The following is a 57,671-nucleotide window of genomic DNA, read 5'->3' as shown; positions in this document are numbered from 1 at the left end:
GCCGACGCCCGGGTAGCCCTGGAGCAAATGCCCGAGGCAAGCACGGACCTGATCCTGGCGGATCTTTACAACGCAGACCGCATGAGCCCGGCCCAGGCCCAGCGAATGTTCATTGATCACTGCAGCCGGGTGCTCAGCCCCGGTGGCTGGTTGGCCCTGAACTATCACCGCTCGCCCGATCCGGAGGGGCCCTATTTCCGGCAGATCAAAAAGCATTTTTCGGTCGTCCTGATGTTCAGGAGCAAGAGCAACAATACGGTCATTTACGCCAGCAAAAGACCTTTCGAAGCCATGCACGCCAGAGATCCTCTGCTGAGCGAACTGGAAAAACAACTACCTATCGACTGGCGACGGTTGATGGCCAAAGTATCTCGTCTGTAAACCACCCCTTGATCAATGGACAGGATGATCCATAGTTACAGTAATGATGACCATAAACGAAAGGAGACTGACCATGGCCGAAGAAGACTACAAAAAACTCCACCCGATCCTCACCCAGGTCACCGAGACCTATGTCAATCTGTATACCAACAAACCCAACGAAAAGAACCGGGAACAGCTGATCAAGCTGGAAGCACTGCTGCACGAAAAGCTGGAAAAGCTGCAAAAGGCACGTGATGAAAACCAGTGAACCTGGCCGCAGGTTCACTTAAGCGGAAGCGGCGTTTTAGAGCGCCGCCTCCGCAGTCCGGCGAAGGAAATAATCACGGGAGAGCCGGACTACCAGTGGTGAAAGCAGCAGGATGGCGATCAGGTTCGGCACCGCCAGCTTACCAAGACCCGGAACGGCGGCATCGAATGCCATGGTCAGAGGCCCCCAAACGACAGCCCCAGCGCCCTCAACAAGTTCCTGCATTCCGAGCCGTCCTTATCGGCACTTCCGGTGCATCACTCAGGTCCATTTTTCGTGGGGTGGGGTGTAGTTTCTGAAACCCTCAACCAGTTGCTCGGGCGTTTCCGCGAGAACGAGCATGTCAATGTATTCCTGTTTCATGAACCCGGCTGCTTCCATGGTTCTTACCATGTCCAGCAACGGTTTGTAGAAGCCGTTCACGTTATAAAGAGCACAGGGCTTGTGATGAAATCCCAGCTGGCCCCAGGTCCAGGCCTCGAAGATTTCTTCAAGGGTACCTATGCCACCGGGCAGGGCAACAAAGCCGTCCGCGAGCTCCGCCATCCTGGCCTTGCGCTCGTGCATATCCTTCACTACGTACAGTTCGGTCAGACCGCTATGGGCCAGCTCACGATCCCGCAGGTGTTCCGGGATTACGCCGTAGACCTTGCCACCAGCGGCCAGAACGGCATCAGCAACGATGCCCATCAGGCCAACATGGCCACCACCAAATACCAGATCAACGCCATTATCACCGAAGAACCGCCCCAGTTCGCTGGCTTTATCCGCATAGAGGGAATCGTTTCCAGACCGGGAACCACAATAAACCGCTATTTTCATTTCCGTCTCTCTTGTTTTGTCCAACGTCGAATCCGGTCCGCAATTTCCTCATTTTCTCCTCACAAAGTAGCAGACAGCTGGCTCCGAGGTCGCATTGAGCGTGCGGCTGAAAACTCTAGCATGGAGGTGCAAACAAGAAAAAATGACAGGAGTCCCCCATGGCAGGGCGCATCATGCTCCTTTTGGCCTTTTTGATGTTGTTGCCCTCTGCCCATGCAGAGCTGACGGACAAAAAGCGGGCCCTGATTCAGGAGCTATTCCCGAAAGCCACAGTGATTGAAGACAAGCTGGCGGACTTTCCCGTGTACCCGGTGTATCAACTCCAGGAGTTGCTGGGCTATGCCTATGACTCGGTAGATCTGAGCCGCTTGCAGGGATTCGCTGGCAAGCCCATCAGCATGCTGGTCGGGCTGGACGCCCGCGGGCGCTTCACCGGCGTCAGAGTCCTGGATCATCACGAGCCGGTCTTCCTGCACGGGCTGGGCGAGGAGCCACTGTTCGAATTCGTTGATCAGTACACGGGGCGGTCTCTGCGCGAACAAATCATCGTCGACACCTCGAATTCCAGACGTGGCGCCCGGGATCCGAAGAGCAACGTGGTTCATTTTGACGGTGTCAGCAAGGCCACAGTGTCCGTGCTGATCATCAACGACACCGTATTGTCGTCAGCCCTGAAAGTCGCCCGAGCCAAACTGGAAGGTTTTACACAGTCTGCACCGACCCGCGCCCGCGCTGATTTTTTCGAGCCACTGTCCTGGCAGGAACTGGTGGATCGCGGCTATATCGGCCATTGGCAGGCAAGCGCCGCGGCCGTGGAAGAGATCCTTGGCCGACCACTGGCCGACTACCCGGGGGCTCCTGAGGCCGTGCCCGGAGAACCGTTCACCGAGTTATTCTTCGGTTACATCAACTCGCCCATGGTTGGTCGCAATCTGCTGGGAGACGACGGCTATAATCGTCTGTTGGAGAAGGCCGGCAAGGGTGCTCAAATCCTGGCGGTGATGTCCCGCGGACCCTTCACTCATCTGTCGGATGATTTTGTACCCGCCAGTGCGCCCGACAGGCTGGGGATGGTCCAGAACAATCTTGCGGTGGAAATGCGGGACCTCAACATGTTCGATGGCACCATTGAGCTCCAGGCCGAGGGCATGCCGGATTTTGCGCAACAAACCCTGTTCCGGGCGGGCGGCAACGCCGGCTTCAACCCGGGCGCGGACGCCAAACTCAGGCTGAACGTCGAACTCGCCCGCAATCACCTGATGACCGACCGGGCCACCCTGGATGTGCCGGTGGAATTCTCTGACGATCTGTTTGAAACCGTGGAGGTAGCACCGCTACCGGAGCATAGCCGCGAACCTGTCTGGGTCAGTCTGTGGAAGGAACGCTGGTGGCAGATTTCCCTTCTGGTAACAGGTCTTGCCGTGCTGACCGTCTTCTTTGCCAGACAGAAGTCACTGAGCCGGCATCCCAAACTGGTACACCGCTTTCGCTGGGGCTTTCTGTTCTTCACCCTGTTCTTCCTTGGGTTTTACGCCCAGGGCCAACTCTCCGTGGTCAATATCTATACCCTGTTTCTGGCCCTATGGGACGGTTTCTCACTGAACGTTTTCCTTCTCGATCCGGTCCTTTTCATTCTCTGGACTTACACCTTCATTACCTTGTTCATCTGGGGCCGAGGCCTGTTTTGCGGCTGGCTATGCCCGTTTGGTGCCCTGCAAGAGATGGCGGCCTGGCTCGGGGAGAAACTGAAATTCAGACAGGTCAGGGTGCCGGAGCGCTGGCATCGCAAGCTGATTCTGCTCAAGTATCCGATCTTGGTCGGACTGTTAGGCACCGCCTTTTATTCGCTGACTCTGGCAGAACGGTTGGCCGAGGTAGAACCGTTCAAGACCGGCATTACGTTATTTTTTGTCCGCTACTGGCCCTTTGTGGTTTATGCCGTCGGCCTGCTGGTGATCGGCATGTTCATCCACAAATTCTACTGCCGCTACCTGTGCCCGCTTGGCGCGGGACTGGCCGTACTGGGCCGCTTTCGTCTGTTCAACTGGCTGGACCGGGTAGAACTCTGCGGCAATCCGTGTCAACACTGCAAAAATGCGTGCGGCATCAATGCCATTCGCAAGGACGGTCGGGTGGACTACGACGAGTGCATCCAGTGCCTTGAGTGTGTCGTTATCCTTCGGGATGAGGATCAATGTGTGGACAAAAGGCTGAAAAATAAAAAGAAAAATTTGCCAGAGATACTCGCCACGGATGCCCGGACAATTATCGAAGTAACATGACCAAGGGCGTAGGCACTTCCGTCTAATTGTGCCCGCCGCCCCGGCCGAGTTAATATTAACCGTGCAGCATTAGCACCCTACCTTTCGAGAAGTCGCAGTGAGGACAGCCAAACGCTTTCCGGCCAGAGTGCTTGGCTCTCTTCATTTACAGAGTGCTTGGCTCTCTTCATTTAAAGGTCTGACTGTTATGGATAACCCTCACCATATCGTCGTTGTTGGCGGTGGCGCTGGCGGTCTTGAGCTTGCCACCAGCCTTGGCAACAAACTGGGCAAAAAACACAAAGCACGGGTAACCCTGGTCGATGCTGGCCTGACCCATGTCTGGAAACCCCTGCTTCACGAAGTCGCCTCCGGCTCCCTCGACGCCAATGCCAACGAGATCAATTACCGGGCCCACGCCCGGAAACATCACTACGAGTTCCAGCTCGGCCGCATGAGCGGCCTTGATCGCAAGACAAAAAAGCTGGTGATCGCGCCGTTCCATGACGAAGAAGGCATAGAGGTTGTTCCGGAACGACACATCAACTACGACACCCTTGTCATCGCCGTAGGCAGCACTGCAAACGATTTCGGCACACCCGGGGCCCAGGACAACTGCCTGTTCCTGGACAGCCTGAGGCAGGCACGCCGCTTCCATAACCTGATGCTGAATGCATTCCTGCGCAAGAACCACGAAGCGCTTCAGGGGCATGACCACACCCTGAACATCAGCATTATCGGGGCTGGAGCCACCGGTGTTGAGCTGGCTGCTGAGTTACGCCTGGCTTCCCGTGAACTGCCGGTCTACGGCATGAATCACCTTCAGTCCTCAGATGTATCCATCTCTGTGATTGAAGCCGCAGAGCGCATTTTGCCCGCCCTTCCCGGGCGTCTGTCGGCAGCCGCCACCCGGGAACTCGAACACCAGCATGTGAAGGTATTGAAGGGCCAACCGGTGAGTGAAGTCCGGGAAAGCAGCATTATTATGAAAGATGGCACAGAACTGCCCTCGGAGATGACCATCTGGGCTGCCGGTATCAAGGCGCCCGAGTTCCTCGCGGAACTCGACGGCCTGGAGGTCAACAAAAGCAATCAACTCGTGGTGGAGCAGACCCTGCAAACCACCCAGGATTCCGACGTATACGCTTTCGGAGACTGTGCTGCCTGTCCCCAGCCAGATTCCGACCGTCCGGTACCCCCCCGAGCCCAGGCAGCACATCAGCAGGCCGATGCCCTGTTCGAAACCCTGTGCAACCGGCTTGAGGGCGGCAAGTCCGTGCCCTTCGTCTACAACGACCACGGCTCACTGATCAATTTCAGCCGCTACACCACCGTTGGCAACCTGATGGGCAATCTGTCCGGTCGCAGCATGTACATCGAAGGCAAGGTGGCAAGATTGTTCTACGTTTCACTGTACCGCATGCATCAGGTTGCCCTGCACGGATTTCTGCGCACCGGTATTATCTGGCTGATGGATAAAATCAGCCGTGCGATGCACCCGCGTCTCAAACTACACTAGAAGGGAATCCTGCCAGGAAAGGCACTGGAGCGGGTGAAGGGAATCGAACCCTCGTCGTAGGCTTGGGAAGCCTCTGCTCTACCATTGAGCTACACCCGCTTTTCGATGGCCGCGAGAGCAATATAAGCGGTCTGCCCGCTTTTGGGCAAGCATTCTGTCTGGAGCACGAATGGATCCAATCCTCACCCTGATCGGCGCCCTGATGCTGGTAATCAGCATTGTGCTAAGCCCGCTATCCAGCCGGGTTGGCATGCCTGTGCTGCTGATCTTTCTGGGGGTCGGGATGATCATGGGCGAAGACGGTCCCGGTGGTATCCAGTTCGATAATTTTGAGCTGGCCTTCCTGATTGCCAACCTTGCACTGGGTGTCATCCTTCTGGACGGCGGTATGCGCACCCGGGCCGAAACCTTCCGGGTTGGTTTGCGTCCTGCGCTGGTGCTGGCCACCCTGGGCGTATTCATGACTGCTGCCGGCGCCGCCATCGTGGCCCGCTGGGTATTCGATCTTCAGTGGCTGACCGCCCTGCTGATCGGCGCCATCATTTCTTCCACGGACGCGGCCGCCGTATTTTCCTTGCTGCAAGGCCGTGGCCTGCACCTGAATGAGAGGGTCAGCGCAACTCTCGAGATCGAATCAGGCAGCAACGATCCTATGGCAATCTTCCTGACCCTGATGCTGGTTACTCTGATCAGCAACAGTGGTGAAGGCGCAACCTGGGCGGCGCTGATCATGCTGATAAAGCAATTCGGCATTGGTGGCCTGGCTGGTATTCTTGGCGGTTTTGCCGTTGTGGAGCTGGCCAACCGGATCCGCCTGACGCCATCTCTTTACCCGCTATTGGTCGCAGCCGCCGGAATTTCCGTGTTTTCTGCCACCAATGCTCTGGAAGGGAGTGGTTTTCTCGCGATCTATCTGACCGGTGTGGTTATTGGCAATCGTCCCGTCCGGATGATGCCTATGATTCTGCAGGTTCACGACGGCCTGGCCTGGCTTGCCCAGCTTTGCCTGTTCCTGATGCTGGGCCTTCTGGTCACCCCCTCGGACCTGTTGCCGCTTTTGGGCAGTGGCCTGATTCTCGCGTTGTCGCTCATTTTCATCATCCGTCCACTGACCGTCATGCTCACGCTCTGGCCTTTTGCCTTCAACCGTCGGGAGTTGGGCTTTATCAGCTGGGTCGGGTTGCGAGGCGCAGTGCCGATCGTACTGGCGCTGTTTCCCGTCATGGCAAACCTCCCGGAGGCCCAGCTTGTCTTCCATGCGGCCTTCTTTATCGTACTGGTCTCGCTGGTGGTGCAAGGCACCACAATGGCACCCCTCGCCCGGATACTGCGCCTGGAGGTGCCAGCCGGGGACGATCCCTACCGTCGCCTGCCCCTCGATGCGCCCGCCGCGGGAGATCACGAGCTGATGCTGTTCCCTCTACGTGGCGAGACCTGGGAAACACCCCGGCGCCTCAGCCAGCTGCGATTCCCTGAGAACACCGCCGTCGCTGGTGTGTTCCGCAATCGGGTGTGCCTGCAGCCCAAAGGCGACCTGGAAGTGTCCAGCGGTGACATGGTCGCCATGTTCGCAACGCCCGGTGTTCTTCCGGAGCTGGGCAAAGCCCTCAGTGGCCGTCATGCCCCGAAGTATCTTGCCGAGCGTGCATTCTTTGGTGACTTCGTCCTGAATGGCGACGCTCTGTTAGGCGATGTGGAGCAGGTTTACGGCATTGAATTCGATGATCTGCCCCCGGAGCTGTCCCTGGCGGAATGCTTTGCCAGACGCACCAAAGGTCATCCGGTGGTAGGTGACATCGTGACTCTGGGACCGGTCACGTTGGTTGCCAGAGCAACCAGCGCGGATCAGGTCACCAAGGTGGGCCTGAAGATGGACGGTTCACAAAATAGCCTATCAGGAAAAGAGATAGCCAAAAAAGTTAACAAAACCTCTTAACAGCCAACCGGCAGGCTGTGTTATAAAAAGCATATTACGAAGATTAACCATTGGTAAGTTAGGATCATGTTTACTCGTTATCTGACCATCGCCTGTCTTCTGGCAAGCTCCATTTTAGTTCCGGTATCGGCCTCTGCGGCGGATCTGCTGGCCAAAGCTGATTTGCGCATGCCGACAGCAAAGCCGTTTCAGGAAAACGCACTGGACATTAACAGGGTAATGGTTCGAAAAAGTGAACGACGCCTTGATCTGATGGACGGGAATCAGGTCATAAAAAGCTACCGTATATCCCTGGGCGACAATCCGGACGGACACAAACTCTACGAGGGAGACGAACGTACCCCGGAAGGCAACTACACGCTGGACTGGCGCAACGCCGGCAGTGACTTCTACAAATCGATCCATATTTCCTATCCTAGCGACAAAGACCGGGAACTCGCGCAGGCCTGGGGGCTCAACCCGGGCGGCAGCATCATGATTCACGGCCTGCCCAATGAAGCTGGCGATATGGCGTTTGCGTACCGTGGACTGGACTGGACAGACGGGTGCATCGCCGTGACCAATGAAGAAATGGACGAAATCTGGCAACTGGTTGCAGACGGTACACCCATCAGCATCCTGCCCTGAAACCATCATGACAACAGCATTAAGTTGTTGTCATATCCTAGAAAAATTTCCGTATCGTTAGTTAACATTTTGTCTCAGAGTGTTTTACACTGTTTAACGACTCCGGTAGTCAACGCCATTTGGCCCAGGCGGACAGGAAGTCGTCTATACTGTCTTCCGGACACAGGAAATAACACGACCAACAAGGGGATTTATAATGCGTAAATTGATGATCGCTGGGTTTGCACTTGCCACCGCTCTGACAGCAGGCTGTGCGACCAATCAAGCGGCTCTCGATGAGGCAAATGCAACTGCAAGCTCTGCAGAGCAAACCGCTGATAATGCACTGAACACCGCTAACAGCGCTGCCAGCTCTGCACGTACTGCTCAGCAGACTGCAGAAGAAGCACTGGCCGCTGCCAAGGCAGCTCAGAAAGCTGCTGACGAAGCAAACGAGCGCGCCAAGCGCATGCTTGAGCAATCAAGCATGAAGTAAGGCTTACGCCGATGCTGAAAAGGCCGGATCTTCCGGCCTTTTTTTATGCCTCAGGCTCCGGCTCTTGAGGTGATGCCGGTTTGTTCTGCTTCAGAAACGTCGTCATCAATTCCATAGGCAACGGGAAAACGATGGTGGCAGAATTGGTATTGCTCATGTCGGCCAATGTCTGCAAATACCGGAGTTGCATCGAGCCCGAGTTCGCTGACATCACATCCGCCGCTTCAACCAGTTTCTTCGACGCCTGCAATTCGCCTTCGGCGTGAATGACCTTGGCCCGACGTTCCCGCTCGGCTTCTGCCTGACGGGCAATGGCACGAATCATCGATTCATTCAGGTCCACATGCTTGATTTCAACGTTGGCGACCTTAATACCCCATTCCTCAGTCTGGGCATCGATGATCTCCTGAATGTCCGAATTCAGCTTGTCCCGCTCCGAGAGCATTTCGTCCAGATCATGCTTGCCCAGCACCGATCTCAGCGTGGTCTGCGCCAGCTGGCTGGTGGCCGAGTTGAAATCCTCGACCCGGATAATGGCTCGCTCAGGATCCACTACCCGGTAATAGAGAACTGCATTCACACGGACCGTAACGTTGTCCTTGGAGATCACATCCTGGCTGGGCACATCCAGGGTAATGACCCGCAGGTCGACCCGCACCATCTGTTGGATTCCAGGGATTATGATCAGCAGGCCAGGGCCTTTCACCCCCTGGAACCGACCCAGAAAAAACACCACGCCACGCTGGTATTCCGGCATGATCTTGATGGCCGAGCCGAGAATCAGCAATAACACCACAATGGGTGCGAGATAGGGAACCAGTTCGCCAATCATAGAGCCTCCTTGTTTGCCGTTGTCTTCTCTCCGTCCAGTCAGTCGCTTTCGCTTGCGACCTCAACGGTTACGGTTAAGCCTTCCATACCTGTGACCCGAATCCGGTCACCGTTACTAATTGGCTGCGGGCTGACCGCATTCCAGCGTTCGCCGCTAATACGAACATGTCCCCTGAAGTGCTCTCGCTCACGGGTAAAATCATCCAGGGCCAGCCCTTCTTCATGGGTAATCTGTTCACTGCCGCTGACCGGATGCTTGCGGCGCAAACCGATAAACTTCGTTACCGTCCAGAGGATAAACCCGCCAGCCACAAGCGCTGTGCCGCCGATCGTGGGCAGGGAAATATCCCGGTGGCTGCCATCCATCAGGATCACAGAGCCAGACACAAAGGCAACAATGCCGCCAACCCCCAGCATGCCAAAGCTCGGCACAAAAGCCTCTCCGACTATGAATGCCAATCCAAGCATGATCAGCGCGAGGCCGGCGTAATTCACCGACAAAACCTGAAAAGCAAACAGGGCGAGGATCAGGCTGATGGCACCGATCACGCCGGGCACCATGGCGCCGGGGTTGGCGAGTTCAAAGATGATGCCGTAAAACCCGATGATCATCAGGAAGTAGGCGACGTTGGGATCAGTAATCACAGAAAGCAAACGGGTGCGCCAGTCCGGCTCCGACCGGACAATCTCCAGATCGGCGGTTTGCAGGATCATGTCACCGGAGGCCATGGCCACCGTGCGACCGTCAATTTGACGCAGTAAATCCCGAAGATTTGGAGCCACCACATCAATCACATTCTTTTCCAGAGCCTCGCTGGCGCCAAGGTTTACGGCTTCACGCACTGCTTCCTCGGCCCAGTCGGCATTCCGGCCGTGACGTTCGGCCAGGCCCCGGATATAACTGACCGCGTCTTCAAGTACCTTGCGTTCCATGGCGGTATTACCACGACGCTTGCCATCGTCACTGGTCTCCTCACTACCGCCTGTTGCTTCACCTTCCGGATCACTGCCACTGTCAGGGCTCTCGGACTGTTTCTGTGTCGGCTCTGGCGCTTGCTCCGGGGTGCCCGGCAAGCCGCCCATCTGGACAGGCGTCGCGGAGCCCAGATTGGTTGCTGGCGCCATGGCGGCAATGTGGCTGCCATAGAGAATATACGTACCAGCACTGGCGGCACGGGAGCCCTGGGGAGAAACGTAGGTAGCAACCGGCACCTCAGAGGCGAGGATGGTCTTGATGATTTCCCGCATCGAGTCCATCAGGCCGCCGGGGGTATCCATTTCCACAACCACCAGCCCCGCATCCATAGACTCTGCCCGGCGAATACCCCGGGTGACGTAATCCATGGTCGCCGGACCAATGGCCCCCTGAACCGTCAGCACCAGCGCCTGATCGGCGGTTTTCTGCTGGGCCAGCACCTGGTGTGCCAGGGATCCAAGTGTCAGCAGGACACCGCCCAGAAAAACGACAGCCCATGCCCTGAGGCGACCTTCGCGGGTTGATCTCTTGGCACAGTGTACCGGCATAATGGCTCCCTGGATCCGTAAGAAAGGCGTGCTCGTTACCCTTTTATTGGCTTAGATACGAATACAGCCTCAATACAGTGTAGTCACCTGGCCCGCATATTTCGCCGTAGCCAGGAAAGCACAACCTTCAGAAGTACAGCTTCTGCTCCGGCTCTCCGGCGGCTTCCGGCGTCTTTTCTTCAACAGTCTCGTCGGCCGCCATGTGGGTAACCTGCTCACCAATCATTGTCGGAAGGCCATCGGCCTGGTCCACCGCAATTTCAATGGCCCGGCGCTGCACCTCAACCCCCGGATGTTTCTTACGGAACACCTCGACTTCTTCAAACACCTGGCGCCAGAGATGGTCCCGGTCTTCACGGGGATAATCATCGTCAGGACGATGCACCTCCAGCCAGACTTCACCACGGGACAAACCGATCTTCACCGGATCCCGCACGACCTGTACCGGAGTGCCCTTTTCCACCTGGTAAATAAACCGGGAAATGTCCTCGTTGTACATGCGGAAACAGCCATGGCTGACCGCCATACCCACACCGAATTTCTTGTTGGTTCCGTGAATCAGATAGCCTTTCTCGCTCAGTAGCAGAGCATGCGTGCCCAGAGGGTTACCAGGGCCGGGCGGAATCATCCTGGGCAGGAAATCTCCGCTTCTTTCATACTCTGCACGAATACTGGCCGGGGGATACCAGGCCGGAGATTCCAGAGGCATCGTAACCTTGGCATTGGTCAGTGGCGACGGGTTTTCCTCAGTACCCACACCAACCGGGTACACCTGCACACCCTGATCCGTGAAGTAGTACAAACGGTACTCCGCCAGATTGATCACAATGCCTTCGCGACGGGCATCAGGCATGACGTAATGGCGCGGCAAAGTGATGGTCGTGCCCTCGCCGGGCAGCCACGGGTCGACACCGGGATTGGCCTTGACCAGCTCCAGATATCCCATGGCAATGCGGTTTCCAATGTCGGCGAAGGTATCTTCATAGCGGGTGGTAAACGCTCCCAGTTCGCCGGCAACGTCCCCATGCAGTGCAAAGGTGGGCACTCGAGGTGTCCGGTCCGGCTCATCACTGGATGCCGGATCACCGGACTGGGCCTCGGGCACCTGGTCAGGCTGATTACCCGGCGCCGCGTGCAGGAGCTGCACCGGCACAGTGAAAGCCAGCAGAAATACCGTTAAAAGTCTGAGCCACATAGATATCTTTCCAAAAGTCTAAACTATCCGCATACAGTGACAGCGACCAGCTTCAGGAGTTCATGAAAGTGGCCCACAAGGTCACAACCGCCAGCACCACAAACAGAATGCTCGCGCTGATTCTCGCCGTGGCAAGGGGAAGCCTTTCCATCAGCCAGCGCCCTGCCATGATAACCGGTATATTGGCAATCAACATCCCTACTGTCGTGCCCATGATTACCCAGAAAGTCTCTGAAAAACGTGCTGCGAGCACAACCGTTGCAATCTGGGTCTTGTCGCCGATCTCTGCAAGGAAAAACATGATGGTGGTGGCCATGAAGGCGCCCATCCCCAGAAATTTCGAGTCGTCGCTGTCATCCTTGTCGGGAATCAGCAACCAGGCGGCAATGGCAACAAAGCTCACGGCCAGTATCCATGGTAGCCAGGTTTCCGGAATAAACCGGGCGACCCAGGCGCCAAGCCAGGCCGACAAGGCATGATTCAGGACAGTCGCAACAAAAATGCCGAGGATAATGGGCAGGCGTTTCGCGTAACGGGCAACGAGGAACAGGGATAACAGTTGGGTCTTGTCACCAATTTCAGCAATGGCGACAGCAACCGTCGAGGCAAGGAAAGCGTCCATGAAAAGATCCAGGGCGGATTGTCAGACATGAAGCAGACCACCTTCCGCCCAATGGAGGTGAACCTGCCTCAGGTCTTGCCAATTCCACCAACGCCGTGATGGAACATGATAGCCATGGAGGTTGAGCTCCAAGTGTGTTGACTACCATCCGCCCGTGACACATTGGCCGGGTGCGGAGGCTACTCCCCTGAAGGAGCGGGTATCTTAGTCAATTGTCCCGATGCTGGCAACTATGCGCGCATCTTCCACACCGGAATCGCAGCCACGGCAACAAAGATCGCCACCAGCCACCACGCCGCATGGAATGCGTTTATGGTGGGCATACCACCGCTATGCTCCCCGAATTCAATGGTCAGGGCGACCATATTCACACCAAAGGCGCCACCAAGCTGGCGAGTGAAATTAATGGTACTGGAACCCGCCCCCAACTCCTCCTTAGCAAGAGGGTTCAGCGCCCCCGTGGACAGCGCCGGCAGCATGAAACCGATACCTATTCGGCCGAGAACAGTCCACAACACAAGCCACCCAAATGCCAGTGACAAATCGGACAAAGCAAAGAGTGCTGCCGAACAGGCAAACAGGACTATGCCAAATATCACCAGCTTGCGGGCACTCTGTTTATCCGCCAATCGTCCCGCCAGAGGGAACGTCATGCCAAGCACAATTCCCGCCGGCAACATGAGCAGGCCGGCCTCAGTGGCGGTGAAATCCAGGGCGGTCTGGACGAAAAGGGGCACCAGGTAAGTCGATCCGAATAGCGCCAGCCCCAGGGCCATGGCACCAAGGTTGGCGTATAGAAAGGTCGGTTTGCGAAGCAGGGCAATATTTACCAAGGGATGCCGCGTGCGACGTTCGCGCACGACAAACAGCAACAGGAACACAACCGCAATACAGCCGCCGACGGCCACACGAAGCTGTTGGCCGGACAGGTCCTGCAACCGGTTCAAGGTGTCAAGCGAAAGACCAATGGTAGCGCCAAGCAGAAGAAGACCGATCAGGTCAAAACGATAGGGTTCGGGACGGGAAGGTGGCAGCGGCAGGAAACGCCAGGCCATGAGAACGCCGATGATGGTAACCGGCGCCGGCGCAAACATGACGTAGCGCCAACTCAACTGATCAACCAGAACCCCGCCAAGCACCGGACCGAGTGCTGGCGCCAGAATCACGCCCATGCCATAGATGCCCATGGCCTGACCGCGCTTGTCACGGGGAAAGATTCTGAACACCAGATACATGCCCATCGGCTGCATCAATCCGGCCATGGCACCCTGGCCCACGCGGGCGGCGATCAGCTGTTCGGGCGAGACCGCAAAACCACCAGCAATGGAGATCACGGTAAACATGAACATGGCGCCGGCAAGAGTCTTGCGAACCCCGAAATGGTCCAACAACCAGGAGGATGCCAGCATGGTTGTGGTCATGGCGGCAATAAAACCGGTCGCAAGCCAGTGCACCTGACCCTGGCGGATGCCAAACTCCAGCATGATGTCGTGGAGAGCAACATTCACTACCGTGGCACTGAGCACGGTGGCCATGGTGCCGAGCATCACGGTAGCCACGGCCAGCCAGCGCCAGCGTTCACCATAGCGGGCCCTCAGGCCCTCGACAGTATTGTCACTCAGAGCGACCACCCCTGTGCTTGCTTCCGTGCCTGTGGCAGTCGCCCAGGCACGACAATCCGGCTGAATTCGATTACTTCTGCCTTTCAGCGTTTTCCATGATTCGTTGGAACACCTTCACGGTGCATTCGATTTCCTTGTCACTGATGCCTTCCAGCATCTCTTCCCGCAGCTTTTCAGCCCGACCGGAAAGAACGTCCATGAAATCACGACCCGCATCCGTCAGGTGCAGTCGGCGAGCACGGCGATCACTGGGACAGGGCCGACGCTCGATCAGGTCCTGCTCTTCAAGGCTATCCAGCAACCGCACCAGGGTCGGGTTCTCGATAGCCATCAGGCTTGCCAGTTCACGCTGCGTAAGGCCTTCACCACCCTTTTCCAGATACACCATGGTGCTCCATCTGGCCTGGGTGACACCGAGATCCTTGAGGCGCTCATCCAGCATTTTTCTCCAGCGGCGGGTAACCCGGGCTACAGCAAAGGGAAATTGATCTCTCATGTACCAAAACTCCGTTCAAGGGGGAGGCCAAGGCTAAACCTTCAATCGGCTACGGCGATCGGCCAGATACTCACATTATCGGAAAGTCACCAATAGTATGCTAACCATTGTAATAGAAACAGATGCGGATATGAAAACGAAATTGGGGAAAACCGAGGGATACGTCAGCCTTGCTGACGTATCGCCTCTTCATCAACTCTGTCGACTTCCGACGACATATGGAAGTCTGCATTGCGCGGATCCATCTCAGTCAGGACAACAGACGTTTCTGGCATCGCAGCGACAAAGTGCTCCTGATCTTCAACCGCAACATCTTCGGTATGGCTGATGCGGTAACTGGTGACGATCGCAAGGGCAAGGAGGAACCCGGTATTGCCGAAAAACAGTCCCGAGGGGCCCACAAGGTTGATCAGCTCTGCCATGGCAATGGGGCCGATGACGCTGCCAATCCCATAACTCAGAAGCAAGGTGGCGCTGGCGGCAACAATCCGGTTGCTCTCCATCCGGTCGTTGGTGATGGCGACTGCAATCGGGTAAAGGGTGGCGGATAAACCGGTGAAAAGCCCGACAAACAGAGTCAGCAACCAGACATCGCCAGCACCCAGTATCGCCACCGCGGACGCCGAAGCCGCAGCCACCATCGCCACCCAGAACATAATCCGGCGGCGGTCAAAATGGTCACACAGCCGCCCGAGCGGCCAGGCCAACAACATCGCCGCCACGATGGCACTGGCCATGAAAGTGGAGGTCTTTGCCACGTCCAGGCCAACCAACGTGGCGTATACTGGCCCCAGGGCGTAGAAACCACCAATCATGACGCCGCAGATCAGCGCCCCGGCGATACCGGTAAAAGACTCGCGGGCAAGCGTGAAGAAGGAAATCCGCTGAACCTGTTCAATGACTGGCGCTTCCATGCGGGTCATGGAAATGGGGACCAATGCCAGGGTCAACAGAATTGCCGCAATGGAAAACGGCATAAAGTTGGACGGATCGCCAATGTTGACAACAAGCTGACCGCCGGCGGCCGAGAGATAGAATACGACCTGGTATACTGCAAACAGAGCACCACGGTTGGCGTTGGTGGCCCGACTGGAGAACCAGCTCTCGATGACCACCAGAACGCCGGCAATGCTGAATCCCGAAATGACTCGCAGAACCGCCCAGAAAATTTCGGAAACAGCCATCGGGTACAGCAGCGAGGTTACCGCTGATATTGCCGCAAGCACCGCAAATGCGCGGATATGGCCCACCCGACCAATGATCCTGTGCACGTAGAGAGTGCCGAGAACAAAGCCGATGGAATAGCACACCAGAATCCAGCCGATAATATCGGGCGAGATGGCCTCAATACTCAGACGGATACCCAGCAACGTCATCAGAAACGCATTACCGCTCACCAGTAAAACGATGCTCAGGATAAGGGCAGACAGAGAAGTGACCATTCTGGTCATTACAGGCGCTCCGGCATTTTCGGGGGGGATAGCTCTGACTTATGGGTAAGGTAGCATCAGGATCCGGATTGTGCCGGCCAAGTATTAGAGCAGCATGGGTTACCCGCTACCACTAAGCACTTTCCGAAACCTGTGACCGATGTCTCAAAACGGCTGCAAGGCCGTCGCGGCGCGGCTTAACAGGGTTTTACATTAATGTGCCGTAACAGACCCCCGTTGCCAGAGCAGGTAACATTAAGACGAGCTATTCATTGGACCCGTGAGCGCCTGGTTATGAAAAAAACGGACTGGCCCATCCGCTGGGATTTGCTACTTCGCTACCGACTGATTGAAACCATTGCCCTGTGGGAAGGTCGGCTGACCACCAACCACATCTGCCACAGCTTTGGCATCGGTCGTCAGCAAGCGTCCAAGGACATCAATACCTACCTGCGAGAACTGGCTCCGGGTAACCTGACGTACGACCGTCACCTGAAAGGGTATGTTCCCGCGGAGAAATTTAACCCCGTCGTCACCCGCGGTCAGGTTGGCGAATACCTGGATCTGCTCGCACGTCAGCAAACTCTGAGCAATACCTTTGAGTCCCTCAACATCGACTTGCCTGACAGCGCGGTGGTGCAGGGGCCAAACCGGATCATCTCCCCGGAAACCATGCGTGCTGTGGTCACCGCCACCCGCCATGGCCGTCAGATGCGAGCCAGCTATGTGTCACTGAGCCGGCCGGAAGCGATGGAAAGCATTCTCGAGCCCCACACTCTGGTGTGCACCGGAAACAGCTGGCACCTGCGCGCCTGGTGCGATTCCAACCGGGAATTCCGGGACTTCGCCCTGAGCCGCTTCCACAGACCGCCCGAAGCTCTGCGCCAGCGCGCAAAACGCTCCGGTCAGCAGGATGACGACTGGAACCGGAAGGTAACCATGGTGATTACGCCAGACTTGCGTCTGACCGAGGCACAACAGGAAATCATTGCCCGGGACTACGGCATGAAACGGGGCCACCTGGAGATTGAGTCACGCGCGGCGCTGGCGCCCTACGTACTGTCCCGACTCGGTATCACTCTGGACAACCAGCATCCGGACCCCCTTGTCCAGCAGCTTGAACTGGCCAACCCGGAACAGCTCGGCTTTGGCAGCAAACGGGAGCGGGCTTTGAAAGCGGTCGCCGGCCTCTGCTAGAGAACACCCGTGACAGCGACCGGCCGCCCCTGTTTGTTCGTTCACATCCTGATTCTGCTGGCCCTGCCCTCAATGGGAGCAGCAGCCTCGGACTGTGGTCAGCCTGCGACGCCCATTGCCCGAATCCAGGGAACCGATGACCGCTCGCCACTGGCGGGCAAAACCGTCACTGTTGAGGGCATTCTCACGCTGGATTCCAGAACAAAAGGCGGCTTTCGTGGCTTTTATCTGCAGCAGGCTGACCACCAGACCGACGATAACCCACTAACCTCCGAAGCCCTGTTCATTTACACCCGTCGCAAAGCCGGGAAACCCGGTGACCGACTGAGAATAACCGGTACGGCAAAGGAGTATCATGGCCTCACCGAGCTGACAGGGATCGAAAACCTGATCGTTTGCGGTCAGGAAACACTGCCCCGGCCGGTCCCGCTATCGCTGCCCTGGCCAGAGAATCCGGAGACCCGGGAAAACATGCGGGTCGAATTCCGGCAGCCGCTCACCATTATCGATAACTACAACCTGGCCCGTTTTGGCGAGCTTACCCTTGCTGCCGAAGATCAGGTCATTGCCACGGAGTATCAGCGTCCGGCCCGATCAGCCACCCAACTCAGCAGGCAACGTCAGCTGCAACGCGTACTACTGGATGACGGAAAAGGAGAGCAGGATCCGGTGCCGGTACCCTGGCCACCAGGCGGCCTCGATCCGGAACACACAGCCCGAGCCGGAGGTACCGTGAGCAACCTGACCGGCGTTCTGGATTTTCGCTTTGGCAACTGGCGAATCCAGCCGGAAAGCATTCCCAGCTTCAATTCTGCCAATCCCCGGCTGCCGCCGCCAGCACACCCGTCAGGTGATCATATTCGAGTGCTGAGCATGAACATGGAGAATTATTTTAATGGCGACGGCAACGGGAACGGCTTTCCAACGTCGCGCGGCGCCCGGACTGCGGCGGACTACCGTGAACAGCATCGCCGTCTGTTGCGCGCGTTGAAGGCACCGGATCCGGATATCCTGGCCCTCACGGAAATTGAAAATGACGGTTATGGCCCGGACAGTGCGGTAGCCACACTGGCTCGGGCTCTGGGGCCTGACTGGCACTTTATTGCCACGCCGGATAGCGATGGCAACGATGAGATTCGTAACGTTCTGCTGTACCGGAACGACCGGATCATGACGATGGGTGATCCCTCCAGGCTGACTTCCGGCCCTTTTCAGAATCGCGGCCGACCGCCACTGGCACAGGTCTTTCAGCGCCTCAATGGAACGGCCAGTGTGCGGGTGGTTGCACTGCACCTGAAATCCAAATCCTGCCGTGGCGCCACCGGCGGCAATCTCGACCAGAACAACGGCGAGGGCTGTTACGCGCAGCGTCGGGCCGCATCTGCAGTAGCCATTACGAACTGGCTGGAGGCAACTCCAGCACCCGGGACCGCAGCCGGGACGCTGATTACCGGTGATTTCAACAGCTACGCCCGGGAAACGTCCCTGGAGATACTCCGGGAAGCCGGGTTCACCAGCATGGTTCACTGGTTTCACCCTTGTCAGCCCGGCTCATGCCCTCACTACACCTATCGTTACAAGGGTGAAAAGGGATCGCTCGATTATGCGCTGGCGTCCAGTGAGCTGAAACCCCACATTCTCGGCGCCCATACCTGGCTGATCAACGCCGACGAACCACGTGCGATCGGTTACAAGAGCTCGCTGGATCCCATCAAGTCGCTGCCCTGGCGATCCTCCGATCATAATCCGGTCATTACCGACATCCGGCTCTGAGTGGTCTTTCGATAACCTGAAACCATACTTTGTATTTGCCTCGTTGCCGATACCTCCCGGCTGCCGCTCTCCTGCGCCGGCAGGTCTATTGGCCTGTCTGGCCCATTACCCCGTCAGCGCAGTCATGGGGACAGGCCCCGAGACGCGTCATAATCAGCACAGATCTCCGATCCGCCTTACATAAAAAGAACCGCACGTAACGAGGAAACCCCATGCGCGCCTCAGTTTCCACTGCACAGGACCTGGGTATGCCAGCCATCTATCTGCATTTGCTGGCTGAACTGCTGCACACCATTGGTCTCGATGAGCGGGATCTGCTGCTCCGGGTCGGCCTTGATCCGGCCCGGCTGAACTCCACGGAGCTCAGGGTCAGCCAGGCTCAGGCCAGCGAGTTCGTAACCCGGGCGATTATCGAAAGCGGCGAGCCCGGCCTTGGCATCATGCTGGCAGGGGAACTGAAGCTGCCGCTGCACGGTGCGCTGGGCACCGCCGTCATGAGCAGCCGGTCCCTGAACGAGGCCCTGGAACTGATGACCCGATACCTGATGCTTCGGGCGCCCCACTTGCAGGTCACCAAACGACAGGCCGGCAGCAATGCGTGGTATACCGTTTCCTGTGATACGGATCTGGGCCCCCTCCAGGCTTTCATAATGGATGCCATGCTGTTCGGTTGTGTATCCATGGGTGTGCAATTGACGGGCGCTGTTGTGGAAGGGTCACGGATTCTGCGGCAGGGCCCCGAACCCACCTACTTCCACCGCTTTCGCCGGGTGATTTCAGTTCCCGTCGAATATGGCGCAGCGGAGGACGCACTGGTAATTCCGGTATCGCAACTGGACCTGCCTATTCGCTTCACCGACGATCAGCTGGCTGCCTCCTCCCGGGCCCAGTGCGAAGAAGCCCTGAGACAACTGACGAAAGATGCAGGCTTCGCCTGCCGGGTACGGCGGGTGATCGAAACCAGCCATCCGTTCCCGCCCAAACTGACGCGGGTTGCCGGAACATTGTTTATGTCGGAGCGCACGCTCAAACGGCGGCTTCAGGAAGAAAATGCCAGCTTCCAGAACCTGGTGGATCAGGTTCGCCTGGCGCGGGCCGGAGAGTTGCTGAGAAACACCGGCATGAACCTCAGACAGATCGCGGACTCTCTCGGTTACGCGGACGCCGCCAACTTCACCCGCGCCTTCAAGCGCTGGACAGGTACCAGCCCAAGCCGGTATCGGGCCCAGGCACTGGCGCCCTCGGCGCCAGAACAAAACTTGCTGGCCGCAACCGTCTGATCAGTCGATACCGATGATCTTGTGCATTTGCAGGGTTAAGCGCCACTGGGGATGAGAGAGGCAGTAATCCGTGGCCTTGCGGGTATTGCTCAGTTTGACCGGATCTCCACCCCCTTCCGTCGCCACCGGCGATGCCATGGGTGATAGAAAATAATGGGTAGCGCGGATTGGCAGAAAACGCTCCGGCATCGCCAGAGGCTGGGGATACACCAGCTTGAGCTCATCACAGGCTTCGATAACCACCGGCGCATTTGCCTTGGGGCTCACACACAGCCAGTCGATGCCTTCGGGTGCCGGCAGGGTACCGTTGGTTTCCACGCCAACCTCAAAGCCCTCTCTGTGAAAGGCCTCGATCAGGGGTTCGTCCAACTGCAATAACGGCTCACCACCCGTGCACACCACATAGGGATGTCCCGGTGCATCCGGCCACAGGCTGCGAATGTGAGCTGCCAGTGCGTCGGGGGTGTCGAAACGACCGCCATTCTGGCCATCGGTACCGACAAAGTCGGTGTCACAGAAATTGCAGACAGCACTGGCCCGATCTTTCTCCCGGCCACTCCACAGGTTGCACTTGCTGAACCGACAAAAGACGGCGGCACGACCAGCCTGAGCACCTTCACCCTGCAGGGTATAGAACGCTTCCTTGACCCGATACATCAGCACTGCGCCTCATAAGCCAGAGGATCAGTCACGCCGTTGGCGGCGAAGGCTTCCAGTCGTTCCACACAAGAGCCGCATCGACCGCATGCCTTCTGCCGACCGTTGTAGCAGGTCCAGGTATCACCGTAATCCAGGCCGAGCTTCAGACCCTCTGCCAGGATCTGACCCTTGCCCATAGCCATGAATGGCGCTTCGATGCCTACCGGCTCATAGTTGGCCACGCGGCATACCGCGTCCATCTTCGCGACAAACTCAGGGCGGCAATCCGGATAGATGGCATGGTCACCCCCGTGCGCACCGTACCAGACTGCGCCGGCACCGGTCGTAACGGCATAGCCGGTCGCCAGTGACAACAGAATCATGTTGCGGTTAGGCACAACCGTGGCCTTCATGCTGTCCTCTTCGTAGTGACCTTCGGGCACGTTGACGTCACCGGTGAGGGCAGAGCCGGCCATCACCTCACTCATGGCCCTGATATCGATCACCTTGTGAGAGATACCCAGGGAATCGCACACCTTGCTTGCACACTCAAGCTCCCTCACGTGCCGCTGGCCGTAGTTGAAGGACAGTGCATGAACCTCGTAGCCGCGGGCACGGGCCAGATGCAGCAAGGTATAGGAGTCCATGCCTCCGGAATAGATTACAACCACGGTGTCAGTCATTCGGGCTCCCCGTATGGTGTGAGACAGATCGGGATGGTTTACTGCGCGCTTCCACACAGCTGCCTGGTCCTGAGCTTTTACAAGCAACGGACATATTGTAACAGCGCTGGCACAGGTTGAGTTCGCGTCTCGCGTCCGGGGCGGGTAAACTCAGCTAAAAACAACACATCAACTGAACTGAGCCAATGACCACCGATAGCTGCCCGGCCTTCATTGATTTTGAAGCATCCAGCCTCGACCTGATTGCAAGCTACCCGATCGAGGTGGGTCTTTGCATGCCGGATGGTGGGCTTCATAGCTGGCTGATTCGTCCGCATATACTCTGGCAGGACTGGTCTGAGAGCGCCGAAGGCATCCACGGTATTTCGCGCCAAACCCTGGAATCCGATGGACGAGCAGTCAGTGAGGTGGCACACAGTCTGAATGAACTGTTGCCAGAGCAGGTATTCTGCGATGCATGGACGTTTGACAGCTTCTGGCTTCACCGCCTGTTCCGGGCCGCCCGTGTGAGGCCCCAGTTCCAGCTCGAGTCCATTTCCATGCTACTGAACCCGCAGCAAATCCGGCAATGGTCCACTCTCCGCCAACAAGTGATCGCCGAGCTGGGATTGCCGGTGCACCGGGCTGCCAATGACGCCCTGATCCTGCACAAGACCTGGGAACAAATCTTCCTACAGGGCGAGCGGACAACCGCGTTGCCGAATCACAGCCATCAGACCTGACCCTTCCGGGCATGAGGCTCAGTGCTTCAGGCGACCTGCCCGCACAACAACCACTTCCAGCCCATCCCTGAGCGTATTCAGCGTCCAGTAGGTGACCAGAGCCATCAAGCCTGCGCCAACAAAGGTAAATGCAAGATCATCGCCTACCACCTGTTCTTTGGCCAGCATCATGTAAAACGCCAGGGCGGCAATCAATGCTATTTCAATGAAAAAATGCGAGCGGAACTTGTTGCTTGCAGATCCGGATTGGTCGGACATTTGCTTAGATTTCAACCTCGTTGTTTACTGAAACGAATGAAAGATTAGTTTGCAAATTATCGCCAACAGGCCATCGGAAATCTGTACGGAGTAGTGTCTACGAAGTTTCCGTTACGCAAAAAAAAACGCAGCCATCAAGGCTGCGTAGAAAGGAGAGATCCATTCGGTACCTGGCGCGGCAGCTACCGTGGATTGCACAACGTAAAACGTGACGGCGCTAATTATGAGTTGGCCGGATGGGGGCGTCTGTAGGGGTTTGCCGAAGCGACCAGCCTCTTGCAAACCTTCCAGTAGCCTATACACTGGATATCGAACCGAACCACAAGAGCCGGTATGACCAGAATGATTCCACAGTCTATTTTCAAGATCGCCACCGATTGCCTTTCAGGGCAGTCGGCACACGCCATGGTGAAAGACATCTAACGGCTTTCGGTCCAGTCCCGGGAGCCATTGCAGCGACCGGGTCAGCGTCTCCGCCAAACCCCGGTTGCCCTCGGCTCCGGGGTTTAGTTTTTGCAGCCGCAAAACGACAAGGAGAACATCATGAAAAGACATCCGATCACACGCGCAGCCAATCAGCCCATCAGCGGTCGTCAAGGATCGCTGAAGCGCCCGGAGAAGCTGCCACTGCTGGATGCTATCTGCAAGAAACTGAATCAGCGCGTCAATCTGGATGACGAACAGCGGGTGCTTGGTCTCTATGAAAGAGGCTGGATTTTCAAGGGAGTACTCGGCAATCTTGACGGTGGCGAAGCCCGTTACGTCCGGGCCCTGGCCAACCGCTATAATTCCTGGATTGCACGTCAGGTGGCCTGACTCCTTGCCTGCTGAACCAGCGGAGGTTGAACCGGTCAGTGATGCCGGTTCAACCCCTGAATCATTGCCATATCCCCGCCGTGAACCATGGCGTAGTTATTGACCACATCGTGAATCTTCTCCTGAGAATACGGCTTCACCACGTAACCGTTGGCACCGGCACTGATCGCACGCTGGATGCTGTCGATGGAGTCATCAGCCGTTACCAGAACAATATGCTGTTCCTCCCGGGCACGCTTGAATTCCTGCATGAGTTCGTGGCCGTCGCCGTCCGGCAACCCCAGATCCAGCAGAATGATCTGAAATTCCCCGGCGGCGAAAGTATCTCGTGCAGAAGCAGCATCGACGCATTCGGAAACCTGGGTTGCTCCAGCCTTGTAGAGCATATCCACCAACCTTGCCCTCATGACCGGCTCGTCTTCCACCACCAGAACCTTCAGGTCGCTCATTGATCTTCTCCTGTCATTCTCTCTTCACTGTATATTGAGGGGCCCTGGTTACAGAGAATCGCTGCCGGTGCGCCGCGGCAGGTCCAGCGGTGCCGGCCTGGGCATCGGGGCCTCGTTGGAATCCTTCGGGCGATCACCGGCACCATAGACCGCTTCTTCGGTACCGTAACGGGTAAGAATATTGCTGATACTTACCGCTGTGGTATACAGGGAAATAGCGATAATCAGCAGAATCGGCTGGATAAATGCAACGAACCCGGGAACCTCGACACTCCCCAGTATACTCAGCATCAGGATAATCGACGGCCCCAAAACGACAAACAGCGTCAGGGCAATAAAGAACACGATCCGTTCCTTGTAGCGGCCAAGCTCCCGGTTGGTAACCAGCCCGAGCACAAACTTGCCAATAGCGAGCCCGGCGAGAATGGCGGCCGCGATACTCAGGTCCGGGCGCATCAGGGTTTCGTAGAGCCGGCCGTCCCATAAGCGCTGCATGCCGATCACCAGAAACGGGAACAGAACAAACAGTATATCGGCGTAGGTCCCGTACATCATGCTCAGGGAATGGTTTTCACTACGATGTTGGCTATCACTCATTGGCCTGTTCCTGTCGTTATTCTGCCGGTATCGGTCACGTGGACGTTGCCGCGCCCTCGAGCGCGCGTACAATCATTTCATTCAGGGTACCCAGTTCGCTGCGAACCCTGTCCCAGTCCGGATCTGCGCTCCTCAGAAGCTCCTCCACAGCTCCGGCCTGACGCGTCATCATCGGGTAACCCATCGCACCCGCGGTGCCCTTGATCTGGTGGGTTTCGGTTTTCAGCGTTGCTGCATCATCTTCCGATAGCGCCTCAATGATTCGTTGCCGGCGCCCCTCCAATCCCTCAAGGAACTGGACCACCAAACGACCAATTTCCTCATCCTCCTGCTCATCCACCGTCTCGCGAGCCTCGCGCTGGAGGAAACGGTCCAGCACGGACTGCAGATGGGCCTGGTCGATGGGTTTGTTAAGGACACCGTCACACCCGGCCGCAAGCAGGGCATCGGTTTCCTTCTGGTCGCCGGCGGTAAAGGCGATAATCGGTCGCCGGAAGCCGGCCTGGCGCAGCAAACGCGTCGCCGCCACACCATCCATTCCCGGCATATGACGGTCCATCAGCACCAACTGGACGGAATCTGCCAGCGCCTTGCGTACGGCGTCGTCTCCGCTATTCACAGGCACAACATCCAGACCCTGCCGACGCAGCATCCGCTCCACAAGCTGCCGGTTCTCCTCATTGTCCTCGGCCACCAGGACCCTGCCACTGAAAGCGTGGACCGGCACCTGCACAGTGTCGGGCAGGACGACCAGATAACGTGCCAGCACTTCGTAAAACCGTTGCTTGTCGATCGGCTTGGCCAGATGCTCATTGCAGCCAGCAAGGCGATAGTCGGCAATATCTTCAGACATGACATTGGCCGTCAAGGCAATTACCGGTGCATTTACCCCGGCCTCCCTGAGCGCGGCGGTGGCATCGCGACCATTCATCACCGGCATCTGGATATCCATCAAAATCAGGTCAAAGGGTTCACGAAGAGCAACATCCAGTGCCTCGGCGCCATTGCCCACATGCACCAGCTCGGCACCTGTGCGGGCTACCAGCAGGGATACCAGCCGGCGATTCACGTCGTTATCCTCCGCACAAAGAATTCTGCCGCTGAGCTGGGGAGCCACCACCATGGGAATGGCACGGCGACGCTGACTGAGCTCGGAGGCATCCCGAAGGAAGTGCACGTTTTCCAGCGCACCGGTACGGATCGAAAGCTCGAATTCACTGCCCTCACCGTAGGTACTGTGGACATGAATACTACCCCCCAGCAGCTCGGCAAGGCGTCGGGAAATACTGAGTCCAAGGCCGGTGCCGCCATATTGCCGGGATATCGCAGCGCTGCCCTGGGCGAACGGATCAAACAACCTGCCCAGCTGTTCCGGCTTCATGCCAATACCGGTATCAACGACCCGGGCAATGAGCATTTCATACTCACGGTCACAGCGTATTACCAGGGTAATGGAACCTTTTTCGGTGAACTTAAGCGCATTTCCGCAAAGGTTGATGATGATCTGCCGGAACCGGGTGGGGTCGGTAAGGATCTGTTCCGGTAGCGGGAATTCGCACATGACGCTGAAATCCAGCCCCTTCTCCCGGGCCCTGGGCGCAAAAAAGGCGCGGATCTCATCGAGCAGTTCCGGCAGGTTGACCGACACGACATCCACATCCAGCTTGTTGGCGTCAATCTTGGAGTGGTCGAGAATATCGTTGACCAGATCAAGCAGGTGCCGACCACTGCGAACCACTGTTTCCGCACTGCTATGCTTGTCCTGCTGGCTCAAATCCGGATCCAGGAGCGTCTCGCCATAACCGATGATGGCCGCCAGTGGTGTCCGGATCTCGTGGCTCATATTTGCCAGGAACTGACTCTTGGCTTCAGCAGAGTTACGCGCCAGCTCTTTTTCCAGCCGCTCCTGTTCCCGCTCCCGCTCAATCCGCTGACGCTGATGGCTTTCTGTCGCATCAATACAGGTGCCTTCCAGGTGGGTCGGCTCACCATCAGCATCGAACACCGTGTGCAGTGAAATGGTGGCCCAGCGCTCCTCGCCATCGCGGGTGAAATAACGGGCTTCAACCCCTTTGACGGTGCCCTTTGCTTCCAGCTGCTGCACGACAAGGCGGCGCAGCCGGTCATCGGCAATGCAGGCTTCCAGGACATCGGGACTGCGATTGAGCAGTTCGCGGCTGCTGTTATAGCCCATGAGCCTGGCCATCGCGGGGTTTGCCGTCACAAACCGACGGTCCGGCGACATCTGGAAGACACCTTCAATGGCATTATCAAACAGGGACTGGTATCGCTGCAGGTTCGATAGTGCACGCTGGCTCCAGCTCAGAGCTTCACCCTGCACCTGCTTGATCCTGTCCGCGAGGGCAAAGGAGAACAGGATAATTTGCGCCGTCAGCCCAAACTGCGGCGAGTAATTGGTAAATGTATTCAGGGGCAGAAATCCCATCACGGTGAAGGCATATATCCCGAAGCCGATGAGTGCCAGGGTCCAGGCAAAGAAATAGGACCGTGCGGCGGGATTGTAATAGCGCCATGACAGGTAACTGACCACGATCATAATCGTGCTGAGCAAAATAGACCCCACCACAATCCACTGCATGGCTATGTGATAGGGAAGGAACATGGACAACAGGAAAGTGGCACCGACGGAATAGAGGCAAAGCTGGATAACCTGATCCAGATCGGCGGATCGTTCACGGGTCTCAAGCAGGGAGCGGGCCATCAACAGCCCCCAGAACCAGGTCATCAGGATCTGGAAATGCAGAAATTCCTTGTTGAAAATGACTGGCCGGCTGTCCAGCAGCTGAACGCCATGGACCTGCTCGGTCGCGATGAAAATCGTGGCTGAGACCAGATACAGCACGTAATAGATGTTGCTGCGCTCGCGCACGGATACCGCAACAAACAGGTTGTAGGCCAGAATGGCCAGAATCGCGCCGAGCAGGATGCCACGGACGGCTTCGTCCACCGAGACCTTGGCAATATAGCTGTCCGGATGCCAGAGACTGATCGGCAGACGAAAGGTGTTGGTGTTGGTAATACGGAGATAAACCGTATTCACCGTCTCCGGTGCCAGCTTCAGGCGAAACGTCGGATTGGGAACTTCCAGGTCGCGTTGATCCCAACTGTCGGAATACCCGGTCTCGCGCCGCTCAAACAACTCACCATTACGAACCAGGTAGAGCTGCACTTCATCCACCAGAGGCAGGGCGAGCTCGAAAATCCAATCGGTATCTGCGCCATGGTCACGAGTGAGCAAATCAAAACGGATCCAGTAGGCCGACTCGGTGTAACCGAAATTGAGCACGCCACCTTCATGACGTGTAAACGCGGTCAGGCCATCAGCCTGGATATCCTGAACTGTCAGCGCCTGATCCGGGTCTTCCCGATACCAGATACAACTCCCGAGATCACGGACACTGGAGGTGCTTGCGGTCAGAATAATGGCACCTTCACGGCAACGGTCCTGGGCACTGGCCACTGCCGGCGCCAGGGACGCCAGAAATGCCAGTATGACCAGCAGTCCAGAAACAACTGCACGCGATGCCAGATTATACCTTTGCCACAAAATGTGATCTCCGCGAGGGTAGATGCCTGTTTTATCGTTTATTGTCAGCACTCGAGCCCGGGCGGACGGGCCCGCAGATTTCCACTTTAGCCGTTTACGCACTTTTGCGCACCTCGGGGCCATCTGAAATGAGACATTCCTGCATTTTCGCCGCTATTTCCCTCGCCATCACTGGCATCAGCGGTTGTGGTATGGAAGATACTGGTCCAACTGCCTTCAACCCAGCTACCGACGTAGACCTGACATTCTCAAGCTTTGATCTGGAGAACACTGAACGGGCACCAGACACCATCGAGCACACCCGGTTTGATGACTTCTATCGTGGTATTCAGCCGGCTGACGGTAACAACCCTGATAACGTGGATACGATGACTGAACTTCGTAACCACATTGGAATTTTCATCCGGTCCACACCTGCCGAAGAGGGCCGGAGCTATTCAAAGGTACGAAACCCTCTGGACCTGATGAATCAGGTGATCGCTTCCGGAGAAGTCGTCAATTTCCAGGATGGCAGGAAATACATAGCAGACCGAATTGCCAGTGGCGCATCGGGTACCTACAACAGTCGCGGAAATGGTGCAGACATCCGGTTTACCGACCAGGCAGCGGTACTGCAGGACGCTGCCCTGAACGACAAAATCTGGATTTATCCGACGCTGGACTGGCGCTACCTGCCCGATGGCGCTGACGGTAGCAGTGTCCAGGAGAAGGTGTATCGTACGATTCAGTATGTCAGCCGGAGTGTCGACCCGGAGGATGAGGACGCACAGCCTGAACTGGTCAGCGTTCTGGCCGGTAGCCGCTTCGATGCAAACAGCTTTGTAACCCTTGGCTACAACACGCCTGAGTTCGCCACTGCAGATTACCTGAGTCGAACAGCTGGAAGTATCGAATTAAGACAGGATTTTATGAGTGGCCAGAGAGACACGCTTTTTATCAAGAGCCCTGAAAAAAAGGTCCTTGATCTAAGCCGCCATGGTATCAGCGAACCGGCGGACGGAAGCCCGGACTGCCTCAGGGTGGAGCTGGACTACCCTATGCAAGTCGTACGAATTTTCAGCTCGGATGGCGAACCGTCAACCATTCCCGCACCCACGTCGGACAATCCGGACAAAACGGTAAACAATCCCGACTACTGCAGTTATCAAGAGGATGCTGACGCCAGGGTCAGCTGGGCGACCATCGCTATTCCGGAGCGTCAGTAAAAACCGTCGCCCTGCATATTCCAGTTCTGCAAAAAGCCCTTCTTCCGGTCAATCAGCCGCTCATAAGTGGAGATCATGATTGCCGCATGGGGGGCATTGGTAAGGCGCAGGGTGTGAACCCGGCGTTCCAGCCGCTCGACTTCCGAGCTGACCTGCTGGTACACATGACTGCGAACACTGTCGTGATGATCGAGCTTGACCGCGCGCTCGCGTCGTCCGTGAGGGGGATGCGTGGGCTTGTCCATTCGGATTCTCGTCCATTGAGTCGTGATATTTCCTTGTCCCGTTTTCGCAGTCTGCACAACTGCCAGAAAAAGCACAACAAAATGAATATAGTTTCATTTGTATTGCCGGCCTGGAACACGGGCTTCCGACTACACGATCAATCCCCTGCTATAGTTCCCTTAACACCAACTTTGCCCGGCCAAGACCAAGACGGAAAATCGAGTATTATCATGAATCAGACCTCAGTTGCCGACACCCTCCGTGAGTATCTTTCGCTCCTTGAACTGCTGGACGACGCATACTGGGAAGCCAGCAGTATCCATCACAAGGATATGCTCTACGACATCATCAGCATTTTCAGCCAGGAAGTGGCAGAGATTAACAAGCTCAGCATCCAGGACCACCATTACCCCTACGAGGTGATCACCGAAGGTATTCGCCGGGTGGTCCCGAAGCTGGAACGACTTGATGAGAAACGGGAAGACGTAATTCAGAGGACCCAGACACTGACCGACTTCCGCGACATATTATCGTCCGTTCTCGGTATTCTGGAGGCGCAACTAGAAACCTTATGAATCCGCAAGATCAGGCGGCAACCAGAGGTCTCTGGTTCTCGGGTATGAGGGGAAAACGATCACACACGGTGTAGACAAACTTCGCCATGGCCGGCAAATGATGCCCAACGATCGGGAAGCCGGTGTTCAGCAAGCTGACTGAAATGTCACGGGCCGCGTCCGCCCAGCAAAGCTTGTTGATCAGGCCGACATGACCAAAGGCATAGCGGCTCTGTTGGCCCCATAGCCCAACCGGATTTCCCCCAAGCATCATACCGGCGCTGAAACGCATTGGGATCATCATGGTGCGGTCGATCTGAAGTGAGCCGAACTGCTGAATCGCACGCCGAATGGTTATCTCACTGCAAACACGCTTGCCGTTCCAGACGCCACCGTTGAGCATCATCTGAAAGAACCGTCCCATTTCTTCCGCCGTACCGCACAGGTTACCAGCGGGAATGACCGCTTCCTGAAAGCGTGGGTCGTTGGTCACCTGCTCAACGGTCCGGATGTCACCGCCCAGGGCACGGTTTACCACCCAGGAAACAGGAAAACGAGGTCTCGGGCCCGTGGCATAGTTGGCAGCCAGATCGTGCAGATGCTCTGGCGCAATGCCATAGGTGAACCACCTCATCCCCATGGGCTCGCGCAGGTGAGTATCCAGGTAGTGTTCAATGGACGCCCCGGTAACCCTTTCAAGAACCCGCTGCAGGACAAAGCCACCGGTAACAGCGTGATAGGCCACCTTGGAACCGTCCACCTCTACCGGTTTGGCTTTGCACAACAGGCGCCAGATCTCATCCCGGTTCCACAACACATCAATGGGTGTCTCCCGGGGAATAGCCGGTATACCACCCCGGTGGGACAGTATCTGGTGAACAGTGATCGTGCGCTTTCCACTCTGGGCAAATTCAGGGCAGTAATAGGAAACCGGATCCATCAGGTTAACCAGCCCCTGCTCCGATAACATGTGCATCAGGAGGGCGGTCACGGCTTTGGAAGCGGAAAAATAGCAAATCGGGGTATCTGTGGTCATCGGGACCTTGAGTGCATCGGCAGAATCATCGGGGCCGTTCCCACTGGCATGGCCAATGGCCCGATGGAGCACCTGCTCACCGCGATGTCGAACCGAAAGCTGAATGCCAGGATGGACGCCTGTACGATAGAGCCCCTCCACGCTGTGCCAGATGGCGTCCACGGCCTCAGTACTGACGCCGACGCTGGCCGGGTTCTCTCCCGCCACATCCCGGAAAGTAACAGACGCAAGGTCCTTGGGAGTATGGCAAGTATGCAGCGCGCGGCGAGCTAGTCGATTCATCCGTATAAACCTTTTCTGTTTTTTTATAGTTTCTATGCAGTTGCACGTTTCTGCATTGGCCGAACACCGCCAACGGGGGTTTCAGTCATTACACCACATGCCTGGCGGTACAAGCACGGTGTCGTTATGGGCCACCATGAACTTGTTCCGGCAAGTGTGCCATGGCAACACAGTTCCGGCCACGCTCCTTCGCCCGATACATGGCCTGATCAGCAGCCGCACAAAGTTTGGAAGCAGTCAGACCATGGTTTGGATAGACCGCCACCCCCACACTAATGGTTAATGGCACGGTATTCCCGTCACCCAGGGGCTGAGGTTGGGCCTCAACCTGCCGACGAAGGCGCTCGGCGGTCTCCCTCGCTCCGACAGCATCCATCTCCGGCAAAACGATCACAAACTCCTCACCTCCGAAGCGTCCCACCGAATCCACGCTGCGTAAACCCTCTTTGAACAGAGTGCTCACCGACATCAGAACCGAATCGCCCGCGGCATGACCATAGGTGTCATTCACATCCTTGAAATTGTCAAAATCAACCCAGAGCATTGCCATGGGCCGCTGATAGCGCTTGGCGCGTTCCAGCTCTTCATCAAGGATTCGCTCTATTTCCCGACGGTTAACCAGCGCCGTAAGCGGGTCCCGTGTGGCCAGCTCCTCCAACTCGTTCTCCAACTCCTTTCTGTCAGAGATGTCCAGAATGATGCCCTCCAGTACAGGCCCCTCGTCATCCTCCTCGACGCAGCGTCCGCGTTCCCAGACCCATATTTCACGACCATCCTTTCGGGCCAGAGAATACTCCGCGGAAAACAACTCCCCGGCAGCAAGAGCAGCTTTTACGTCGCTTGCCAGACGATGGTTGGTATCTTCATCAAGCAGGTCGGCAAAGCTGACCAGTCGGTTGTTGGTCAATTCCTCCGGTTCGTAGCCAGTCAGCTGAGCGCAGCCCTCTGAGACAAAAAGCATGGTCCAGTCACGGTCGTAGCGACAGCGATAGGCCATACCCGGCAGGTTATCCATTAAAACCCGGAGCTGGCGCTCACTCTTGCGCAGTGCCTGACTCTGGCCAAGCTGCAATCTGAGCAGGGCCCGGTCTTTTCGGAGCTGGCGCAAGAGTATCAGGAACAGTACTGACCCAGTGACCAGAACAAAGGTGAATCCTTTCCAGGTCTGCACGGTCGAGAGAGTTGCCGGATCCTTGAACCAGGACTCGACAACGGTGTCGGAGAAGGCGATCCAGACGAGTCCTGCAACCAGGTATACGAGCGCCGCCCAAAGGGCGCGGCGCAAAGGAGACTTTTGGTCGGGAAGCTGCCCGGCTCCCTGACTTCGTGCCGACGAGGGCTGCATGAATGTAGCCTGTTCAACTTCGGAAGTGTGATGACCAGAAAATAATCACTTCAGCGGCATAAGTCGAGAAACATGTGATGGCAGGATCGCCATCCGATACAGATACTGTGGTAAGTTTCCCTCATTTAAAAGGCCAGGCAGGAGACAACATGACCCCGGGTATCAACGCCGCCAGGAAAGCCAGGGTGCCTCACACCATTCATGAATATGACCATGATCCGGCCAGCGAGAGCTACGGTACCGAAGCCGCAGAAAAAACCGGGGCCAATCCGCAACAAGTGTTCAAGACACTGGTGGTAACCATTGACGGGAAAGAGCTGGCAGTGGGGATCATACCGGTCACAGGCATGTTAAGCATGAAACTGATTGCCCGGGCTGCGGGCGGCAAAAAAGCCACGATGGCGGATCCTCAGGAAGTACAGCGCAGCACGGGTTACGTGCTCGGCGGGGTCAGTCCGCTCGGACAGAAAAAACGCCTGAAAACCTTCCTCGACAACTCGGCCGAATTGTTTGACACCATTTACGTAAGTGCCGGACGTCGTGGTCTGGAAATTGAGCTTTCGCCACAGGACGTGGTAAAGCTGACCGGCGGCAGGCTAGTGCCGCTTCAACAGGAGTAAGCTGTGTCCCACGCTTTGGATCTGCTGTTAATCGGCGGGATCATGCTGTTAGCACTCGGAGCCCACACGCTGGGCCAACGGCTGCATGTACCCAGGGTGACCCTGCTGTTGCTGGTGGGCGCACTGGCCGGCCCAGAGGTCCTTGACCTGGTCCCCGCCAGGGTCAGTGACAGTTTTCGCCTGGTTACCGAGCTTACCCTGGCCATGGTGGGTTTTCTGCTCGGCGAGCGCATGTCTTTCCGCGATCTCAGACAAGGCCGGGAAGCCATTATCGTGAGTCTGGTCGTGACCCTGATGACGGCCTTGCTGATATTCGTCGCCATCTGGACCGTGACGCAAAACCTGCCAGCGTCGCTGCTGCTCGCCGCCATCGCGACGGCGACCGACCCGGCCGCTACCCTGGATGTGATGAGAGAAACCGCATCCCGCGGGCCGCTGACCCGGGTAGTGGCACAGGTTGTTGCCATCGACGATGCCTGGGGGGCAATCCTGTTCAGCATTCTTCTGGTGTTTGCCGAACTGTTCTCGGGAAATGGTGTCAGCCTGTTTGAAACGATCGGGTATGGGGTCTATGAGGTTCTGGGCGCCATGCTACTCGGTGTTCTTCTCGGTTTGCCCATGGCCTGGATGACCGGTCGACTGAAACCCGGCGAGCCAATGCTGCTGGAATCGGCAGGTTTCGTCTTTCTGGCTGCCGGCATTGCCGGCAGCCTGGACGTGTCCTACCTGCTTACCTGCATGACCCTGGGCGTAACCGTGGCCAACAGGGCGCACCATCATGTCAGGCCATTCCGCTCCATTGAAGGCATCATTGAACCCTTCCTGGCAACGTTTTTCTTTCTGGCCGGCTTCGGCCTGGACTGGGAAGTACTGCCGACGCTGGGCATCCTCGGGGCCGTCTATATTCTGGCCCGGGTCGCCGGCAGGGTCCTTGGCGGGTATACCGGCGGCGTGCTTGCGGGCTCCAGCCACGTCGTACGCGCACGCAACGGTGCCTGCCTGCTGCCTCAGGCGGGGGTGGCCATGGGTCTGGCCCTGGTCGCGACTCACCGTATGCCGGAGTTGACGTTTGTCCTGCCGCTCATTATCGGCTCCACCGTGTTATTCGAGCTGATCGGGCCGCCAGTCACCATGTATCAGCTACGCCGGGCGGGAGAAGCAGGCAAAGGCTACGAAGAAGAACCGGACGACTATTAAGAACAGACACAAAAAACCCGGAGAGCCTTGGCCGGCTTTCCGGGTTTTACTTCAGGCAGTCCGGCCAGCGGCCGGACCAGGATCCCTCAGCTTTACTTCACCGACGCACGGGCATCGGACATGATCTTGTTCAAGGTTTCGCTCGGCTGCATCACCTTGCAAACCAACTCCATCGGCGGATGGTAATAACCACCAATGTCGGCGGGTTTACCCTGAACCATGGTCATCTCTTGTAAAATCTTGTCCTTGTTTTCCTCCAGCTGCTTGGACAGCTTGGCGAAGAACTCCTTCAGTTCCTTGTCACCATCCTGCCTGGACAACTCTTCGGCCCAGTAGCGCGCCAGGTGGAAGTGAGAACCGCGGTTGTCCAGCTCGCCCGTAACACGGGACGGAGACTGATTGTTCTCCAGCAGGCGCTCTGTAGCCTTGTCCAGGGTCTGACCCAGCAGACGGGCTCGTTCATTGCTCTGCTTCTCGCCCAGTTCATCCAGAGACACCGCTGTGGCCAGGAATTCGCCAAGCGAATCCCAGCGCAGGTGGTTCTCCTGAATCAGCTGCTGTACGTGCTTCGGCGCAGAACCGCCAGCGCCGGTCTCATACAGACCACCGCCATTCAGCAGCGGTACGATGGACAGCATCTTGGCACTTGTGCCCAGTTCCAGGATCGGGAACAGGTCAGTGAGGTAGTCGCGCAGAACGTTACCGCTCACAGAGATGGTGTCCAGACCACGAATCAGGCGCTCCATGGTCCAGCGGATCGCGCGGACCGGAGACATGATGCGAATGTCCAGACCGTCAGTGTCGTGGTCCTTCAGGTAAGTCTCAACTTTCTTGATCAGCTCGGCGTCGTGGGCACGCTCATCGTCCAGCCAGAAAACGGCTGGCATACCGGTGGCGCGAGCACGGCTGACCGCCAGCTTGACCCAGTCCCGAATCGGCAGGTCCTTGGTCTGGCACGCGCGCCAGATATCACCTTTTTCAACATTGTGCTCAGTCAACACAGTGCCGTCTTCGGTAATCACGCGAACAACACCGTCTTCCTTGATTTCAAAGGTCTTGTCGTGGGAGCCGTATTCTTCCGCCTTCTGAGCCATCAGACCGACGTTTGGCACGGTACCCATCGTGGTCGGGTCGAATGCGCCATGGGTCTTACAGAAGTTGATTGCTTCCTGGTAAATGGTCGCATAGGTGGACTCCGGCATTACCGCCTTGGTGTCCTTGAGCTTGTTGTCCCGGGCCCACATCTTGCCGGAGTTACGGATCATGGCCGGCATGGAGGCATCAACAATGACATCGCTCGGCACGTGCAGGTTAGTGATTCCCTTCACGGAATCTACCATAGCGATTTCCGGACGGTGCTCATAGCACGCGTGCAGATCTTCCTGGATCTGCTCCTGCTTGGACTCGGGCAGTTGCTTGATCTTCTCAATAACGCTGGACAGACCGTTGTTCGGGTTGACGCCGATTTCGTCAAACAGCTCACCGTGCTTTTCGAACAGGTCTTTGTAGAAAACCTTCACCGCGTGACCGAAGACGATCGGGTGAGAGATTTTCATCATGGTCGCTTTCACGTGCAGGGAAAACATCACGCCGGTCTTTTCGCAGTCTTCGATAGCGTCTTCGAAGAACTTCACCAGCGCATTCTTGCTCATGAACATACCGTCCAGAACTTCGCCTTCCTGCAGCGGCAGCTCGGCTTTCAGGACGGTCTGTTTGCCCTGTTTGTTCTCAAACACGATGCGGGTGTTGGTAGCCTTGTCCAGGGTGACCGACTGCTCGCTGGAGTAAAAATCGCCACCACGCATGTGGGCAACGTGGGTGCGGGAGGCCGGGCTCCACTCACCCATGGAATGCGGGTATTTGCGGGCAAACGCCTTGACGGCGGCAGGCGCACGACGGTCGGAGTTGCCTTCACGCAGAACCGGGTTAACAGCACTGCCCAGAACCTTCGCGTAGCGGGACTGGATTTCCTGCTCCTCGTCGGTCTCCGGGTGCTCCTTGTACTCCGGAACCTTGAAGCCCTGCTTATTCAGCTCCTTGATTGCCTCGCGCAGCTGCGGGATGGAGGCTGAAATGTTGGGCAGTTTGATGATGTTGGCATCGGGATCTTTTGTGTAAGCGCCCAGCTCTGTCAGTGCATCCGGAACCCGCTGATCTTCTTCAAGGTAATCCGGGAAGTTCGCCAGAATACGTGCCGCGAGGGAAATATCGCTGGTTTCGAACTCAATACCAGCTGGCTTGGCGTAGGTTTCCAGGATGGGAAGAAGTGACCGCGTCGCGAGGGCTGGTGCCTCGTCGGTCAGGGTGTAGACAATCTTTGCTTTGGATGATGTCATTTTCGTCCTCAGGCTAATAGGTGGGTTCAGGACGGTCATGGCGAGGTCAGGCGTCTTGTGAACGACCGACCTGAGCGATGACTGAGTTAGGAACTTTTGATAGACCTACTAAGATACCATTTTTTCGTAAATTTTGGTTACGATCTTAGTATTAGAACGGACTAAAAATGCCTGATCTTCGGTTACAGCACGATGAAATGGTGGGAATTTACGAAATTTTCTAACATTTTGATTCAAATGGCCTGGGAGTATCACGGCGAGTTTCTTGCCTCCCAAAACCCGGGCGGGCACGTCCATGTGCCACTCGAGCTCCGCTCCTCAGCCGGACGGTAACAGGTTGGTCTCTGCCAATCGCTCGCGGATATGGTCCAGCGCTTCCGGGTTACCCAGGGCGTCGCGATTATCCGCCTTGCTGGAACCATTGATCAGGCGGGCAACCGCCAGCTCTACTTTCTTGCCACTTCGGGTGTAGGGAATGTCCGCCACCTCGACAATGTGTTTGGGCACATGCCGGGGGCTGGCGCCTTCGCGAATCCGGGTTTTGAGCTGTTTGCGCAGGTCACCTGTGATGGTCTGGCCATCGGCCGGTACCACCAGCAGAACCACTTCTACGTCGCCGTCGATCTGGCGGCCAACCACAAGGCTGTCTTTCACTTCAGCCACGGTTTCCACCTGGCGGTAGATTTCTGCGGTGCCGATACGCACGCCGCCCGGGTTCAGAGTGGCGTCGGAACGTCCGTAGATGATGGCGCCGCCGTGCTCGGTGAATTCGATGAAGTCACCATGCGCCCAGACACCGGGGAAGGTTTCAAAATACGCGGCATGGTACCGCTCTCCTTCAGGATCATCCCAGAAAGACACTGGCATGGACGGCAGTGGCTGGCGGCAGACAAGCTCGCCGCGGCCTGCACTGACCGGCTGACCATCGTCACCATAGGCCACCGCGTCGACACCCAGGAATCGGCACTGGATTTCGCCCCGGCGCACCGGCAGCAGCGGAGTCGAGCCCACGAAGCAACCGCAAATGTCGGTGCCCCCGGCGATGGAACCAAGCAAAGCACCGGGAGAACCGTCGCCGTAGACCCAGTCGTAGTCTTCCGGTAGCAGCGGAGAGCCTGTGGAAAACACCACCCGGAGCTGGCTCTGGTCCAGGGTCTTCGCAGGCTGGAGCCCGGCCTTGCGACACCCGGCAATAAATCGCGCGCTGGTACCGAAGTGTGTCACTTTCTCCTCGGCCACGGTGTCCCAGAGATAATTCAGGCTCGGGTAACCTGGCGAACCGTCGACGGTGATGACCGCTGCGCCGGTCATCAGGGCGGAAGCCTGCCAGTTCCACATCATCCAGCCACAGGTGGTGAAATACAGGAACCGGTCGTCTGGTCCGACGTCACCATGCAGCATCAGTTCCTTGGCATGGTTCACCACCAAGCCGGCGTTACCGTGCACAATGCACTTGGGTTTGCCCGTGGTGCCGGATGAATACAGGATGTAGACCGGGTGGTCCGGATCCAGCGGCGTAAAAGAGGGCGACTGGCCGGCGCCGAAGGCGATGGCGTCCTCCCAGGGCGTCACCAGGTCGCCCTGGATCGGCGCCTCGTCCGGCAATTGCTGGACGCTGACCACGCATTTCAGGGTCGGCAGTCCGGCGATGAGTTCGGCAAACTCCTGCTGACGGGCGAAGACCTTGCCGCCATAGCCGTAGCCATTCACCGCAATCAATACCGACGGTTCAATCTGACCAAACCGGTCGAGGATAGCGCCAACGCCGAAATCGGGCGAAGCCGAACTCCAGATGGCCCCGAGACTGGTGGCGGCAAGCATGCCGACCATGGCCTCGTACCCATTGGTGACCACGCCAGCGACGCGATCACCAGACTGGACGTCCTTGCTGCGCAGAAACGCCTCGAGCGCGCCGACATCCGCTTTCAGTTCGGCGTAGGTCCGGCGCAGGACCGGGCGCGTTTCGCAATACGCCACCACAGCCTCATGGTCAGCATGGCTGCCATCTGCCAGCCTCAACAGGTTGGCAGCAAAGTTCAGCCTCATGCCGGGAAACCACTGCGCACCGGGCATGTCACGCTTGCCCAACACCTCTTGTGCGGGGGTATCGCACACCAACCCGCAGTAGTCCCAGACTTTCGCCCAGAAGGTTTCCAGCTCATCAATCGACCACTGGTGCAGGGCGTGATAGTCAGTGAACGGGCCGTAACCCTGCTCTTCCAGCCAGGCCTTGAACCGGCCCATGCGTGAGTACTCGAGCGTGTCTTCCGAGGGAGTCCAGACTATCGGCGATTGTTCTGTGTTACTCATCTGTCTCTCCTGTGTCTTACTGCATGTGCCAGCCGTGGCTGACCACAATTGATTGGCCGGTCAGCGCTGCCGAAGGGAAGGCGGCCAGATGAACCGCCAGTTCGGCGACATCTTCCAGAGTGGTAAATTCTCCGTCCACGGTGTTTTTCAGCATCACCTTGCTGATCACTTCCTCCTCGGAAATCCCCAGCTCCTTGGCCTGTTCAGGGATCTGCTTGTCCACCAGCGGGGTACGGACAAAGCCCGGGCAAATGATGTTGCTGCGCACACCATGCTCGGCGCCCTCTTTCGCCACTGCGCGGCACAGACCCAGCATACCGTGCTTGGCCGCCACGTAGGGCGCTTTCAGCGGCGAGGCCTCAAGGGAGTGAACCGAACCCATATACAGCATGGTGCCACCACCGTTCGCGTACATCTGGTTCAGGGCGGCGCGGGTCACCAGAAAAGCGCCGTCCAGGTGCACATTCATCACTTTGCTCCAGTCGGCAAACGCCAACTTGTGCAATGGGTCGATATGTTGGATGCCGGCATTCGCCAGAGCAATGTCCAGCCCGCCCCATTTTTTGACGATGGCGGCTACGCCTGCATCCACGGCGGTTTCATCGGTGACATCCATGGCCAGGGCCATGGCGGTACCGCCCGCCTGCTCAATAGCGTCGACCGCCTCCTGCGCACTTTCGAGAGTCAGGTCCGCCACGGCCACGCGCGCACCTTCACGGCCATACTGTTCGGCGATGGCCCGCCCGATGCCTCGTCCGGCTCCGGTGATCAGGGCAATCCGGTTTTCAAGACGCATTGTTGTTATCTCCTTAGTCGTAAGCCACAGCCGGCAGCCAGGTCGCGATTTCCGGTACCAGGAAGACGATGGACAGAGCGACCAGCTGGATAATAATGAACGGTATAACGCCACGGTAGATATCAGTAACTGCAATCTCCGGCGGCGCCACACCCTTGATGTAGAAGAGGGCGAAACCAACCGGTGGTGTCAGGAACGAGGTCTGCAGACACATGGCAAACAGAATGGTGAACCACACCAGATCGAACCCGAGACTCTGCACAACCGGTGCTACCAGTGGCAGGATGATCAGGGTGATTTCCACCCAGTCCAGGAAGAAGCCCAGCAGGAACACCGCAAACAGAATGGTCAACACCACGCCATAGGGTCCGAATGGCAGCCCCAGTAGCGCGTCTTCGATTACCTGGTCGCCACCCAGACCCCGCAGTACCACAGAGAACGCAGTGGCACCGAGGAAAATGGCAAAAATGAAGGCGGCCGTGCGGGTGGTTTGCTGCATTGAAGAGTTGAGCACTTTCAGGTTCAGTCGGCCAGACATCAGGGCCAGTAACAGAGCGCCCAGCGCACCAACACCAGAAGCTTCGGTTGGTGTTGCTATTCCAGCAAAAATAGAGCCGAGAACACCCAGAATCAGTGCGGCCGTCGGCACAACGGCCTTTGCCACCTCCCAGACGATGCTCCAGCTCACTTTTTCCGTACCCTCCGGCACCGGCGCAATATGCGGTTGCAGCATCGGACGGATGATAGCGTAGGTCACGTACATGGCGCCCAGCATAAGGCCGGGAAAGAATGCGCCCATGAACAGATCGCCTACCGACGCTTCGGGAACCGCCAGCCGGTCAGCCATCAGGACCAGCATGATTGAAGGGGGAATCAGAATACCCAGGGTCCCGGTGGCACAGGCAGTGCCCACAGCAAACCCCTTATCGTATTTGTTCTCCATCATCACGGGCAGGGAAAGCATGCCCAGAAGCACTACAGACGCACCGATGATACCGGTGGTCGCTGCCAGCAGTACGCCGATGACAATGACAGTTACCGCATAACCTCCGCGAACGGCTCCAAACAGTTTTACCATACTGTTCATCAACCGCTCGGCCACGCCAGACTGGTCGAGCATGATGCCCATGAAGATAAACATCGGCAGGGCCACAAGAGTTTCGCTACTTACGACCTTCCATATTCGCTCCGGCACAAGCCCCATGGAAGAGGAATAGTCAAACCACAGACTGGCACCAAAATCTTCAACGGCGATTACACCGACGACTGTCCAGATAACCGCGGTGCCACCCAACACCCACGCAACCGGGTAACCGGTCATCAACAAGGCCCCGAACGTGAGGAACATGCCGATCACAAATAACGTTTCGAGCTCCATCAGGACGCATCCTCTTTCTTGTTATTCCCGGACTCGATCCGGATTGGCTTCGGAAAGCCGAAAAGCAGAGCAGTTACTTTCAGCAGACGGGATAGGGCAGCCAGAATCAGAAGAACAAAAGATAATGCCAGAATGCTCTTGAGAACCCAGCGGTAGGGAAGTCCGGCAGGTGCCTGACTGGTCTCGCCCTGCTCCCAGGAACTGAAGGCGTAGGGGACCATTTCGTAAACCGCCAGCACCAGAAACGGCAACAACAGCAATACCAGGCCAAGGAGTTCAATCCAGGCCTGGCCTCTCAGGGACAGACGCTCATGGATCACATCCACCCTGACATGATCATCCGTCACCAGCGTATAGCCCAACCCCAATAACCAGCCTGCACCGGCCAGATGCCACTGGACCTCCTCCAGAGTTACCGACCCCATGCCAAAGGCATAGCGGCCCACCACCGCATAGATGATGACGCCGGTGACCACGATCCAGAGCCAGGAGGCGCTCTTACCTATTGCAGAAATCACACCGTCCATTACCCGGCTTAACCAGGTTGTAGGGAACTCCGTGTGATGATGAATAAATTGACCGGCGTCCGACGCCGATGCCCGCAAATCTGGCGGTGAGCCTTTATCAGACACTGTCATACAACAGTTCCTCGTTCAGAAAGCCTGCCGTGAAACAAGGATGGCCCCGCAGGGCCATCCAGACTAAATCAGAGAGCACCGGAAGTTATTCCAGTGCTCAGGGTCAGCCCCGAACCTTACAGGTCCGCCGGAACATAGGCGCGTGTATCCCACACCTTGTAGGATTCCATGAATTCCTGCTGACTTTCGTAAACACGCTTGAAGTCGGCATCCTTGGACGCTTCTTCCTCAAGCACTTCCTGAGTCACGTCCCTCAGTTCGAGCAGAACGTCGCGGGGAATCTGGTCGGCCTGAACGCCCTTGTCCTGGAACTCGGCCAGAACCTTACCGTTCTTGTACTCGCCTTCAGCAAGACCACGGGTGGTAGCAGCAGTACAGGAAGCCTCAACCAGCGCCTTCTGAGCCTCGGTGGCTTTCGCCCACTCATCGTTGTTGATCAGCATGTACTGGGCCGTGAACTGCTGATGCCAGCCCGGGAACAGGTTGTACTTGACCACCTGATTGAAGCCCAGGATCTGGTCGATGGCGGGCATGGAGAATTCAGTGGCATCAATGGTGCCTTTTTCCAGTGCCTGGTACAGCTCGCCGCCGGGCATCATGGTGACAGAAGCTCCCAGTTTTTCGAGAACCTTACCGCCCAGGCCGGCGAAGCGAATCTTCAAGCCTTTGTAGTCTTCCAGTGTTTTGATGGGTTTAGAATACCAACCCGCTGTTTCAGGCCCGATAATGCCGCACAGCTGTGCATACACATTGAAGCCCTTGTTGGCGTAGGTTTCCTGCAGCATTTCATGACCACCACCGAAGTAATACCAGCCAATGTAGGCCGGGGGCTTCATGCCGAAGGGTACAGCGGCAAACAGGGGAATCGCAGGCACTTTGCCCTGGTCGTAGCCGATCCAGGTGTAACCGGCAGAGACCTTGCCGTCTGAAACGGACTGCAGGATGTCGAACGGCGGAACCAGCTTGCCCGGCTCATAGACACGGACCTGGATGCTGCCATCGGATGCGGTGGTAAGGTTGTCTGCAACCCAGGCGGCGGGGGAACCGAGGCCAGGCAGATTGGTGGCAAATGCAACGGGCATTTTCCAGCGCAGATCTTCTGCGAAAGCGGAACCCGTCGTCAGGGCAATCGCACCAGCGATACCGGTGATGGCCTTCAAGAGTTTCATTGGTTAGTCTCCTAGCATTGTTGTTTTGTCTGACCTGGCGCGTGCAATTTACGACACGCCTGGTCTGAGTATAGTCAGACATCGCAGAAAACAGACAGACATGTGTAATTTGGGGTCCAACGATAAGCGCCAGTCTTGTTATCCGCGTTGTTCTGACGTCTGCAGCCCGCCAAAAGCAGACACCATGCCAAACACATATATTCCATGTTTTTCATAAGGTTAGGGGCTTTTTTCAAGCAAACGCGAGCACAAAACGTCCGGATAACCGGACGTATTTAGACATCAGTCGTAGGTGTTTGTACGGATACCGGGACACCTGTCCGGAATTCAGGACATTCTAGCGAGTTTTTCGTAGAGTACAGAGCGGGATATACCCAGCAGTTTCGCTGCACGAGTACGGTTGCCGCGACTGGCAACCAGAGCTTCTTCGATTGCCTGGGCTTCGGCATCAGCAAGGGTTTGAGCCAGCGGCCGCACCGGTTGCGTAGTCAGCAGCGATGCCGGGCGGTTACCACTGCGCGGGAGTACCTTGAAGATTGCACCCGCGTCCAGCAAGCCACCGTCCTCCCCCATGGTGAGGGCGCGCTCCAGAACGTTTCGCAATTCCCGGATGTTACCGGGCCAGTCATAACTGCCGAGAGCCGAAACACCCGCATCCGTGATTTCACCCCGCAAATCAAGCCCTTCGCAGATCTCGCCCAGAAGCGATTCACAAAGCACCCCCAAATCCGGCAGCCGTTCACGCAAGGGAGGAATGGGGATTTCAAGGACATTGAGTCGATAATAAAGATCCGAACGAAAGCCGCCTTCGGCAATCATAGCTTCCAGGTTTCGGCTGGTGGCGGCGATTACCCGCACGTCCACCGGCGTCACCTTGTTGGAACCCAATGGTTCGATTTCGCCCTCCTGCAGAGCCCGCAGAAGCTTGGCCTGCAGCGGCAAAGGCATATCGCCAACCTCATCCAGAAACAGGGTGCCACCGTTGGCAAGCTGAAACTTGCCTTCCCGGGTACGGCGATCTGCGCCAGTGTAGGCTCCCGGCGCCACCCCGAAAAACTCCGCCTCAAGCAGGTTGTCGGGAATAGCCGCCACGTTAACGCCAACAAAGGGTTTTTCCACCCTGGTGGATACAGAATGGATCGCCTGAGCGAGAACTTCCTTGCCAGTGCCGGTTTCACCAAGCAGCAGAACAGGCATATCACGTCCAGCCGCCAGACGCGCCCGGCGCTTGACCTCAAGCGCCGCCGGGCTGGCACCGACAAAGTCTGCAAGGTTGTAACGGGTACTCCGGGACGACCTGGCAAGCGCCTTGCGGGCAGCCGCCAGATCCTGATGCAGTCGCCGATACTTGGATACCAGCGGTGTCAGCGGCTGCAGGTCATCATAGAGCACAAACGCCACGGCACCGACGATCTGCCCTCCATCGTCATAGTAGGGAAGGCGAGTCACCACCAACTGTTGCTGGTTGTGTTCCATGATGTCCAGTAACAACGGCTTTCCGGTTTCCACCACTTCAGGCATTCGGGTTTGCGGAATAACCTGGCGGACAGGCTTGCCAACAACCCGGGCAGGATCGCCAAGGCCAAGCAGGTGTGAGTAACTGCTGTTGATCCAGGTAATCCGGCTGTCGCGGTCCACTGCAATGGCACCAGCACTGGCTTCCTCAAACATGGGGAACAGGGCCTCGATCAGATCCCTGGTCAGGCCGCTCTTATTATTCTCGGTAAACAGCTCAGTCATGTACCGCGCACACCAGATTGGGTATCGTTCATGGTAAAAACCCTGGAACCCGGTCAGGCCGGGTGCAGTCACGGAAGTATATGGCCCCCCGGAGAGGGGGGCAAACGAAGCCGGCCCGGACCGGGTGCCCTGGATTCCAGACACCGTATGGGTAAGCGGACAATCTTCTTATACTCAATAACCAGAAGGGCGGCAGTGAAGCCCGCATTATCCGATACGGATAAAGGGCAGCAAGCTCAGGCCGATGATTACCAGAATAGCGATACAGGCCGCCAGTGTGCGCAACGGTTTTCGGCTGAGCATAAACCAGAAGCCACCGGTTTCACCGCGCGCCCTGGTCTCCTCGTATGCCTGCCGCTGGTTCTGGAATCGCTGCCGCTGGTAGTCTTCAAGCAGAGTCCTGGCCCGTGCCGCCTGGTCATCATCGTGCACCCAGAAGCCACCCATGCTAATCCCCCAGCGGCTCGGCGGGGTCTCGTAATAGGGCACCTCATGCGCCTCAAACAGGGCGCGGATTTCATCCGCCTCGTCGTCAGGCACATAACGCAGGTTCATCAGATGGTGGGGCATGGTAACTCGTTGTCTGGTATCGGAAGCGGGAATACCTATATCCTAGCATCAAAGGATGACTGACCGAATTCACGACCGGACCACTGCATGACCGACAGCTCCCTCCGCCTGCTGCTTGATTTTGACGCCCAAGCCCAACGGGACAAAGAGCAGCCGCCAGCGTTTCTCCATCGCCGGGACCGGAAATTTGCGCTGGTCTGTGAGGAGCAGGGGCTGTCCCCGGATGCAGCCCGGTGGCTCGACCATATGAAGCGGCTGGCCGGCGCCGGCGCAAAAAAACAAGCCGGGGAGCATACACTCCGGTTATGGCGCCGCGTAAACGCCGGCTTTGCCACCGCAGGCATCGTCTTTGGCTCGTTCACCATGCTCGGTCTGCTGTTTTACGACGGCGGCCAACGCATAAACATCACCCTGTTCCTGGCGTTCGTCCTCTTCCAGTTGGTGCTGGCAATTTTTACCAGCATCCAGTCACTGGCCGGGTGGCAGCCCTGGCAATGGCTAGTCCGGCGCTTGCAGGGCAGCCCGGCAAAGGGTGTCGCCCACCGACTGCAACCCGTTCTGATGGCCCGGGCTGCACACATGGGGGGCCTCTGCTTTGCCCTCGCAGGCCTGGCCACGTTGCTGGTGCTGGTGGTAGTTCAGGATCTGGCCTTTGGCTGGAGCACAACTCTGGACACCGCCGCCGGAAGCTACCATCGATTGCTGGTGGCTCTGGCAACACCATGGGCCTGGTTATGGCCGGCGGCGGTGCCGGATCTGGGTCTGGTGGAAGCAACTCGCTTTTTCCGCGCCGAAACGATTAGCGAGAGCCTGAACCCCATCCTCTGGGGGCAATGGTGGCCCTTTGTCACCATGCTGTGGACAACCTGGGTACTGCTGCCCCGACTGCTCCTGTTGATTCTGGCCGTCGGACTGGTTCGACGCAAAGCCCGCCAACAGCTGAGCAGCCACCCAGCCATGCATGCCCTGTTGTATCGAATGGAAACGCCGGCCCTGGACACGGGTAATGAGCACAACGATGCCGGTGACCTTCCGGATACCCGGATTCGAAGTAACCTGCAGCCGCTGCCGGACAGTGACATTCTGCTTTGCTGGGCGGGTGCCGGGGAACCGGAGCCGCCCGAAGCATTAAGTTCAGGTAAACACCTGGTTCTCAGGGCCGGAGGCCGGGCCAGCCTCGCCGACGACCAGAAGGTCATGAACCAGGTTGCAGCGCATGCTGCGAACACGGGGTGCAAAGCGGTCCTTATGGCAACCCGCTGTTGGCAGCCGCCAACCGGAGAACTCCAGGATTTCCTCGAGTCGGCACGGGAACTCTGGCCAACGGGCACCCGGGTGGCGCTTGTGCCACTGGCCGCCGACATCAGCCAGGAGCCTCAGCCCCATCAGGTCCAACCCTGGCTTCGGTTTGCAGAGCGAATGGGTAATAACTTCCTGATGGTTTCACTGCCTCCTCTGCAATGGCAGGCCCCATTCCCCGCCAGCGAGGAGTTACCATGACACCGGCCCCCACGTTTGCGGTTGTAGGACATCCCAACAAGGGCAAATCCAGTGTCGTCGCCACCCTGTCCCAGAACGATGCCATTGCCATTGCTCTCGAGCCCGGCACCACCCGGAAACGACAGGCTTACCCCCTGACCGTGGATGGCCGGACCCTTTACACCCTGGTCGACACGCCTGGCTTTCAGCGCCCGAGGCGGGTACTGGAATGGCTGGAAGCTCACAGCGTTTCTGCATCCGACCACGGCGAAACCGTGAAGGCCTTCGTGACCCAGCATCGGGATGATGGCCGGTTTAACGATGAATGTGAGCTGCTCACCCCCCTGGTGGAGGGCGCCGGTATCATCTACGTGGTGGACGGGTCGGTTCCGTACAGCGCAGAACACGAGGCGGAAATGACCATACTGCGCTGGACCGGGCGCCCAAGCCTGGCGCTGATCAACAGTATTGGTGCCGACGATTACAGCGACACCTGGCAAGCCGCCCTGGGCCAGTTCTTCCAGGTAGTACGCAAATTCGATGCTGTTCGCGCCCCGTTTGAGCAACACCTGGGCCTGCTACGAGCATTTGGCCAACTGGAGCCAGACTGGGAACAACCGCTGGAGCAGGCTACGCATTTCCTCTCGGAACAGCGGAAACAACGCCGGAAGCAGTCGGCAGTCCTGATCGCCGGAGCTCTGGAAGACATGATGTCTTTCCGGGAAAAGCGCACCCTGACCGCGAACCAGGCCGCCGAAACCAGTGATGGCTCCCTTGCTAAACAGCTACGTCATCTCTGGTACCGCCATCAGCGGCAACGGGAACAGAGCCAGCGTGTGGCCGTTGAGAGCCTTTACCAGCACCAGCACATCCGTCGCCAGGAAGCAGAGCTGGAGTGGCATAATGAACATGACCTGTTCTCCGAGGACAGCCGTAAAGTCTGGGCCGTTAGCAAGCACTACCTCGCCACCGCCGGATTCGGCGCCGGCGCGGTGAGCGGCGCCGGAATCGATGCACTCACCCTGGGCCACTCGCTGGGCGCTGGCGCCCTGGTGGGTGGCCTGATCGGCGCCGCCAGCAGCTATCTGTACGGTGACCGGCTGATGCTGCCGACACTGAACATCGGAGTTTTGAAGGATGGATTGAAAACAGCCACCTTCGGGCCTGTACAGGACAGTCAGTTCGGCTATGTTGTATTGGGGAGAGCCGTGGATCACTGGTGGCATATCAGCCAAAGAAACCACGCCGGGCGAGATTTTCTGGATCTGGAACCCGCGGATCACCACTGGCTCGAAAGCCTGGACAAGAAAAGTCGACAGGATATCCAGCAGGCCTTCGACAAGCGCCGAAAAGGGCGGCCGCTCGAGGATCGGCAGCGCCAGAAATTCATCGCGGCTATCGAGCAAAGCATGGTCGCTTACGACGACTGGCGGTTGAATCGAACCTGAAAGGGATGTTTATATTGTTGGGGTTATTCCATCACGAATGAGGAATGTAGATGAAAATTGTACGAGTGCAAGACATTATCGGTACCGAACGTGAAGTGACCGGTCCGGGCTGGACCAGCCGCCGGATGCTGCTGAAAAAAGACGGCATGGGCTTCTCATTTCACGAGACCATCATCCCGGCCGGTGCCGTGCTGAACCTCTGGTACAAGCATCACCTTGAAGCCGTGTACTGCGTTGCCGGCAACGGCAAAATCCTGGACAAGGCTACCGGTGAGACCCACGAAATCACCGACGGCACCCTGTACGCGCTCGACAAGCACGATCAGCACACTTTGTACGGTGGCACCGAAGACATGCGCCTGATCTGCTCCTTCAACCCGCCAGTCACCGGCCGCGAAGTGCACGACGAAGACGGCGCTTACCTCCCGGATACCAGCGAAGACTGATCTTCGCCTGTGGCTGAACTCAAGGCCGCACACACACCGCCACCGCCAGCGCGACTGCTGCCGGTGGCGGTGTTGCTTTGGCTGGCCGGGGTTTATCTCCGGATTCCGGTCCTGGTCGCCCCACCTCTGGCCCCCTTTATCAGCGACGAACTGGGGTTGTCGCAGGCCCTGACCGGCGCACTGACCACGCTCCCCATCCTGATGCTCGCCGTCGGCTCCATGCCCGGCTCCCTGTCGATTGCCCGAATCGGGCCACGCAACACCCTGGCCCTGGCCATGGTGATCATGGTAATCGGTTCTGCTGCCCGCGGCCTGGTCCCCGATACCCTGACCCTGATGATTGCCAGCGCCGTCATGGGTATCGGCGTCTCCATGATGCAACCGGCCCTGCCGGCATTACTGCCGCGATGGCTGGAACCTCACCACCTGGCCCTGGGTTCAGCGATCTATATGAATGGCATGCTGATGGGTGAGTTCATCGGTGCCGGCATCACCCTGCCGATACTCATGCCACTGCTGGACAACAGCTGGCGGGCAACGCTGCTGGCATGGTCACTACCGGCACTGCTGGTCGCCGCAGCCCTGTTCCTGCCCAAGCGGGACCGGGCCAGACCGGTGCGGAAAGTTGCCTGGCTGCCAGACTGGAGCAACCCGCTGACACTGAAAATCGGCCTGCTGCTCGGGCTTTCCGGCTCCCTGTTCTTCGGCCTCAACGCCTACATGGGCAACCTGCTTCAGTACCAGGGCCAGTTCGACAAACTCCCGGACGCCCTGTTCTGGTATAACCTCGCGCAGGTATTCGCCTCCCTGATCATGCTGAAAATGGCCCGCCACTGGGTCGGCCGCCGCAGCGTCATCGCCACCCTGGCCAGCATCGCCCTCCTCGGCACCATCGGCGCGGTCATACTCACCGGTTGGTGGTCCATCATCAGTGCGACGCTCATGAGCCTGGTCGCCGGCATGCTGCTGATCCTGCTCGTGGCCATACCACCACTGGTGGTCTCTGCCGCCGAAACCGGCCGCCTGTCCGCCGGCACCTTTCTGGTGGGCTACACCGTCGCGTTCTCCGTGCCCATGCTCGGCGGGGTCCTGGCCGACTGGACAGGCGACGCCCGCCACGCACTGTTACTGATGATCGGCTACGGTCTGCTGGTTCTGCCCCTGGCCTTTACCCTGGATCTGGAACGAAAAAAAGGCCAGTCCGAAGACTGACCCTTGCAAAGGAATCCCACACAAGGGACCGAAAAGCCGTGGAGTAGTGTGTAATGCTGCCGGGAACCGACAGCGCACGAAAAGCAGCGCTAAACAGCAATAGGCCAGAGCGGTGTCGGCTCGGTCGGTCCGTCCGGATCCCGGGGTTCAGACTGTCGTCTCAGATAATCCATGATCGCCCCCTGCAACTCGCTGTCCGGCCCCAATCCCTGGTTACCGAACAACCGGTTGAATTCCAGCACGTAAGGATAGCCCTCAACCAGAACGATATCGAAACCGGCATGATCCACCCCGAGTTCCTTCGCCAGACGCAAAGCCAGATCGGTAGCGGCCGCCGGCACGGGACTTGTGTCGATGCGTCCACCCTGGGCAATATTGTTATAAAAGCCCTGGTCAGCCTGGGTGCGCCAGTACGCAGTCAGCACACGGTCACCGATGACAACAACACGAACATCCCGGTTGATCGGCAGGTACTCCTGGGCGTAAAGCACATCGGTAATTTCACAGTAGCGCCGCCAGTCCTCACGGGTTTCAATCAGCCATACGCCTTCGCCCATACTGGCCTTTGGCAGCTTGGCCACGAACGGGTAACTCATGGCATCCCAGATCATCTCCCGCTCCTGCTCGCCGTTCGCCTCAATCATGGTCCAGGGCGTGTGCTCCGGTGCAATGGTCTGGAAGGCGCGTGTCATCTCTACCTTGTCGTGGCCGATACGGTAGCTGGCGATGCTCGGAAACACCCGACATTTCAGCCCATGCACCAGGGCATTGAGCTGCCAGTACTCTGGAAACAAAACCCAGTCTGCGTCTTTCAACAGCTCTTTGTGCTTCATGAAGTGGTCCGGTTTCAACACCGTAGTGTTAGGAAATCCGAGGGTACGAAATACATTAAATGAAACGAGGTGCATGATTGCTACCGCACGAGTGGAAGATTGCGCGCATTTTATACAGCCGACGGTCGCTGGCAAGAAGTATTTTCGGATCTGTTACGCATCGGCGATCCTGCCCCAGAAACCACCTGCTACCCTGATAAAACCATCCACTAAAATTCGCCAAGAAAACCCAGAAATGGCCAACTTCGATCAACAAGCCAAATCTCTGATATCCACTCTGCGGGAGGACAACCAATCCGGTGCCACCCAGCTGGCATTGCGGACCCTCCAGGGTCTGGCGGACTATCTGGATGCAATCAAACCGGATCCGGAGACACTTTCGTCGCTGTTAACAGAACTGAGGCAGGCGCGACCAAGCATGGTCGTGATTGGCAATGCCCTTGAGCGGCTGGAAACCCGGTGGGGCGAGGCACCGGTTCCGTCCCGAACAGCCATTCTTGAGGTGATCCGGGAGCTTGAGGAGGCCGGTGACCGGATAATCCAGAACGCAATGAGCCAGATACCGGCAGGGGCAGTCATCATGACACACAGTGCCAGTTCCCTTCTGGTCAGGCTTTTTCACCGGCTGGTCGCAGACCAGTACCCATTTTCGGTGATTTGCACCCAGAGCGGTCCGGGGATGGAGGGCCACCAGCTCGCGGTCACACTTAATCAACTGAAGGTGCCCGTCACCCTGATCACCGATGCCCAAATGGCACTTTTCGCTCCCCGGGCTGACCTGGTGATCACCGGTTGTGATGCCTGGCTGGCCGATGGGCATTTTGTGAACAAGAGTGGCACTCGTCTGCTGGCACTGTCAGCGAAGGAATACGCTGTGCCATTCTGGGTATTAGCCGACACCTTCCGTGACAGCCGTGCTACCTGCAATTCGGTACGTCTGGAGGAACTGCCGGTAAGCGAGCTCCGGGCCCCGACAGGACAATGGATAACGCCGCGCAATATCTATTTCGAAACTATTCCGGAAAAGCTGGTCACCGGAAAGATCAGCGAGCTGGGCGTTTCTTCGTTCCCTGCTGAGCCTCGGCGGTAAACGGGTCTTCCGGCCATGGATGTTTAGGGTACTGACCGCGCATGTCCTTGCGGACTTCCGGGTAGGCGTTTCGCCAGAAGCTTGCCAGATCAGCAGTTACCGCCAGCGGTCGTTGCGCCGGTGAGAGCAGGTGAATGACCACCGGGACTTTGCCATCAGCCACCCTCGGGGTTTCCGTCCAGCCAAACAGGGCCTGCAGTTTCGCTGCCAAAACAGGACCATTGTCGGCGGCGTAATCCAGGGTGACTTTCTGGCCAGTCGGGATCGTGAGCTCAACTGGCGCAAGCACGACGAGCTGTTGTTGCTGCTGGTAGTCCAGAAGGCTGTTCAGAGCCGGGAGCAGGTTCAGTTTCTCCAGGTCCGACCAGCGCCGCATGCCGGGCATGAAAGGCGCGAGCCAGTTTTCGAGACCCTCTAACAAGGCTTCATCGCTGGTATCTGGCCATTCGCCCGGGAACGCGCTGGCCAGCAACTTGACACGGGCACACCACTGCGTTGCCGATCCGGACCACGACAGGCTGGCCAGACCCTTTTTCCGCACGGCGCTCAGAAGCCCCTGCTGAATCAGTTCCGGGTCCGCTTGCGGCAGCGCTTTCTCTTCAAGAATCAACTCGCCGAGTTTCCGGACGTGACGGGCAATCACCGTTCCTCGCTTGTCGTCCCAGACCGCTTCGTCACCTTCGTAAATGTGAGTCGCCAGGTCCTGCTCCAGGTCTGGAACCTCCACCGGTGCTGCGAGATAGATAGTCGCCTCCCGGGACTTGCCATCCAGGTCTGCGGCTACCAGCCAATCATATCGGGCCAGGGCATCGTCTTCCCGAAGCGTAGCGCCCTTGCCATTGCTGAGCTGGTAACGCGGCGCCTGGCCTGAACGCCGGCGCCCGATACGGTCCGGATAGGCGTGTGCGAGCAAACGTCCAACCTCGGTTTCCGCCGGCACCGGAGCAGACGTTTCGTTACCGGCAACCAGCCGTTTTGCCGCCTGACGCACCGAGTTGATCCTGGCCGGGTCCATGCCCCTGTGCCCACGCTCACCCCGAAGCACCCGTACGCGTTCATGCATGTCTGCCCCGGCGCCCGGCCCGAGCAAGTCGCGCTCTCCCAGTAGAGCTGCCAGCTCCGCTGCCAAAACAGAGAGGCCCAGTTCGCGCCCCCGCAACACCATGTGGGCCAGACGCGGATGAATCCCCAACTCCCGCGCGGCCTTGCCGTGATCGGTTATCGCACCCTCGTGGTCCAGCATATCCAGCCACTGCAACAACGCCACGGCCTGACGCCAGTGGGCATCCGGTGGCACATCAATCCAGACCACCTGCCGTGGTTGGCGAGCCCCCCACTGGGCCAGCTCCAGCACCAGAGGTGCCAGATCCGCCTCCTGAATCTCCGGAGGTGTAAACTCCGCCAGTCCAAACTGCTCGGACTCGCTCCACAACCGATAGCACACACCCGGCTCAATGCGGCCAGCCCGACCTTTGCGCTGTTCGGCCGAGGCCTTGGACACGCGTCCGGTTACCAGCCGTGTCATCCCGCTGTTGGCATCAAACACGGCCCGCCGCTGCTGACCGCTATCGATCACCACCCGCACCCCTTCGATGGTCAGACTGGTCTCGGCAATGGCGGTTGCCAGCACCACCTTGCGCTGGCCTTCCGGCGCAGGCGAAATCGCCCGATCCTGCTCGTCCGATTTCAGGTTGCCATACAGAGGCGTCACCAGCACATTACTGGCCACCTGTCCCTGCAGCTGCTGCTCCACCCGCCGGATCTCTCCTGCGCCCGGCAAAAACACCAGCAACGACCCACTCTGTTGCTTCAGAGCCTCATGAATGACCGTCACCACTCGATCCACAATCCGGGTGTTTCGGGCCTGAGCGGGCGCCGGACGATAAAAGACGTCAACCGGAAACGCCCGACCCTCGCTGCTGATTACGGGTACATCCCCCAGGACTCGGGCTATGGGTGCGGAATCCAGCGTCGCCGACATCACCAGCAGTCGCAGATCCTCCCGCAATGCCTGCTGCGATTCCCGCACCAGTGCCAGTCCGAGGTCTGCCTGCAGTGACCGTTCGTGGAATTCATCAAACAGGACCGCAGCGTAGTCTTCGAGCATGGGATCGGCCTGAATCAACCGTGTAAGAATGCCCTCGGTCACCACCTCAATCCGTGTGGCTCCGGACACTTTGGTGTCCAGCCGTGTCCGATATCCCACCGTTTGTCCCGTTCGTTCTCCCAGCTGTTTCGCCATAAAGCGCGCGGCCGAGCGGGCCGCCAGCCGTCTCGGTTCCAGCATCAGGATCTTCCGGTTCTCCCGCCAGGCGGCATCCAGCAGAGCCAGCGGAACCCGGGTGGTCTTACCGGCACCCGGGGGCGCCTGCAGAAGTACCGTAGTGGTTTGTTCCAGGGTTTGTTTTAGCTCTGGAAGGATATGGTCTATTGGAAGCATTCTTTGGGTTTTGGCCTGCTGGGTCAGGATTCAGCTTTCAAGCGGTTACCCCGCGCCCACTCGTAGATCCGCTCAAAGGCTTCAGCCAACGCTTCCGGGTTATGAGGCGGCTGGATAAGGGCGGCCAGTTTGCCATCGGGATTGAGCAGCGCAAAGTGGCCGCTGTGATCGACCAGCAACTCACCATCAACTTCTCGGTGAACGAATACCGCACTCAGGCTTTTGGCGAGCGCACGAAGGGTTTCCAGGTCGCCGGTGAGGCCGTGGAAGTTCTCACCGAAGAATCCCATATAAGCCTTCAGCTTTTCGGGAGTGTCATGCTCTGGATCAGCACTCACCAGCAGGTAATCCGGTTGCGGCAGTTCGTTGGAAATGAGTTGATCGGTGCGGCGCAAATTGGCCATGGCTGCCGGGCAGATGTCAGGACAATTGGTATAGCCGACAAACGCGAAGGTCCAGCGCCCTCTGAGGCTTTCCCGCGTAACCGTTTCACCCTTTTCATTGGTCAGGGTGAACTCCACCAACTCACGGGGTTGGTCGTACACGTAGGTATTCAGGTCTGCCAGTTCCGGCGCCGGCTCTGGCTCTTGCCCGCCAACGATATACACCTGTCGCCCAATCACCAGTCCGAAAATCAGAATCACCAATAGCAATAACAGGAAAAGTGTCAGGCGAATCGAGCTGTTCATCAGGGTCCCAGTACAGTGGTCAGAAAAGCAGGCGGGAAGGGTTTTCCGTAACCGTGCGGATCCGGGTGTACACGGACCTGTTCACAGCGTGTTTCGGAAAGCCATTCCCGCGTGCGTATGCACGGTATCTGCTTCAGAAGAATACAAAATGGTCCACTAGCAATACCACAAACAATGCCATCAGGTAAGTAATGGAATACTTGAAGGTATTCAGTGCAACCCGGCGGTCATCTCCCTTGAGCAGACGAATCGCGTACTGGAGGAAGCGCAAGCCAAGGGCGAGGGCGCCGATCAGGTAGATACCACCGGACATCCCTGTGACAAACGGTAGCAGGCTGACGGCGAGCAACATGAATGTGTAAAGCAGGATGTGAAGTTCAGTGTACTTGTTGCCATGAGTGACCGGAAGCATCGGGATGCCGGCCTTGGCGTACTCTTCCTTGCGGTGGATGGCCAGGGCCCAGAAATGCGGCGGGGTCCATGCGAAAATGATCAGCACCAGCAACAGGGCATGACCTTCCACCTGCCCGGTGACGGCCGTCCAGCCGAGCAGCGGTGGCATGGCACCGGCCAGACCACCGATCGTGATGTTCTGGGGCGTAGCACGTTTCAGGAACAGGGTATAAACGCCCGCGTAGCCAACAAGGGACGCAAGGGTCAGCCAGGCGGTCAGGTGGTTTACCTGCCACATCAATACCACCATCCCGATGCAGGCAAGGATGGTTGCGAACAGGATGGCGTCAGGCGGTGAGATCTTACCGGTGGCGACGGGACGCTTGCGGGTGCGGGCCATCACAGTATCAATTTTCTGGTCCACCACATGATTGACCACTGCTGCCGCGCCGGCCAATAAGGCAATGCCCAGATTGCCATAGAGCAAAACCTCCCAGCCGGGCACACCCGGTGCCGCCAGCAACATGCCGATCACCGATGTCAGGATCATCAACGCAACCACCCGGGGCTTGGTCAGCTCCAGGTAGTCACGCCATGAAATGGACGTGCTGGAATCGCTTGCAGGTGTCTGGGCCGGCAGTACTTCCACTCGCTCACTCATGCCGTAACCTCTCCTTTAATTCTTGTTGTGTGTGGTGATATCGCAATGTGTGCCTGGGGCAATCGGTGGTGTTGCCAGACAAGGTGAATGACGGAAAGCAGCAACCCGGCGCCCATGGCGTTGTGGGCTACTGCAATGGAGATCGGAATGTGAAGTATGACATTAGCCAGCCCCAGAGCTATCTGGGCGCAAAGTACCACGGCAACAATTGCGACCGGTCTGGCAAGACCGGAGGCCTCCCGGCGCCGCCACATCAAGGCTAACAGGATGGCAAAGTAGCCAAGCACAATCATGGCGCCAAGTCTGTGGGTTACATGGATAGCGACCCGGCCGTCAGCGGTAAGCTGGCCGCCGAGGTAGTTGGGGCCAACATGCTGGGTCACATCGAAGCCGTGTTGAAAGTCCATCCCCTGGGGCCACCACTGGCCCTGGCAGGTGGGCAGGTCTGTGCAGGCTACGGCCGCATAATTGGCGGCCGTCCAGGCGCCCAGAGCTATTTGCAGTACCACCAGAAACAAACCGCCATACAGCCATGGGCGGAATGCCGCCAGGGCATTGCCAGAGGGCTTTCGTTCCGGTTCCCTCGCCCGACTTCTCAGCCGCAGGGTCAGGAGGGTCAGCAGGCTGAGCGTGGTAAAACCGCCCATCAAATGCATGGCCACGACCTGTGGCCAGAGTTTGAGGGTAACCGTCCACATGCCGAAGGCTCCCTGCAGGATTATGAAGCCGGCAATGAAGAGAGGCAGTTTTACCGGCACTCCGGTCTTACGGTGGCGAACGGCATAAGCTGCCAGCCCGAATACAATCAGCCCAAGGGTGCCAGCGGCATACCGGTGGATCATCTCCGGCCAGCCCTTTGTGACATCTACCGGAGTTTCCGGGAAGCGGGCGTTGGCGATTGCAATATGAGCGTCGCTCTGGGGTACGGTCAGAAAACCATAACACCCGGGCCAGTCCGGGCAGCCCAGACCTGCGTGCACGAGTCGTGTCCACGCGCCGAGCATAATCACCACAACCGCCAGAAGTGTCGCGATGAGGGCCCACTTCGCCATGCGGCGAGCCTGGGGAGATGGTTCAGAAAAATGCGGATTCAAGGCCTACCCTCCGAGCCATTCATCACCCAAGCTGGGAAATTTTCAGCAGGTGTTTCAGATCCTTCAGCAATTCCTTGCCGGTATTGCCAGAACCGTAGTGCATCATCAGGTTGCCCATCGGATCCACCAGCAGAATTCTGGGCTCTCTGGCAGGGTTGACGCCGGCAGGCCAGGCGGGTGTCGTGCCCGTGGCTGGTGACAGCCGCTCCATCAGGCTGTATTCCTGTTGCCACCGGCCGGCGAGATCCGCAGGTATACTCCCGAGCACAGCCGCGCGGGAAACGCGGCTGGCATTCTTGCCAAGAGCAATGTTGACCTGCCGCGCGAGATACAGCAGCTCCTCGCACTTGCTATCGCAATGACCGGAAACAACCATCAGCATCCACTGAGGATCCGCCTTGTCCAGGCCAAAACGCTGTTCCAGAGGTTTACCCGAGGCAGTTTCAAGGTTGAGGGTCTGAACCGGAACCACCGGCTGGACCAGGGTGCCATTGTTGGTATGGCCGGCAGGG

General features: G+C 57.7%; 53 protein-coding genes and 1 tRNA gene (2 of these 54 only partly in view). 21 read left to right on the top strand and 33 right to left on the bottom strand.

Going from position 1 to position 57,671, the window contains the following annotated elements; genetic code table 11:
• Together KFJ24_RS16065 and KFJ24_RS16060 are read left to right on the top strand one after the other, a co-directional pair.
• A protein-coding gene (locus tag KFJ24_RS16065; RefSeq protein WP_250832679.1) for a spermidine synthase crosses the window boundary here: on the top strand, positions 1-381 show its 3' portion. 360 nt of this gene lie to the left of the window's left edge; the window shows 381 of its 741 coding nt (coding positions 361-741); its start codon lies beyond the left edge, outside the window; it ends in the stop codon at positions 379-381.
• Positions 382-454: 73 nt separating this feature from the next.
• Positions 455-631: a hypothetical protein gene (locus KFJ24_RS16060; RefSeq protein ID WP_250832101.1), complete on the top strand. Its 177-nt coding sequence runs from the start codon at positions 455-457 to the stop codon at positions 629-631.
• 36 nt (positions 632-667) lie between these two features.
• On the opposite strand, the gene KFJ24_RS16055 is transcribed toward KFJ24_RS16060, so the two are convergent.
• The gene (locus tag KFJ24_RS16055; RefSeq protein WP_250832100.1) at positions 668-856 is read right to left on the bottom strand and encodes a hypothetical protein; all 189 of its coding nucleotides are present in this window, start codon (positions 854-856) and stop codon (positions 668-670) included.
• 36 nt (positions 857-892) lie between these two features.
• Positions 893-1,453, bottom strand: a complete 561-nt coding sequence (locus KFJ24_RS16050; RefSeq protein ID WP_250832099.1) for a TIGR00730 family Rossman fold protein — start codon at positions 1,451-1,453, stop codon at positions 893-895.
• A 158-nt stretch (positions 1,454-1,611) separates the two neighbouring features.
• On the opposite strand from KFJ24_RS16050, the gene KFJ24_RS16045 reads away from it, so the two are divergent.
• Together KFJ24_RS16045 and KFJ24_RS16040 are read left to right on the top strand one after the other, a co-directional pair.
• Positions 1,612-3,735 (top strand): NosR/NirI family protein, encoded by a 2,124-nt coding sequence (locus KFJ24_RS16045; protein ID WP_250832098.1) that lies wholly within the window; start codon positions 1,612-1,614, stop codon positions 3,733-3,735.
• A gap of 187 nt (positions 3,736-3,922) precedes the next feature.
• Positions 3,923-5,233 carry an NAD(P)/FAD-dependent oxidoreductase gene (locus KFJ24_RS16040; RefSeq protein ID WP_250832097.1) on the top strand — a complete coding sequence of 437 codons (1,311 nt, stop codon included), beginning with the start codon at positions 3,923-3,925 and terminating at the stop codon, positions 5,231-5,233.
• 25 nt (positions 5,234-5,258) lie between these two features.
• On the opposite strand, the gene KFJ24_RS16035 is transcribed toward KFJ24_RS16040, so the two are convergent.
• A tRNA-Gly gene (locus KFJ24_RS16035) sits at positions 5,259-5,332 on the bottom strand.
• Positions 5,333-5,402: 70 nt separating this feature from the next.
• On the opposite strand from KFJ24_RS16035, the gene KFJ24_RS16030 reads away from it, so the two are divergent.
• From KFJ24_RS16030 to KFJ24_RS16020, 3 genes are all read left to right on the top strand, one after another.
• Entirely contained in the window at positions 5,403-7,169 is a 1,767-nt protein-coding gene (locus tag KFJ24_RS16030; protein ID WP_250832096.1) for a potassium/proton antiporter, read from the top strand.
• Between the two features lie 66 nt (positions 7,170-7,235).
• Positions 7,236-7,796 carry a L,D-transpeptidase family protein gene (locus KFJ24_RS16025; protein WP_250832095.1) on the top strand — a complete coding sequence of 187 codons (561 nt, stop codon included), beginning with the start codon at positions 7,236-7,238 and terminating at the stop codon, positions 7,794-7,796.
• 196 nt (positions 7,797-7,992) lie between these two features.
• Entirely contained in the window at positions 7,993-8,271 is a 279-nt protein-coding gene (locus KFJ24_RS16020; RefSeq protein ID WP_250832094.1) for an Lpp/OprI family alanine-zipper lipoprotein, read from the top strand.
• A gap of 43 nt (positions 8,272-8,314) precedes the next feature.
• On the opposite strand, the gene KFJ24_RS16015 is transcribed toward KFJ24_RS16020, so the two are convergent.
• The 7 genes from KFJ24_RS16015 to KFJ24_RS15985 form a co-directional block, all read right to left on the bottom strand.
• Positions 8,315-9,103 carry a slipin family protein gene (locus KFJ24_RS16015; protein ID WP_250832093.1) on the bottom strand — a complete coding sequence of 263 codons (789 nt, stop codon included), beginning with the start codon at positions 9,101-9,103 and terminating at the stop codon, positions 8,315-8,317.
• 38 nt (positions 9,104-9,141) lie between these two features.
• Complete coding sequence (locus KFJ24_RS16010) at positions 9,142-10,626, bottom strand: NfeD family protein (protein ID WP_250832092.1); 1,485 nt, start codon at positions 10,624-10,626, stop codon at positions 9,142-9,144.
• A gap of 127 nt (positions 10,627-10,753) precedes the next feature.
• Positions 10,754-11,821: a L,D-transpeptidase family protein gene (locus KFJ24_RS16005; protein ID WP_250832091.1), complete on the bottom strand. Its 1,068-nt coding sequence runs from the start codon at positions 11,819-11,821 to the stop codon at positions 10,754-10,756.
• Between the two features lie 52 nt (positions 11,822-11,873).
• Complete coding sequence (locus KFJ24_RS16000) at positions 11,874-12,443, bottom strand: TMEM165/GDT1 family protein (protein WP_250832090.1); 570 nt, start codon at positions 12,441-12,443, stop codon at positions 11,874-11,876.
• Positions 12,444-12,673: 230 nt separating this feature from the next.
• Positions 12,674-14,065 (bottom strand): MDR family MFS transporter, encoded by a 1,392-nt coding sequence (locus KFJ24_RS15995; RefSeq protein WP_250832678.1) that lies wholly within the window; start codon positions 14,063-14,065, stop codon positions 12,674-12,676.
• 70 nt (positions 14,066-14,135) lie between these two features.
• Entirely contained in the window at positions 14,136-14,561 is a 426-nt protein-coding gene (locus KFJ24_RS15990; RefSeq protein ID WP_250832089.1) for a MarR family transcriptional regulator, read from the bottom strand.
• Positions 14,562-14,725: 164 nt separating this feature from the next.
• Positions 14,726-16,012, bottom strand: a complete 1,287-nt coding sequence (locus KFJ24_RS15985; RefSeq protein ID WP_250832088.1) for an MFS transporter — start codon at positions 16,010-16,012, stop codon at positions 14,726-14,728.
• A gap of 273 nt (positions 16,013-16,285) precedes the next feature.
• On the opposite strand from KFJ24_RS15985, the gene KFJ24_RS15980 reads away from it, so the two are divergent.
• The 3 genes from KFJ24_RS15980 to KFJ24_RS15970 all read left to right on the top strand — a co-directional run bounded on the left by KFJ24_RS15980 (position 16,286) and on the right by KFJ24_RS15970 (position 20,241).
• The gene (locus tag KFJ24_RS15980; protein WP_250832087.1) at positions 16,286-17,188 is read left to right on the top strand and encodes a helix-turn-helix transcriptional regulator; all 903 of its coding nucleotides are present in this window, start codon (positions 16,286-16,288) and stop codon (positions 17,186-17,188) included.
• A 9-nt stretch (positions 17,189-17,197) separates the two neighbouring features.
• Positions 17,198-18,961, top strand: coding sequence for an ExeM/NucH family extracellular endonuclease (locus tag KFJ24_RS15975; RefSeq protein WP_250832086.1), 1,764 nt, complete (start codon positions 17,198-17,200; stop codon positions 18,959-18,961).
• Positions 18,962-19,173: 212 nt separating this feature from the next.
• The gene (locus tag KFJ24_RS15970) at positions 19,174-20,241 is read left to right on the top strand and encodes an AraC family transcriptional regulator (RefSeq protein ID WP_250832085.1); all 1,068 of its coding nucleotides are present in this window, start codon (positions 19,174-19,176) and stop codon (positions 20,239-20,241) included.
• Here KFJ24_RS15970 and queE read toward each other — a convergent pair whose 3' ends face one another.
• Together queE and queC are read right to left on the bottom strand one after the other, a co-directional pair.
• Positions 20,242-20,898 carry a 7-carboxy-7-deazaguanine synthase gene (gene queE, locus KFJ24_RS15965; protein WP_250832084.1) on the bottom strand — a complete coding sequence of 219 codons (657 nt, stop codon included), beginning with the start codon at positions 20,896-20,898 and terminating at the stop codon, positions 20,242-20,244.
• A complete protein-coding gene (gene queC, locus KFJ24_RS15960; protein WP_250832083.1) occupies positions 20,898-21,563 on the bottom strand; it encodes a 7-cyano-7-deazaguanine synthase QueC in 666 nt (221 codons plus the stop codon). Before queC ends, queE begins: the two co-directional genes overlap by 1 nt.
• 185 nt (positions 21,564-21,748) lie before the next feature.
• Here queC and KFJ24_RS15955 point away from each other — a divergent pair, with 185 nt between their 5' ends.
• Positions 21,749-22,285, top strand: a complete 537-nt coding sequence (locus tag KFJ24_RS15955) for a 3'-5' exonuclease (RefSeq protein ID WP_250832082.1) — start codon at positions 21,749-21,751, stop codon at positions 22,283-22,285.
• 18 nt (positions 22,286-22,303) lie between these two features.
• On the opposite strand, the gene KFJ24_RS15950 is transcribed toward KFJ24_RS15955, so the two are convergent.
• The gene (locus KFJ24_RS15950; RefSeq protein WP_250832081.1) at positions 22,304-22,543 is read right to left on the bottom strand and encodes a hypothetical protein; all 240 of its coding nucleotides are present in this window, start codon (positions 22,541-22,543) and stop codon (positions 22,304-22,306) included.
• Positions 22,544-23,086: 543 nt separating this feature from the next.
• Between KFJ24_RS15950 and KFJ24_RS15945 the strand changes: the two genes are divergently transcribed.
• Positions 23,087-23,359, top strand: coding sequence for a hypothetical protein (locus tag KFJ24_RS15945; RefSeq protein ID WP_250832080.1), 273 nt, complete (start codon positions 23,087-23,089; stop codon positions 23,357-23,359).
• A gap of 35 nt (positions 23,360-23,394) precedes the next feature.
• Here KFJ24_RS15945 and KFJ24_RS15940 read toward each other — a convergent pair whose 3' ends face one another.
• Genes KFJ24_RS15940 through KFJ24_RS15930 form a run of 3 tightly spaced genes read right to left on the bottom strand, consistent with a single transcriptional unit; the run spans position 23,395 to position 27,973 of the window.
• The gene (locus KFJ24_RS15940; RefSeq protein WP_250832079.1) at positions 23,395-23,808 is read right to left on the bottom strand and encodes a response regulator; all 414 of its coding nucleotides are present in this window, start codon (positions 23,806-23,808) and stop codon (positions 23,395-23,397) included.
• Positions 23,809-23,856: 48 nt separating this feature from the next.
• Positions 23,857-24,405: a hypothetical protein gene (locus KFJ24_RS15935; protein ID WP_250832078.1), complete on the bottom strand. Its 549-nt coding sequence runs from the start codon at positions 24,403-24,405 to the stop codon at positions 23,857-23,859.
• 34 nt (positions 24,406-24,439) lie between these two features.
• Positions 24,440-27,973, bottom strand: a complete 3,534-nt coding sequence (locus KFJ24_RS15930) for a response regulator (RefSeq protein ID WP_250832077.1) — start codon at positions 27,971-27,973, stop codon at positions 24,440-24,442.
• Between the two features lie 128 nt (positions 27,974-28,101).
• Between KFJ24_RS15930 and KFJ24_RS15925 the strand changes: the two genes are divergently transcribed.
• Positions 28,102-29,178 (top strand): hypothetical protein, encoded by a 1,077-nt coding sequence (locus KFJ24_RS15925; RefSeq protein ID WP_250832076.1) that lies wholly within the window; start codon positions 28,102-28,104, stop codon positions 29,176-29,178.
• On the opposite strand, the gene KFJ24_RS15920 is transcribed toward KFJ24_RS15925, so the two are convergent.
• A complete protein-coding gene (locus KFJ24_RS15920; protein WP_250832075.1) occupies positions 29,172-29,423 on the bottom strand; it encodes a hypothetical protein in 252 nt (83 codons plus the stop codon). The genes KFJ24_RS15925 and KFJ24_RS15920 overlap by 7 nt on opposite strands.
• A gap of 210 nt (positions 29,424-29,633) precedes the next feature.
• On the opposite strand from KFJ24_RS15920, the gene KFJ24_RS15915 reads away from it, so the two are divergent.
• Positions 29,634-29,978, top strand: coding sequence for a hypothetical protein (locus KFJ24_RS15915; RefSeq protein WP_250832074.1), 345 nt, complete (start codon positions 29,634-29,636; stop codon positions 29,976-29,978).
• Positions 29,979-29,988: 10 nt separating this feature from the next.
• Here KFJ24_RS15915 and KFJ24_RS15910 read toward each other — a convergent pair whose 3' ends face one another.
• Both KFJ24_RS15910 and KFJ24_RS15905 read right to left on the bottom strand, forming a co-directional pair.
• The gene (locus KFJ24_RS15910) at positions 29,989-31,275 is read right to left on the bottom strand and encodes a serine hydrolase domain-containing protein (protein WP_250832073.1); all 1,287 of its coding nucleotides are present in this window, start codon (positions 31,273-31,275) and stop codon (positions 29,989-29,991) included.
• A 124-nt stretch (positions 31,276-31,399) separates the two neighbouring features.
• A complete protein-coding gene (locus tag KFJ24_RS15905; protein ID WP_250832072.1) occupies positions 31,400-32,620 on the bottom strand; it encodes a GGDEF domain-containing protein in 1,221 nt (406 codons plus the stop codon).
• A gap of 149 nt (positions 32,621-32,769) precedes the next feature.
• On the opposite strand from KFJ24_RS15905, the gene ybaK reads away from it, so the two are divergent.
• Both ybaK and KFJ24_RS15895 read left to right on the top strand, forming a co-directional pair.
• Positions 32,770-33,240 carry a Cys-tRNA(Pro) deacylase gene (gene ybaK, locus KFJ24_RS15900; RefSeq protein ID WP_250832071.1) on the top strand — a complete coding sequence of 157 codons (471 nt, stop codon included), beginning with the start codon at positions 32,770-32,772 and terminating at the stop codon, positions 33,238-33,240.
• Between the two features lie 3 nt (positions 33,241-33,243).
• Positions 33,244-34,437 (top strand): cation:proton antiporter, encoded by a 1,194-nt coding sequence (locus tag KFJ24_RS15895; protein ID WP_250832070.1) that lies wholly within the window; start codon positions 33,244-33,246, stop codon positions 34,435-34,437.
• A 92-nt stretch (positions 34,438-34,529) separates the two neighbouring features.
• Here the strand turns inward: KFJ24_RS15895 and KFJ24_RS15890 are convergent, their stop codons facing one another.
• From KFJ24_RS15890 to KFJ24_RS15855, 8 genes are all read right to left on the bottom strand, one after another.
• Entirely contained in the window at positions 34,530-36,773 is a 2,244-nt protein-coding gene (locus KFJ24_RS15890; protein ID WP_250832069.1) for an NADP-dependent isocitrate dehydrogenase, read from the bottom strand.
• Between the two features lie 318 nt (positions 36,774-37,091).
• Entirely contained in the window at positions 37,092-39,083 is a 1,992-nt protein-coding gene (locus tag KFJ24_RS15885; RefSeq protein WP_250832068.1) for an acetoacetate--CoA ligase, read from the bottom strand.
• A 16-nt stretch (positions 39,084-39,099) separates the two neighbouring features.
• Entirely contained in the window at positions 39,100-39,879 is a 780-nt protein-coding gene (locus KFJ24_RS15880) for a 3-hydroxybutyrate dehydrogenase (protein ID WP_250832067.1), read from the bottom strand.
• A gap of 13 nt (positions 39,880-39,892) precedes the next feature.
• Positions 39,893-41,257, bottom strand: coding sequence for a TRAP transporter large permease (locus KFJ24_RS15875; RefSeq protein ID WP_250832066.1), 1,365 nt, complete (start codon positions 41,255-41,257; stop codon positions 39,893-39,895).
• Positions 41,257-41,895: a TRAP transporter small permease subunit gene (locus KFJ24_RS15870; RefSeq protein ID WP_250832065.1), complete on the bottom strand. Its 639-nt coding sequence runs from the start codon at positions 41,893-41,895 to the stop codon at positions 41,257-41,259. Before KFJ24_RS15870 ends, KFJ24_RS15875 begins: the two co-directional genes overlap by 1 nt.
• A 116-nt stretch (positions 41,896-42,011) precedes the next feature.
• Positions 42,012-43,064 carry a TRAP transporter substrate-binding protein gene (locus tag KFJ24_RS15865; RefSeq protein WP_250832064.1) on the bottom strand — a complete coding sequence of 351 codons (1,053 nt, stop codon included), beginning with the start codon at positions 43,062-43,064 and terminating at the stop codon, positions 42,012-42,014.
• A 327-nt stretch (positions 43,065-43,391) separates the two neighbouring features.
• On the bottom strand, positions 43,392-44,804 hold the full coding sequence (locus KFJ24_RS15860; protein WP_250832063.1) for a sigma-54 interaction domain-containing protein: 1,413 nt from the start codon (positions 44,802-44,804) through the stop codon (positions 43,392-43,394).
• 207 nt (positions 44,805-45,011) lie between these two features.
• On the bottom strand, positions 45,012-45,374 hold the full coding sequence (locus tag KFJ24_RS15855; protein ID WP_250832062.1) for a DUF6164 family protein: 363 nt from the start codon (positions 45,372-45,374) through the stop codon (positions 45,012-45,014).
• Positions 45,375-45,461: 87 nt separating this feature from the next.
• Between KFJ24_RS15855 and KFJ24_RS15850 the strand changes: the two genes are divergently transcribed.
• From KFJ24_RS15850 to KFJ24_RS15835, 4 genes are read left to right on the top strand one after another with little or no spacing between them, the layout of a single operon-like run.
• Positions 45,462-46,874: a DUF2868 domain-containing protein gene (locus tag KFJ24_RS15850; protein WP_250832061.1), complete on the top strand. Its 1,413-nt coding sequence runs from the start codon at positions 45,462-45,464 to the stop codon at positions 46,872-46,874.
• Positions 46,871-48,301 carry a GTPase/DUF3482 domain-containing protein gene (locus KFJ24_RS15845; protein WP_250832060.1) on the top strand — a complete coding sequence of 477 codons (1,431 nt, stop codon included), beginning with the start codon at positions 46,871-46,873 and terminating at the stop codon, positions 48,299-48,301. Before KFJ24_RS15850 ends, KFJ24_RS15845 begins: the two co-directional genes overlap by 4 nt.
• A gap of 50 nt (positions 48,302-48,351) precedes the next feature.
• Positions 48,352-48,747 (top strand): ectoine synthase, encoded by a 396-nt coding sequence (locus KFJ24_RS15840; RefSeq protein WP_138439788.1) that lies wholly within the window; start codon positions 48,352-48,354, stop codon positions 48,745-48,747.
• A 9-nt stretch (positions 48,748-48,756) separates the two neighbouring features.
• Complete coding sequence (locus KFJ24_RS15835; protein WP_250832059.1) at positions 48,757-49,959, top strand: MFS transporter; 1,203 nt, start codon at positions 48,757-48,759, stop codon at positions 49,957-49,959.
• 89 nt (positions 49,960-50,048) lie between these two features.
• On the opposite strand, the gene KFJ24_RS15830 is transcribed toward KFJ24_RS15835, so the two are convergent.
• Positions 50,049-50,867 (bottom strand): ATP-grasp domain-containing protein, encoded by an 819-nt coding sequence (locus KFJ24_RS15830; RefSeq protein WP_250832058.1) that lies wholly within the window; start codon positions 50,865-50,867, stop codon positions 50,049-50,051.
• Between the two features lie 160 nt (positions 50,868-51,027).
• Here KFJ24_RS15830 and KFJ24_RS15825 point away from each other — a divergent pair, with 160 nt between their 5' ends.
• Positions 51,028-51,882 carry a translation initiation factor eIF-2B gene (locus tag KFJ24_RS15825; protein WP_250832057.1) on the top strand — a complete coding sequence of 285 codons (855 nt, stop codon included), beginning with the start codon at positions 51,028-51,030 and terminating at the stop codon, positions 51,880-51,882.
• On the opposite strand, the gene hrpB is transcribed toward KFJ24_RS15825, so the two are convergent.
• The 5 genes from hrpB to KFJ24_RS15800 form a co-directional block, all read right to left on the bottom strand.
• Positions 51,836-54,322, bottom strand: a complete 2,487-nt coding sequence (gene hrpB / locus KFJ24_RS15820; RefSeq protein WP_250832056.1) for an ATP-dependent helicase HrpB — start codon at positions 54,320-54,322, stop codon at positions 51,836-51,838. The two genes, KFJ24_RS15825 and hrpB, sit on opposite strands and share 47 nt — an antisense overlap.
• 23 nt (positions 54,323-54,345) lie before the next feature.
• The gene (locus KFJ24_RS15815; protein ID WP_250832055.1) at positions 54,346-55,011 is read right to left on the bottom strand and encodes an SCO family protein; all 666 of its coding nucleotides are present in this window, start codon (positions 55,009-55,011) and stop codon (positions 54,346-54,348) included.
• 133 nt (positions 55,012-55,144) lie between these two features.
• Positions 55,145-56,065 (bottom strand): heme o synthase, encoded by a 921-nt coding sequence (gene cyoE, locus KFJ24_RS15810; RefSeq protein ID WP_250832054.1) that lies wholly within the window; start codon positions 56,063-56,065, stop codon positions 55,145-55,147.
• Entirely contained in the window at positions 56,062-57,117 is a 1,056-nt protein-coding gene (locus tag KFJ24_RS15805) for a COX15/CtaA family protein (RefSeq protein ID WP_250832053.1), read from the bottom strand. Before KFJ24_RS15805 ends, cyoE begins: the two co-directional genes overlap by 4 nt.
• A gap of 64 nt (positions 57,118-57,181) precedes the next feature.
• Positions 57,182-57,671, bottom strand: partial view of a hypothetical protein gene (locus tag KFJ24_RS15800; protein ID WP_250832052.1) — the 3' portion only. Its footprint extends 155 nt past the window's final position; 490 of the gene's 645 nt are visible here — the last part of the coding sequence; its start codon lies off the right edge, out of view; it ends in the stop codon at positions 57,182-57,184.

Origin of the sequence: Marinobacter sediminum (genome assembly GCF_023657445.1) — a bacterium.
Lineage (GTDB): Bacteria > Pseudomonadota > Gammaproteobacteria > Pseudomonadales > Oleiphilaceae > Marinobacter > Marinobacter sediminum_A.
Note: the sequence above shows the minus strand (reverse complement) of the source record. Positions and strands in the feature narration are given on the sequence as shown.

Coding starts and splice junctions, on each gene's coding strand:
- KFJ24_RS16060 (WP_250832101.1), top strand. CDS start 455: ATGGCCGAAGAAGACTACAAAAAACTCCACCCGATCCTCACCCAGGTC.
- KFJ24_RS16055 (WP_250832100.1), bottom strand. CDS start 856: ATGCAGGAACTTGTTGAGGGCGCTGGGGCTGTCGTTTGGGGGCCTCTG.
- KFJ24_RS16050 (WP_250832099.1), bottom strand. CDS start 1,453: ATGAAAATAGCGGTTTATTGTGGTTCCCGGTCTGGAAACGATTCCCTC.
- KFJ24_RS16045 (WP_250832098.1), top strand. CDS start 1,612: ATGGCAGGGCGCATCATGCTCCTTTTGGCCTTTTTGATGTTGTTGCCC.
- KFJ24_RS16040 (WP_250832097.1), top strand. CDS start 3,923: ATGGATAACCCTCACCATATCGTCGTTGTTGGCGGTGGCGCTGGCGGT.
- KFJ24_RS16030 (WP_250832096.1), top strand. CDS start 5,403: ATGGATCCAATCCTCACCCTGATCGGCGCCCTGATGCTGGTAATCAGC.
- KFJ24_RS16025 (WP_250832095.1), top strand. CDS start 7,236: ATGTTTACTCGTTATCTGACCATCGCCTGTCTTCTGGCAAGCTCCATT.
- KFJ24_RS16020 (WP_250832094.1), top strand. CDS start 7,993: ATGCGTAAATTGATGATCGCTGGGTTTGCACTTGCCACCGCTCTGACA.
- KFJ24_RS16015 (WP_250832093.1), bottom strand. CDS start 9,103: ATGATTGGCGAACTGGTTCCCTATCTCGCACCCATTGTGGTGTTATTG.
- KFJ24_RS16010 (WP_250832092.1), bottom strand. CDS start 10,626: ATGCCGGTACACTGTGCCAAGAGATCAACCCGCGAAGGTCGCCTCAGG.
- KFJ24_RS16005 (WP_250832091.1), bottom strand. CDS start 11,821: ATGTGGCTCAGACTTTTAACGGTATTTCTGCTGGCTTTCACTGTGCCG.
- KFJ24_RS16000 (WP_250832090.1), bottom strand. CDS start 12,443: ATGGACGCTTTCCTTGCCTCGACGGTTGCTGTCGCCATTGCTGAAATT.
- KFJ24_RS15990 (WP_250832089.1), bottom strand. CDS start 14,561: ATGAGAGATCAATTTCCCTTTGCTGTAGCCCGGGTTACCCGCCGCTGG.
- KFJ24_RS15985 (WP_250832088.1), bottom strand. CDS start 16,012: ATGACCAGAATGGTCACTTCTCTGTCTGCCCTTATCCTGAGCATCGTT.
- KFJ24_RS15980 (WP_250832087.1), top strand. CDS start 16,286: ATGAAAAAAACGGACTGGCCCATCCGCTGGGATTTGCTACTTCGCTAC.
- KFJ24_RS15970 (WP_250832085.1), top strand. CDS start 19,174: ATGCGCGCCTCAGTTTCCACTGCACAGGACCTGGGTATGCCAGCCATC.
- queE (WP_250832084.1), bottom strand. CDS start 20,898: ATGTATCGGGTCAAGGAAGCGTTCTATACCCTGCAGGGTGAAGGTGCT.
- queC (WP_250832083.1), bottom strand. CDS start 21,563: ATGACTGACACCGTGGTTGTAATCTATTCCGGAGGCATGGACTCCTAT.
- KFJ24_RS15955 (WP_250832082.1), top strand. CDS start 21,749: ATGACCACCGATAGCTGCCCGGCCTTCATTGATTTTGAAGCATCCAGC.
- KFJ24_RS15950 (WP_250832081.1), bottom strand. CDS start 22,543: ATGTCCGACCAATCCGGATCTGCAAGCAACAAGTTCCGCTCGCATTTT.
- KFJ24_RS15945 (WP_250832080.1), top strand. CDS start 23,087: ATGAAAAGACATCCGATCACACGCGCAGCCAATCAGCCCATCAGCGGT.
- KFJ24_RS15940 (WP_250832079.1), bottom strand. CDS start 23,808: ATGAGCGACCTGAAGGTTCTGGTGGTGGAAGACGAGCCGGTCATGAGG.
- KFJ24_RS15935 (WP_250832078.1), bottom strand. CDS start 24,405: ATGAGTGATAGCCAACATCGTAGTGAAAACCATTCCCTGAGCATGATG.
- KFJ24_RS15925 (WP_250832076.1), top strand. CDS start 28,102: ATGAGACATTCCTGCATTTTCGCCGCTATTTCCCTCGCCATCACTGGC.
- KFJ24_RS15920 (WP_250832075.1), bottom strand. CDS start 29,423: ATGGACAAGCCCACGCATCCCCCTCACGGACGACGCGAGCGCGCGGTC.
- KFJ24_RS15915 (WP_250832074.1), top strand. CDS start 29,634: ATGAATCAGACCTCAGTTGCCGACACCCTCCGTGAGTATCTTTCGCTC.
- KFJ24_RS15910 (WP_250832073.1), bottom strand. CDS start 31,275: ATGAATCGACTAGCTCGCCGCGCGCTGCATACTTGCCATACTCCCAAG.
- KFJ24_RS15905 (WP_250832072.1), bottom strand. CDS start 32,620: ATGCAGCCCTCGTCGGCACGAAGTCAGGGAGCCGGGCAGCTTCCCGAC.
- ybaK (WP_250832071.1), top strand. CDS start 32,770: ATGACCCCGGGTATCAACGCCGCCAGGAAAGCCAGGGTGCCTCACACC.
- KFJ24_RS15890 (WP_250832069.1), bottom strand. CDS start 36,773: ATGACATCATCCAAAGCAAAGATTGTCTACACCCTGACCGACGAGGCA.
- KFJ24_RS15885 (WP_250832068.1), bottom strand. CDS start 39,083: ATGAGTAACACAGAACAATCGCCGATAGTCTGGACTCCCTCGGAAGAC.
- KFJ24_RS15880 (WP_250832067.1), bottom strand. CDS start 39,879: ATGCGTCTTGAAAACCGGATTGCCCTGATCACCGGAGCCGGACGAGGC.
- KFJ24_RS15875 (WP_250832066.1), bottom strand. CDS start 41,257: ATGGAGCTCGAAACGTTATTTGTGATCGGCATGTTCCTCACGTTCGGG.
- KFJ24_RS15870 (WP_250832065.1), bottom strand. CDS start 41,895: ATGACAGTGTCTGATAAAGGCTCACCGCCAGATTTGCGGGCATCGGCG.
- KFJ24_RS15865 (WP_250832064.1), bottom strand. CDS start 43,064: ATGAAACTCTTGAAGGCCATCACCGGTATCGCTGGTGCGATTGCCCTG.
- KFJ24_RS15860 (WP_250832063.1), bottom strand. CDS start 44,804: ATGACTGAGCTGTTTACCGAGAATAATAAGAGCGGCCTGACCAGGGAT.
- KFJ24_RS15855 (WP_250832062.1), bottom strand. CDS start 45,374: ATGCCCCACCATCTGATGAACCTGCGTTATGTGCCTGACGACGAGGCG.
- KFJ24_RS15850 (WP_250832061.1), top strand. CDS start 45,462: ATGACCGACAGCTCCCTCCGCCTGCTGCTTGATTTTGACGCCCAAGCC.
- KFJ24_RS15845 (WP_250832060.1), top strand. CDS start 46,871: ATGACACCGGCCCCCACGTTTGCGGTTGTAGGACATCCCAACAAGGGC.
- KFJ24_RS15840 (WP_138439788.1), top strand. CDS start 48,352: ATGAAAATTGTACGAGTGCAAGACATTATCGGTACCGAACGTGAAGTG.
- KFJ24_RS15830 (WP_250832058.1), bottom strand. CDS start 50,867: ATGCACCTCGTTTCATTTAATGTATTTCGTACCCTCGGATTTCCTAAC.
- KFJ24_RS15825 (WP_250832057.1), top strand. CDS start 51,028: ATGGCCAACTTCGATCAACAAGCCAAATCTCTGATATCCACTCTGCGG.
- hrpB (WP_250832056.1), bottom strand. CDS start 54,322: ATGCTTCCAATAGACCATATCCTTCCAGAGCTAAAACAAACCCTGGAA.
- KFJ24_RS15815 (WP_250832055.1), bottom strand. CDS start 55,011: ATGAACAGCTCGATTCGCCTGACACTTTTCCTGTTATTGCTATTGGTG.
- cyoE (WP_250832054.1), bottom strand. CDS start 56,065: ATGAGTGAGCGAGTGGAAGTACTGCCGGCCCAGACACCTGCAAGCGAT.
- KFJ24_RS15805 (WP_250832053.1), bottom strand. CDS start 57,117: ATGGCGAAGTGGGCCCTCATCGCGACACTTCTGGCGGTTGTGGTGATT.